The 56858-nt window shown below is 66.0% G+C and carries 51 protein-coding genes (2 of these 51 cut by a window edge); 30 read left to right on the top strand and 21 right to left on the bottom strand.

Going from position 1 to position 56858, the window contains the following annotated elements; all coding sequences use genetic code 11:
* The 16 genes from tssJ to QYS36_RS23550 all read left to right on the top strand — a co-directional run.
* A protein-coding gene (gene tssJ, locus QYS36_RS23625) for a type VI secretion system lipoprotein TssJ (protein ID WP_308841782.1) crosses the window boundary here: on the top strand, window positions 1-199 show its final stretch. It extends 269 nt beyond the left edge of the window; 199 of the gene's 468 nt are visible here — the last part of the coding sequence; its start codon lies beyond the left edge, outside the window; its stop codon occupies window positions 197-199.
* A 14-nt stretch (window positions 200-213) separates the two neighbouring features.
* Entirely contained in the window at window positions 214-1548 is a 1335-nt protein-coding gene (gene tssK, locus QYS36_RS23620) for a type VI secretion system baseplate subunit TssK (protein WP_308841781.1), read from the top strand.
* A 6-nt stretch (window positions 1549-1554) separates the two neighbouring features.
* Window positions 1555-2904 (top strand): DotU family type VI secretion system protein, encoded by a 1350-nt coding sequence (locus tag QYS36_RS23615; protein WP_308841780.1) that lies wholly within the window; start codon window positions 1555-1557, stop codon window positions 2902-2904.
* Window positions 2901-6419, top strand: a complete 3519-nt coding sequence (gene tssM / locus QYS36_RS23610) for a type VI secretion system membrane subunit TssM (protein ID WP_308841779.1) — start codon at window positions 2901-2903, stop codon at window positions 6417-6419. The genes QYS36_RS23615 and tssM overlap by 4 nt, the downstream gene beginning before the upstream one ends.
* Complete coding sequence (gene tagF / locus QYS36_RS23605) at window positions 6416-7075, top strand: type VI secretion system-associated protein TagF (protein ID WP_308841778.1); 660 nt, start codon at window positions 6416-6418, stop codon at window positions 7073-7075. Before tssM ends, tagF begins: the two co-directional genes overlap by 4 nt.
* Window positions 7072-7800, top strand: coding sequence for a protein phosphatase 2C domain-containing protein (locus QYS36_RS23600; RefSeq protein WP_308841777.1), 729 nt, complete (start codon window positions 7072-7074; stop codon window positions 7798-7800). The genes tagF and QYS36_RS23600 overlap by 4 nt, the downstream gene beginning before the upstream one ends.
* Window positions 7801-7883: 83 nt before the next feature.
* The gene (locus QYS36_RS23595) at window positions 7884-10913 is read left to right on the top strand and encodes a serine/threonine-protein kinase (protein ID WP_308841776.1); all 3030 of its coding nucleotides are present in this window, start codon (window positions 7884-7886) and stop codon (window positions 10911-10913) included.
* Window positions 10913-11629, top strand: coding sequence for an ABC transporter ATP-binding protein (locus QYS36_RS23590; RefSeq protein ID WP_308841775.1), 717 nt, complete (start codon window positions 10913-10915; stop codon window positions 11627-11629). The genes QYS36_RS23595 and QYS36_RS23590 overlap by 1 nt, the downstream gene beginning before the upstream one ends.
* Window positions 11629-12825 (top strand): FtsX-like permease family protein, encoded by a 1197-nt coding sequence (locus tag QYS36_RS23585; protein ID WP_308841774.1) that lies wholly within the window; start codon window positions 11629-11631, stop codon window positions 12823-12825. Before QYS36_RS23590 ends, QYS36_RS23585 begins: the two co-directional genes overlap by 1 nt.
* Window positions 12818-14518 (top strand): SUMF1/EgtB/PvdO family nonheme iron enzyme, encoded by a 1701-nt coding sequence (locus tag QYS36_RS23580; RefSeq protein WP_308841773.1) that lies wholly within the window; start codon window positions 12818-12820, stop codon window positions 14516-14518. Before QYS36_RS23585 ends, QYS36_RS23580 begins: the two co-directional genes overlap by 8 nt.
* 151 nt (window positions 14519-14669) lie before the next feature.
* Entirely contained in the window at window positions 14670-15548 is an 879-nt protein-coding gene (gene tagQ / locus QYS36_RS23575) for a type VI secretion system-associated lipoprotein TagQ (RefSeq protein WP_308841772.1), read from the top strand.
* 347 nt (window positions 15549-15895) lie between these two features.
* Complete coding sequence (locus QYS36_RS23570) at window positions 15896-16501, top strand: c-type cytochrome (RefSeq protein WP_308841771.1); 606 nt, start codon at window positions 15896-15898, stop codon at window positions 16499-16501.
* A gap of 152 nt (window positions 16502-16653) precedes the next feature.
* Window positions 16654-17283, top strand: a complete 630-nt coding sequence (locus QYS36_RS23565; RefSeq protein WP_111461396.1) for a thiol:disulfide interchange protein DsbA/DsbL — start codon at window positions 16654-16656, stop codon at window positions 17281-17283.
* Between the two features lie 22 nt (window positions 17284-17305).
* A complete protein-coding gene (locus QYS36_RS23560) occupies window positions 17306-18169 on the top strand; it encodes an endonuclease/exonuclease/phosphatase family protein (RefSeq protein ID WP_308841770.1) in 864 nt (287 codons plus the stop codon).
* Between the two features lie 2 nt (window positions 18170-18171).
* A complete protein-coding gene (locus QYS36_RS23555) occupies window positions 18172-20214 on the top strand; it encodes a diguanylate cyclase (protein WP_308841769.1) in 2043 nt (680 codons plus the stop codon).
* A 161-nt stretch (window positions 20215-20375) separates the two neighbouring features.
* On the top strand, window positions 20376-21272 hold the full coding sequence (locus QYS36_RS23550) for a M23 family metallopeptidase (protein ID WP_308841768.1): 897 nt from the start codon (window positions 20376-20378) through the stop codon (window positions 21270-21272).
* A 35-nt stretch (window positions 21273-21307) separates the two neighbouring features.
* Here the strand turns inward: QYS36_RS23550 and QYS36_RS23545 are convergent, their stop codons facing one another.
* The 8 genes from QYS36_RS23545 to glcC all read right to left on the bottom strand — a co-directional run bounded on the left by QYS36_RS23545 (window position 21308) and on the right by glcC (window position 29105).
* Window positions 21308-22051, bottom strand: a complete 744-nt coding sequence (locus QYS36_RS23545; RefSeq protein WP_308841767.1) for an endonuclease/exonuclease/phosphatase family protein — start codon at window positions 22049-22051, stop codon at window positions 21308-21310.
* A 163-nt stretch (window positions 22052-22214) separates the two neighbouring features.
* A complete protein-coding gene (locus QYS36_RS23540) occupies window positions 22215-22973 on the bottom strand; it encodes a hypothetical protein (RefSeq protein ID WP_308841766.1) in 759 nt (252 codons plus the stop codon).
* A gap of 236 nt (window positions 22974-23209) precedes the next feature.
* Entirely contained in the window at window positions 23210-24550 is a 1341-nt protein-coding gene (locus tag QYS36_RS23535) for a hemolysin family protein (RefSeq protein WP_308841765.1), read from the bottom strand.
* Between the two features lie 69 nt (window positions 24551-24619).
* On the bottom strand, window positions 24620-25888 hold the full coding sequence (gene phoR / locus QYS36_RS23530) for a phosphate regulon sensor histidine kinase PhoR (protein ID WP_308841833.1): 1269 nt from the start codon (window positions 25886-25888) through the stop codon (window positions 24620-24622).
* A gap of 91 nt (window positions 25889-25979) precedes the next feature.
* Window positions 25980-26669: a phosphate regulon transcriptional regulator PhoB gene (phoB, locus tag QYS36_RS23525; RefSeq protein WP_070885833.1), complete on the bottom strand. Its 690-nt coding sequence runs from the start codon at window positions 26667-26669 to the stop codon at window positions 25980-25982.
* A gap of 102 nt (window positions 26670-26771) precedes the next feature.
* Complete coding sequence (ubiA, locus tag QYS36_RS23520) at window positions 26772-27662, bottom strand: 4-hydroxybenzoate octaprenyltransferase (RefSeq protein WP_308841764.1); 891 nt, start codon at window positions 27660-27662, stop codon at window positions 26772-26774.
* A gap of 56 nt (window positions 27663-27718) precedes the next feature.
* Window positions 27719-28267 carry a chorismate--pyruvate lyase family protein gene (locus QYS36_RS23515; protein WP_374990500.1) on the bottom strand — a complete coding sequence of 183 codons (549 nt, stop codon included), beginning with the start codon at window positions 28265-28267 and terminating at the stop codon, window positions 27719-27721.
* 64 nt (window positions 28268-28331) lie between these two features.
* A complete protein-coding gene (gene glcC, locus QYS36_RS23510) occupies window positions 28332-29105 on the bottom strand; it encodes a transcriptional regulator GlcC (RefSeq protein ID WP_308841831.1) in 774 nt (257 codons plus the stop codon).
* Window positions 29106-29341: 236 nt separating this feature from the next.
* Between glcC and glcD the strand changes: the two genes are divergently transcribed.
* The 10 genes from glcD to QYS36_RS23460 all read left to right on the top strand — a co-directional run bounded on the left by glcD (window position 29342) and on the right by QYS36_RS23460 (window position 40745).
* On the top strand, window positions 29342-30841 hold the full coding sequence (gene glcD, locus QYS36_RS23505) for a glycolate oxidase subunit GlcD (RefSeq protein ID WP_308841763.1): 1500 nt from the start codon (window positions 29342-29344) through the stop codon (window positions 30839-30841).
* Window positions 30841-31896, top strand: a complete 1056-nt coding sequence (gene glcE / locus QYS36_RS23500) for a glycolate oxidase subunit GlcE (RefSeq protein WP_308841762.1) — start codon at window positions 30841-30843, stop codon at window positions 31894-31896. Before glcD ends, glcE begins: the two co-directional genes overlap by 1 nt.
* A gap of 3 nt (window positions 31897-31899) precedes the next feature.
* Window positions 31900-33117 carry a glycolate oxidase subunit GlcF gene (glcF, locus tag QYS36_RS23495; RefSeq protein ID WP_308841761.1) on the top strand — a complete coding sequence of 406 codons (1218 nt, stop codon included), beginning with the start codon at window positions 31900-31902 and terminating at the stop codon, window positions 33115-33117.
* A gap of 339 nt (window positions 33118-33456) precedes the next feature.
* Window positions 33457-33855: a heme-binding protein gene (locus tag QYS36_RS23490; RefSeq protein ID WP_308841760.1), complete on the top strand. Its 399-nt coding sequence runs from the start codon at window positions 33457-33459 to the stop codon at window positions 33853-33855.
* 58 nt (window positions 33856-33913) lie between these two features.
* On the top strand, window positions 33914-36091 hold the full coding sequence (locus QYS36_RS23485) for a malate synthase G (protein WP_308841759.1): 2178 nt from the start codon (window positions 33914-33916) through the stop codon (window positions 36089-36091).
* 263 nt (window positions 36092-36354) lie between these two features.
* Window positions 36355-38055 (top strand): L-lactate permease, encoded by a 1701-nt coding sequence (locus QYS36_RS23480; protein WP_308841758.1) that lies wholly within the window; start codon window positions 36355-36357, stop codon window positions 38053-38055.
* 118 nt (window positions 38056-38173) lie between these two features.
* A complete protein-coding gene (locus QYS36_RS23475) occupies window positions 38174-38341 on the top strand; it encodes a rubredoxin (RefSeq protein ID WP_070885836.1) in 168 nt (55 codons plus the stop codon).
* 203 nt (window positions 38342-38544) lie between these two features.
* Window positions 38545-39696, top strand: a complete 1152-nt coding sequence (locus QYS36_RS23470; protein WP_308841757.1) for an FAD-dependent oxidoreductase — start codon at window positions 38545-38547, stop codon at window positions 39694-39696.
* Window positions 39697-39923: 227 nt separating this feature from the next.
* On the top strand, window positions 39924-40196 hold the full coding sequence (locus QYS36_RS23465) for an HU family DNA-binding protein (RefSeq protein ID WP_013789407.1): 273 nt from the start codon (window positions 39924-39926) through the stop codon (window positions 40194-40196).
* Window positions 40197-40352: 156 nt separating this feature from the next.
* Window positions 40353-40745, top strand: coding sequence for a helicase (locus tag QYS36_RS23460; protein ID WP_308841756.1), 393 nt, complete (start codon window positions 40353-40355; stop codon window positions 40743-40745).
* Window positions 40746-40790: 45 nt separating this feature from the next.
* Here QYS36_RS23460 and QYS36_RS23455 read toward each other — a convergent pair whose 3' ends face one another.
* The 6 genes from QYS36_RS23455 to exbB form a co-directional block, all read right to left on the bottom strand.
* Window positions 40791-42194, bottom strand: coding sequence for an HDOD domain-containing protein (locus QYS36_RS23455; RefSeq protein ID WP_308841755.1), 1404 nt, complete (start codon window positions 42192-42194; stop codon window positions 40791-40793).
* 95 nt (window positions 42195-42289) lie between these two features.
* Entirely contained in the window at window positions 42290-44365 is a 2076-nt protein-coding gene (gene recG, locus QYS36_RS23450) for an ATP-dependent DNA helicase RecG (RefSeq protein WP_308841754.1), read from the bottom strand.
* An 8-nt stretch (window positions 44366-44373) separates the two neighbouring features.
* A complete protein-coding gene (locus tag QYS36_RS23445; RefSeq protein WP_075928452.1) occupies window positions 44374-45297 on the bottom strand; it encodes a hydrogen peroxide-inducible genes activator in 924 nt (307 codons plus the stop codon).
* Window positions 45298-45450: 153 nt separating this feature from the next.
* Window positions 45451-46194, bottom strand: a complete 744-nt coding sequence (locus QYS36_RS23440) for an energy transducer TonB (RefSeq protein ID WP_308841753.1) — start codon at window positions 46192-46194, stop codon at window positions 45451-45453.
* Window positions 46191-46619 carry a TonB system transport protein ExbD gene (exbD, locus tag QYS36_RS23435; RefSeq protein ID WP_308841752.1) on the bottom strand — a complete coding sequence of 143 codons (429 nt, stop codon included), beginning with the start codon at window positions 46617-46619 and terminating at the stop codon, window positions 46191-46193. The genes QYS36_RS23440 and exbD overlap by 4 nt, the downstream gene beginning before the upstream one ends.
* 4 nt (window positions 46620-46623) lie before the next feature.
* Entirely contained in the window at window positions 46624-47307 is a 684-nt protein-coding gene (exbB, locus tag QYS36_RS24115; RefSeq protein WP_374990499.1) for a tonB-system energizer ExbB, read from the bottom strand.
* A gap of 622 nt (window positions 47308-47929) precedes the next feature.
* Between exbB and QYS36_RS23425 the strand changes: the two genes are divergently transcribed.
* The gene (locus tag QYS36_RS23425; protein WP_308841750.1) at window positions 47930-48787 is read left to right on the top strand and encodes an SDR family oxidoreductase; all 858 of its coding nucleotides are present in this window, start codon (window positions 47930-47932) and stop codon (window positions 48785-48787) included.
* Window positions 48788-48827: 40 nt separating this feature from the next.
* Here QYS36_RS23425 and QYS36_RS23420 read toward each other — a convergent pair whose 3' ends face one another.
* From QYS36_RS23420 to QYS36_RS23400, 5 genes are all read right to left on the bottom strand, one after another.
* A complete protein-coding gene (locus QYS36_RS23420) occupies window positions 48828-49208 on the bottom strand; it encodes a RidA family protein (protein ID WP_111461377.1) in 381 nt (126 codons plus the stop codon).
* Window positions 49209-49390: 182 nt separating this feature from the next.
* Window positions 49391-51499, bottom strand: coding sequence for a bifunctional GTP diphosphokinase/guanosine-3',5'-bis pyrophosphate 3'-pyrophosphohydrolase (gene spoT, locus QYS36_RS23415; RefSeq protein WP_308841749.1), 2109 nt, complete (start codon window positions 51497-51499; stop codon window positions 49391-49393).
* Window positions 51500-51559: 60 nt separating this feature from the next.
* Window positions 51560-51823: a DNA-directed RNA polymerase subunit omega gene (rpoZ, locus tag QYS36_RS23410; RefSeq protein WP_042552479.1), complete on the bottom strand. Its 264-nt coding sequence runs from the start codon at window positions 51821-51823 to the stop codon at window positions 51560-51562.
* A 177-nt stretch (window positions 51824-52000) separates the two neighbouring features.
* On the bottom strand, window positions 52001-52621 hold the full coding sequence (gmk, locus tag QYS36_RS23405) for a guanylate kinase (protein WP_308841748.1): 621 nt from the start codon (window positions 52619-52621) through the stop codon (window positions 52001-52003).
* Between the two features lie 54 nt (window positions 52622-52675).
* The gene (locus tag QYS36_RS23400; RefSeq protein ID WP_308841747.1) at window positions 52676-53539 is read right to left on the bottom strand and encodes a YicC/YloC family endoribonuclease; all 864 of its coding nucleotides are present in this window, start codon (window positions 53537-53539) and stop codon (window positions 52676-52678) included.
* Between the two features lie 161 nt (window positions 53540-53700).
* Between QYS36_RS23400 and rph the strand changes: the two genes are divergently transcribed.
* From rph to QYS36_RS23385, 3 genes are all read left to right on the top strand, one after another.
* Window positions 53701-54423 (top strand): ribonuclease PH, encoded by a 723-nt coding sequence (gene rph / locus QYS36_RS23395; RefSeq protein ID WP_073263074.1) that lies wholly within the window; start codon window positions 53701-53703, stop codon window positions 54421-54423.
* A gap of 26 nt (window positions 54424-54449) precedes the next feature.
* Window positions 54450-54824 carry a DUF4870 domain-containing protein gene (locus tag QYS36_RS23390; protein WP_374990493.1) on the top strand — a complete coding sequence of 125 codons (375 nt, stop codon included), beginning with the start codon at window positions 54450-54452 and terminating at the stop codon, window positions 54822-54824.
* 133 nt (window positions 54825-54957) lie between these two features.
* Window positions 54958-55956: a hypothetical protein gene (locus QYS36_RS23385; RefSeq protein WP_308841746.1), complete on the top strand. Its 999-nt coding sequence runs from the start codon at window positions 54958-54960 to the stop codon at window positions 55954-55956.
* 6 nt (window positions 55957-55962) lie between these two features.
* On the opposite strand, the gene QYS36_RS23380 is transcribed toward QYS36_RS23385, so the two are convergent.
* Window positions 55963-56286, bottom strand: a complete 324-nt coding sequence (locus QYS36_RS23380; RefSeq protein WP_070885853.1) for a DUF3392 domain-containing protein — start codon at window positions 56284-56286, stop codon at window positions 55963-55965.
* 79 nt (window positions 56287-56365) lie between these two features.
* Window positions 56366-56858: the final stretch of a radical SAM family heme chaperone HemW gene (hemW, locus tag QYS36_RS23375; protein WP_374990492.1), read on the bottom strand. 704 nt of this gene lie beyond the right edge of the window; the window shows 493 of its 1197 coding nt (coding positions 705-1197); the start codon falls outside the window, past its right edge — the gene reads right to left on this strand; the stop codon is at window positions 56366-56368.

The raw sequence follows: 56858 nt of genomic DNA, 5'->3' as shown, positions 1-56858 counted from the left end.
GCGCCCCGGCGAAACCCAACGCAAATCATTGACCCTCGACGATGCTACCCGCCACCTCGGCGTGGTGGTGGCCTACCGCGCCCTCGACCGTTCGATCTGGCGCCAGGTCATCGAAATTCCTGCCCATCAGGCAAGCGCCCTGCGCCTGCAGCTGGACGCCTATGCCATCAGCGCCGCGCCGCTGACCCCTCTTGAGTGACTGGAGACCCGTTCATGTCCTGGAACAATCGTGTGGTTTGGTCGGAGGGGATGTTCCTGCGACCGCAGCACTTCCAGCAGCAGGATCGCTACATCGAAACCCTGGTCGAAAGCCGCAGCCATGCCGCGCAGCCCGGCGCCTGGGGCTTTTCTCAACTGTTGATCGACAGTGCCCTGCTGGCCCAGGGCAAGCTGGCGATCCTCTCGGCGCGCGGCCTGCTGCCGGACGGCACGCCCTTCAATATTCCCGAGAACGATGCCGCGCCGGCGCCGCTGAATATCGACGATAACCTGCGTGATGGCATCGTCTACCTGGCGCTGCCGCTGCGCCGTGCGGGTATCCGCGACACCGTGGAGGCCGGCGAGAGCCTGGGTTCGGCGCGCTACCAGAGCAGTGTGCACGAAGTGCGTGACGACAACTCCTCGCTGGAAAGCCGTGCGCCGGTGGCGATCGGTTCCCTCGCGCTGCGCCTGATCACCGAGCGTGACGGCCTCGACGAACACGCGGCGGTCGGTGTGGTACGTGTGGTTGAGAAACGCGAAGACCGCAGCCTGTTGCTTGACGACAGCTATATCCCGCCGCTGCTCGACGTCAGTGCCTCGCGACCGTTGTCCGGGTTTCGCAACGAGCTGCTCGGCCTGCTGCACCAGCGTGGTGAGGCCCTGGCCGGGCGAGTGGTGGCTTCCGGCGCAGGTGGCGCCTCGGAAATCGCCGATTTCCTGCTGCTGCAACTGGTCAACCGCGCCCAGCCGCTGGTCGCGCATCTGGCGCGGATCACCCCGTTGCACCCGGAGGTGCTGTACCGCGAACTGGTGGCGCTGGCCGGTGAGTTCGCCACCTTCACGGCGGCAGAACGGCGCCCAGGCGAGTACCCGGTGTACGAGCACGACGACCTGACCACCACCTTCGCGCCGGTGATGCTGGCGCTGCGTCAGGCGCTGTCGATGGTCATCGACAGCCGCGCGATCCCGATCCCGATCATCGAGAAGTCCTACGGCGTGCACGTGGCGATGCTCGCCGACAAGTCGCTGCTCGACTCGGCCAGCTTCATCCTCGTGGTGCGTGCCGACGTGCCAGGCGAGAGCCTGCGTGGGCACTTCCCGCAGCAGGCCAAGATCGGCTCGGTGGAGCACATCCGCGACCTGGTCAACCTGCAGTTGCCGGGCATCGGTCTGCTGCCGCTACCGGTGGCGCCGCGCCAGCTGCCGTACCACGCCGGCTCCAACTATTTCGAACTGGACCGGGGCAGCGACCACTGGAAACAGCTGATCCATTCCGGCGGTTTCGCTTTCCACATTGCAGGCCAGTTCCCGGGCCTGAACCTGGCCTTCTGGGCCATCCGAGGCTGACGCGCGATGACCATCGACGATCCATTTGGCGCCTTGCCCGGCCAGCCCGGCAAGGGCAGCGACCCGGCGAGCAACGACCGCACCATGATCATGCCGCGCCCGGGTGGCCGTGCTGCCGAGCCTGCGCGCCCGGCGCCTGCCGGCTCACCGCCGCCAGCCATGCCCAGCGCGCCACCCTTGGCGGCCCGTGGTCTCGGGCTGAACCCCATCGAAGCCGCGGCCGGGCCAATGCTGGCGCTGCTGACGCGCCTGCGCAGTACCATTTCCCACCCCGCGCCGGCCAGCCTGCGTGCCCAGCTGCTCGGCTATCTGCGCCAGTTCGAGGACAAGGCCCGCGCCGCGGGTGTCGCTCAGGACGAGGTGATGCTGGCGCGCTACGTACTCTGTACCGCCCTGGACGAAGCCGTGCTCAGCACGCCCTGGGGCAGCGCCAGTGACTGGAGCAAGCAGAGCCTGCTGATCACCCTGCACAACGAGGCCTGGGGCGGCGAGAAGGTCTTTCAGCTGCTCGACCACTGCCTGCAGAACCCGCGCCAGCGCCTGAACCTGCTGGAGCTTTTGTACCTGTGCATCAGCCTCGGCATGGAAGGTCGCTACCGGGTCATGCAGGACGGCCGCAGCCAGCTCGACGCCTTGCGCGAGCGAGTAGCGGCGACCATTCGCAGTACCCGTGGCGAGATCGAGCGCGAATTGTCGCCGCACTGGCGCGGCCTGGTGGTCGCCCGTGATCGTCTGCGCCAGTTCCTGCCGCCCTGGGTGGCGGTAGCCATCGGCCTGGCGATCCTGCTGGTGCTGCTGTTCGGCCTGCGCATGAAATTGGCAGCCGAAGCCGAGCCGGTGTTCCGCAACCTACACGCCCTGGGCGACGTGCCGGTGCAGACCATCGATCGCCCAGCGCAGCAGCCACGGATCGTCGAGCGCCCACGCCTGGCGGGCTTTCTGGCCGAGGAAATTCGCGCGCAGAAAGTCGCGGTGGAAGATGCCGTCGATCGCTCCGTGGTGACCATTCGCGGCGACCAGCTGTTCGCCTCCGGCAGTGCGTCGATCGCCGATGACTTCCAGCCGCTGCTGCTGCGCATCGCCGAGGCGATTCGCAAGGTCAACGGTCAGGTGCTGGTCACCGGGCACAGCGATAACCGGCCAATCGCCACGCTGCGCTACCCGTCCAACTGGAAGCTGTCCCAGGACCGCGCCCAGCAGGTGATGGACGTGCTGGCGGCCAAGACCGGCCAGCCCGCGCGCTTCCGTGCCGAAGGCCGCAGCGACACCGAAGCGGTGGCGTCGAACGATACGGCAGAGGGCCGCGCGCGTAACCGCCGGGTCGAAATTACAGTCTTTGCGGAGGGCGTCGAGTGAAGGCGTTTTTCGGTTTCATGGCCCGTTGGGTCATGCCGGTGTTGGGCCTGATCGCGCTGGCATTGGTGATCTGGTTCGTTGGCCCGTTGATCGCCATCGGCGGTTTCGAACCGCTGGCCGGCAGCACGGTGCGCTGGACGCTGATCATCCTGCTGTTCGCCCTGTGGGCGGCCTGGCGGCTGCTGCGCATCATCCAGGCACGGCGTAATGCCGCCAGGGTCATGCAGGGCCTGGTGGAAGTGGCACCGGACCCCACCAGTGTGGCCGCCGCCGAGGAGCTGGCCACCCTGCGCCAGCGCATGGATGAGGCCCTGGGCCTGCTCAAGCGCGCCAAATTGGGCGGCGGTGAGCGGCGCAACCTCTACGAACTGCCGTGGTACGTGATCATCGGCCCGCCCGGTTCCGGCAAGACCACCGCGCTGGCCAACTCCGGGCTGCGCTTTCCGCTCGCCGAGCAGATGGGCGCCGGTGCCGTGCGTGGCGTGGGTGGTACGCGCAACTGCGACTGGTGGTTCGCTGACGAAGCCGTGCTGCTCGACACCGCCGGCCGCTATACCACCCAGGACAGCCATGCGGCGGTCGACAAGGCCGCCTGGCTGGGCTTTCTCGACCTGCTCAAGAAGCAGCGCTCGCGCCGGCCTATCGATGGCGCCTTCGTGGCCATCAGCCTGTCCGACCTGCTGCTCGGCAGTGAAAGCGAGCGGGCGGCCCACGCCGTGGCCATCCGCTCCCGGGTGCAGGAGCTGTATACCCAGCTTGGCGTACGCTTCCCGGTGTACGTGATGCTCACCAAGCTGGACCTGGTGCCCGGGTTCATGGAGTTTTTCGACGGCCTGAGCAAGGAAGAGCGCGCCCAGGTCTGGGGCATGACCTTCACCCTGGATGACGGCAAGAGCGCCGAGGGCCCGTTGCAGGTATTTCGCAGCGAGTTCGATGCCCTGGAAGCGCGCCTCAACGAGCGCCTGGTCGAGCGCCTGCAGCAGGAGCGCGATCCAGCGCGCCGCGATCTGATCTACGGCTTCCCGCAGCAGTTCGCGGCGCTGCGTGAAGCGCTGGCGGGCTTTCTCGACGGCGTGTTCAAGCCCAACCCCTACGAGGAGCGGGTGTTGCTGCGCGGTGTGTACCTGACCAGCGGCACCCAGGAAGGCAGCCCGATCGACCGGCTGATCGGTGCCATGGCGCAGAGCATGAGCCTGGACCGCCAGCACCTGGCCCGCCAGACCGGCACCGGGCGCAGCTACTTCATCGAACGCCTGCTGCGTGACGTGGTATTCGGCGAGCGCGGCCTGGTCGGCGCCAACCCCAAGGTCGAGCGGCAGAAGCGCTGGCTGGCCCGCGGGGTGATCGCCGCGACCGTGGTGCTGGTGCTCGGTACCGCAGCGGTGTGGTTCGCCAGCTTCCGCGCCAACCAGGCCTATATCGCTGCCGTGGATGCCCGCGTGCAGCCGCTGCGTGGTGAACTGCAGGCGCTCAGCCCGGCGCAGCGCGAAGTGCTGGCGGTGCAGCCGCTGCTCAACGCCATCCGCAATGTCAGTGGTGATGCGCCAGGCTGGGCCGAAGGTTTCGGCCTGTACCAGGGCGACATGCTCGACAGCGAAGCCTCCAGTGTCTACCGCAAGCTGCTGATTGCGGTCATGGCGCCGCGTGTGCTGGCGCGCCTGGAAGAACAACTGCGTGCCGGCGGCAATTCGGACTTCCTCTATGAAGGGCTCAAGGCCTACCTGATGCTCGGTGAGGCCGAACGCTACGACGCCGACTTCATCAAGGCCTGGATCGCCCTGGACTGGGATCGCAGCCTGCCGCGCGACCTGCTGCCCGAACAGCGTGAAGCGCTCAACGCGCACCTGGCGGCGCTGTATGACCGCCAGCCACCGGTGGTGCGCCTTGACGAGCAGCTGATCGAGGACGTGCGCCGCCAGCTGCAGCGCCTGTCCGTGGCCCAGCGCGCCTATGACCGGGTCAAGCGCCAGAAGCTGCCCGAGGGCATCCCGGACTTCCGTATCAGCGACGCTGCGGGGCGTGATGCCGCCCTGGTGTTCACCCGCAAGAGCGGCAAGCCGCTGAACGAGCCGCTCAGTGGCTTCTACACCCAGCGTGGTTACCGCGAGGCGTTCCTGGTCGGCAGTGTCAGCCAGGCCGGTACGCTGGCCGAGGAGCAGTGGGTGCTCGGTCGCAGCCTTGATGACGGCCAGAACGCCGCGGCCCTGGCCCTGGAGGTGCGCCGTCTCTACGTGCAGGACTACATGCGCCAGTGGGATGCGCTGCTCGCCGACCTCGACTTCGTGCCGGTGACCAGCGTGGCCCAGGCCGCCGACGTGTTGCGCGTGCTGTCGGGCCCGACGTCGCCGCTGAAAAAACTGCTGCAGGCGGTGGCCAAGGAAACCGACCTGCAGAAGGAAGAGCGCCTGGTCGCCGAGAAGCTCAAGGAGCGTGGCGGTGACACCGTTGACCGTCTCAAGCAGCAGCTCGGTTCACTGGTCGGCCAATCGGAGGAAGGTACCGCCCAGGTATTGGCCACCGAGATGGACCCGATCACCGCGCATTTCGCCGAGCTCAACAGCCTGGTCGAGGATGCCGACGGCCAGCCACCGGCCATCGATGCGCTGCTGCAGGATCTCAACGCGCTGTACGTGCAGGTCAGCGCCATGAGCGGCGCCAGCGGTGATGCGCTGCTGGGCGAGTCGCGCAACCAGACTGCGGCCGCCGCCGATCAGGTGCGTCTGAGCGCCGAGCGCCAGCCGCCGGTGGTGCAGGGCTTCCTCAAGTCGGTGGTCGGTTCGACCACCGGCACCATGATGGGCGGCATCCGCAACCAGTTGAACGCCGCCTGGATGAGCGAAGTGGTCAGCGTCTATCGCCAGTCCCTGGCCGGGCGCTACCCGCTGGACCGCAGCAGTAGCCGCGACGCCACGCTGGACGACTTCGGCCATTTCTTCGGCCAGGGCGGCGTGCTCGACAGTTACTTCCGCAAGTACCTGCAGCCCTACGTGGACACCTCGGCGAGCACCTGGCGCTGGCAGCCGGGCGCCGCGCAAAAGCTCGGTATCGGCAGTGGCGTACTGCAGACCTTCCAGCGTGCGGCGAGCATCCGCGAGGCGTTCTTCCGCTCCGGCGGGACCCAGCCGATGGTGCGCTTCGAGCTGCGGCCGGTGGCGATGGACGCCAGCATCGAACAGTTCCAGCTCGACCTCGACGGCCAGCAGTTCACTTACGACCATGGCCCGGCGCGGCCAGTGGCCATGCAATGGCCGAGCGCCAACGGCACGGGTGTGGTGCGCCTGAACATTTCGCCGGCGTCGGTCACTGGCCGGTCTGGCATCACCCTGGAAGGCCCGTGGGCCTGGTTCCGCCTGCTCGATCAGTCGGACCTGGCCCAGGGCAATTCGCCGGATCGCTTTACCCTGCGCATGCGCGTGGACAACGCCAGCATTTCCAGCGAGCTGCGCGCCAGCAGCGCCTTCAATCCATTCCGCCGCCAGGTGGTGAGCGGTTTCAGCCTGCCGGAGCGTTTGTGAGTACACCAGGTTTCTACGGCAAGCTGGCCGTACGGGGAGATTTCATTCATCGCGGTTTGCGTCCGGCGTTCATCGAGGCCTGGGATACCTGGCTGGCGGCGGGTCTGGCAGCCAGCCAGCAGACCCTTGGCGAGGCCTGGCTGGACGCCTACCTGGTCAGCCCGCTGTGGCGTTTCGCCGTGGCGCCCGGCCTGCTCGGCCCTGAGCCGGTGTGCGGGGTGATGATGCCCAGCGTCGACCGGGTGGGGCGCTATTTCCCGCTGACCATCGCGCTGCCGTTGCCGGCGGATACCGATATCGGCCAGTTGGTCAGCGGCGCTGACGATTGGTTCGAGCGCGCCGAAGGGTTGCTGCTGTCGACGCTGGAGGAGGACGCCGATGCCGAAGCGTTCGAGCGCGGCGTCGAAGCCTTGGGCAGCCCGCTATTGGGGACCTGCAACGGGCCGCGCGGAGACGCCAGCGGCGCCGCGATCTGGCCTGTGGATAATCCTCAGGGCCGCGGCCTGGCGCTGATGCAGCAGGCCTGGAGTGGCGCCAGCCTGTGGTGGGGCAATGGATCCGAGCGCGTAGCGCCAGGGCTGGTGCGCTTCGCCGGGTTGCCGCCGGCCGAGGCGTTCTGCAGGTTGCTCAGCGAGTCCGCGGGAGGGCAGGCATGACCCCGTCGACCGTCACCCGCTACCAGTCGGCCAGCCACACCCATGTCGGCATGGTGCGCAAGATCAACGAGGATGCCTGCCTGGATGCCCCGGACAATGGCCTGTGGGCCGTCGCCGATGGCATGGGTGGCCATGCCAGTGGCGATTTCGTCAGCAGCCTGATCATCGACAGCCTGCGTAGCCTGCCGCCCAGCGCGGTACTCGACACCTATCGGGGCGCGATCATCGACACCCTGGACCAGGTCAACGAGCAGGTGCGCGTTGAAGCCGAGAAGCGCGGCGGCGCCACCATGGGCAGCACCGTGGTGGTGCTGGCTGCGCGGGGTGATGAAGCGCTGTGCCTGTGGGCCGGGGACAGCCGCCTGTACCGGCTGCGCAACAGCGACCTGCAGCCGATCAGCCGTGACCACAGCTACGTGCAGGAACTGGTCGACAGCGGCCTGCTCGACGACGAGGCGGCGCGCAGCCACCCGATGGGCAACATCGTCACCCGCGCCCTTGGCGTGCAGGATGAGCTGGAGCTGGAAACCACCAGGCTGGAGGTGCGTCCCGGCGATACCTTCCTGCTCTGCAGTGACGGCCTGAACAAGACGGTCGAGGATCACGAACTGCGTGAAGTGCTGGGCCACGAAGACCCTTACCAGGTGGTGCGTAGCCTGGTGCACCTTGGCTTGACCCGGGGCGCGCCGGATAATATTACCGCCGTGGTGATCAAGGCCGGTTAGGCCGCCACGGCGTCTGCTCCACTCACCATCCAGACAGCTGCTGCGCCCGGGATTCCCGGGCTGGCCTCGGAAGACCGAATAGCATGGACATGCAAATACCGGGTTACGACATCGAACGCGAGCTGGGCGATGGCGCGATGGCCGTGGTCTACCTGGCGACCCAGCGTTCCCTCGACCGCAAGGTGGCGCTCAAGGTGATGGCCGCCTCCCTGGCTGCCGACCCGACCTTCTGCGAACGCTTCCTGCGCGAGGGCAAGACCCTGGCGCGGCTGTCGCATCCCAACACCGTGACCATCCACGACATCGGCAATGTCGGCAGCCTCTACTACATGGCCATGGAGTACCTGCCCAACGGCACGCTCAAGGAGCGCATCGCCGCGGGCCTGAGCATCGACCAGGGGCTGGTGTGGATTCGCCAGATCGCCTCGGCCCTGGGCTATGCCCACGCGCAAGGCATGGTGCACCGCGATGTGAAACCGGCCAACATCCTGTTCCGCGCCGACGGCACCGCGGTGCTCAGCGACTTCGGCATCGCCAAGGCGCTGGATGATCGCACCCAGTTCACCCAGGCCGGTTTCGCCGTTGGCACGCCCAGCTACATGAGCCCCGAGCAGGCCCGCGGGCTGGACATCGATGGTCGCGCCGACCTCTACGCCCTGGGCGTGGTGCTCTATGAAATTCTCACCGGCAAGCTGCCCTATACCGGCAGCGATTCGCTGTCCACGGCGCTGGCGCACCTGACCGAGCCGCTGCCGGCACTGCCCATGGTGCATGGCCGCTACCAGCCGATTCTCGAGCGCCTGCTGGCCAAGGATCCCAAGGAGCGCTTCGCCGACGCCGCCGAGCTGATCGCTGCCCTGGATCGCCTGCAGGCGCCGGCTGACGACGCCACCCTGTTCCAGCCGCTGGTGCTGCCTGCGGGCGGGGATGCGCCAAGCGAAGCCAGTGTGCCGCCGCTGGTTCCGGTTTCCGTGGAGATTCCGACCCATGCGCCTGCCGCCGAACCCACGGCGGCACCACGCCCGCAACCCTCGCCGCTGGCGTCTTCGGTGCGTGCGGGCAATGCAGGCTCCAGCAGGAAGCCGCTGATCCTCGGCGCCTCGCTGGCAGGCGTGCTGTTGCTGGCTGGTTGCGGCTACTGGCTGTTCGGCTCGGATGCAACGGGGCCTGCTGCGCCGCCGGTGGCCGGCCAGCCGGCCCAGAGCCAATCGCAGTCCCAGGCCCAGCCCAGCGGCGAGGCCGGGCCGATCTCGGCGGCGGCCGACAGCGACGGCGGTGATCGCCCACTGCTGATGCCCGGCAAGAAGACCCTGTTCCAGCGCGTACTGACCAAGCCGGGCGCCAAGTTGGCCGATCAAGCCGGCGGCAGCGGTGGCAAGGACATGCCGGCGTTCTCGGTGTTCTACGTCTATGCCCGCCAGGACATCGACGGCCAGCCCTGGCTGCAGATCGGCGCGTCCACCGATGGCCGTCGTGATGGCTGGCTGCCGGCCAATGCGGTGAGCGACTGGAAGCAGAGCCTGGTGCTCAAGTTCACCGAGCGCTCCGGTCGTGCGCCGGTGATGTTCGTGCGTGATGCCTCGGCCCTGGAGCAGTTGCTGGCCGAGCCGGCACGCGCCCGCGAAGCCCTGCGCGAGGCGCTCAAGGGCACCGGCCACAACGTGGTGGCGGTCGAGCCCGGCGGCAGCGCCGTACCCCAGGATCAGTTCTACCTGTTGCCGATCTTCGACTCCGAGGAGACCTTCGACGCCAACGGCCAGCCGCTGCAGCTGCTCAACGTCGCCTCCATCGACCCGGGCAGTGCCCCGCAAGCCCAGGCCGACAGCACGCCTGCGGCGATGCCGGAAGGCTTCAAAACGGCCATCGTGCTGGTGGTCGACACCTCGGTATCGATGCAGCCCTACATCGACCGCGTGCGCGATGTGGTGCATGAGCTGCAGGGGCAGATCTCCGCGCGGGGCGACCTGGACAGCGTCAGCTTCGGCATGGTCGGTTTCCGCAGCAACACCAGCAAGACCCCGGGCCTGGAATACACCGCCAAGACCCTGGTCAGCCTGGAGCAGGGCCGCGACCCCGAGCGCTTCCTGCAGCTGGCGCAGCAGATCAAGGCCACCGATGTGTCCAGCCACGACTTCAACGAAGACGCCTTTGCCGGTGTCATGCAGGCCGTCGACGGCATGGACTGGTACGGCTACGGCGGCCGCCTGATCCTGCTGGTCAGTGATGCCGGTGCGCTGCGCAAGAGCGACCCGCTGGGCCTGACCCAGATGAACGAGGCCGAAGTGCGCGAGGCAGCCCTGCGCAAGCAGATCAAGATCTACGCCCTGCACCTGAAAACCCCGGCCGGCAAGCGCAATCACGGCTTCGCCGAGCAGCAGTACCGCAGCCTGACCGCCGACCCCAACCCGCGTATCGGCGACCTTTACGTGCCGGTGGCCGGTGGTGACGTGAATGCCTTCGGGCAGAGCGTGTCGCAGATCGGCAGTGCCTTCGCCGACCTGGTGCACCAGGTGCGTACCGAAAGCAGCCTGCCCGAACCCAAGGGCGGCGCGAGCATCGCCGACAAGTCGGCGGCGGTCGGCTACGCCATGCACATGGATTTCCTCGGCCACCAGAGCCAGGCGCGTGCGCCCCAGGTGGTCACCGCCTGGACCAGCGACCGCGACATCACCGATCCGGCCCTGCCGGCCTTCCAGGTCTGCGTGCTGCTCACCAAGCTGCAGCTCAACGATCTGCAGCAGTCGCTGCGCATGGTGGTCGATGCGGCGCGGCGCACGCAGAGCTCGCCCAAGGACTTCTTCCAGGAAATCGCCAGTGCCAGTGCGCACATGAGCCGCGACCCTTCGGCGCTGGTCAAGGGCGGCAACCTGGCGCAGAGCGGCGTGCTCGGCGAGTACCTGGACGGCCTGCCGTACCGCAGCAAGGTGCTGAACATGAGCCAGGACCTGTGGCTGTCGCTCAGCGTCGCCGAGCAGGAAGACTTCATCGACGAGCTGGACTCCAAGATCAAGCTCTACGAAACCTTCCACAACGACACGGCCAACTGGGTACGCTTCGGCGACGCCGCCCCCGGCGACGCGCTGTATCGCGTGCCGTTGTCGACGTTGCCCTGATGCTCAGCCTCGAGGCGATCAGCAAGACCCGCGGCGCCGACGGTCAGCGCTATCGCCTGGAAATCCCGGCGCTGCAGCTGCGCGCCGGGCGCCGCATCGCCCTGATCGGTGCCAGTGGCAGCGGCAAGAGCACGCTGCTCGATTTGCTGGCGCTGGTGCTGTCGCCGGACTCCGGCGGCGTCCAGCGCTGGGACGACGGCGGACAGTGCCTCGATCTTGCCGCGCTGTGGCAACAGGGCAGGCATGACGAACTGGCTGCGCTGCGTGCCCGAGCCTTTGGCTACGTGCTGCAGACCGGCGGGCTGCTCGGCTTTCTCAGTGTACGCGGCAACATCCAGCTGCCCCGCGAGTTGCTGGGCCTGCCCGTCGAGGGTGTGGTCGAGCAACTGGCCGAGCAATTGGGCATCGCCGATCTGCTCGAGCGCCTGCCGGGACGCCTGTCGGTCGGCCAGCGCCAGCGCGTGAGCATCGCTCGCGCCCTGGCCCATCGCCCGGCCATCGTGCTGGCCGACGAGCCGACCGCTTCCCTCGACCCGTTGAACGCCGAGCGGGTCATGCAGCTGCTGGTGGAGCAGGCGGCCGCCCGTGATCTGTGCCTGGTGATCTCCACCCATGACCGGGCCCTGGCTGAGCGTTACGGCCTGACAGCCTTGCAGCTGCGGGTCGAGCAGCAGCGCGACGGCCTGGTCACCGCGCGCCTGACGGAGCACGGCTGATGCGCCTGGCGCTGTTCGCCCGCCTGGCCTGGCAGGATTATCGCTGCGACGCGCGGCTGTCGTGGTGCGCGATCCTTGCCCTGGCGGCGGTCATCGCGCCCTTGCTGGTGTTGTTCGGCCTCAAGTTCGGCCTGGTCACCACGCTGACCGAGCGCCTGGAACGTGACCCCGCGGTGCGCGAGATCATCCCCTTGGGTGGCGCCCGTTTCAATTTGCAGAGCATCGAGGCGCTGGCCCTGCGCGAAGATGTCGGCTTCGTGATTCCGCGTACCCGGCAGATCGCTGCGACCGCCGATCTGCAGGGCCCTGGGCAGATGCTCACCGTGGAAATGCTGCCGACCGCCGACGGCGATCCGCTGCTCGATGGCCGGCCGGCGCCAGCGGACACCCATGCCGTACTGCTCAGCCAGAGTGCGGCGGAAAAGCTCGGCGTGGCGGCTGGTGATGTGCTGCAGGCAGGCTTCGGGCGCCGGGTGGCCGGCCAGCCGCAAGTGGCCCAGGCCAGCCTGCGGGTGCAGGCGGTGTTGCCGGTGACGGCCTTTTCCCGGGATGCGCTGTTTGCGCCCCTGAGCCTGCTGGAGGCCGCCGAGGATTATCGCGACGGCCTGGCGGTGCCGGCCTTCGGCTGGCCGGGCGAACGGCCCGCTGCGCAGCGCGAGCGGGTCTACCCGAGTTTCCGCCTTTACGCCCGTGATCTGGAGGGTGTGGAAAGCCTGCGCCAGTATTTCCAGCAGTCGCACCAGGCGGTGGCCACCCAGGCCGAGGCCGTCGCTCAGGTGCGGGCGCTGAGCCGCAACCTGGCATGGGTGTTCTGGTCGGTGGCCTGTCTGTCCCTGGCTGGCGCTTTCGCCGCACTGGCCGCCGGCACCCTGGGCGCGGTGGCGCGCAAGCGCCATGAGCTGGCGGTGTTGCGCCTGCTGGGATTTCCGGCCGTGGCGCTGGTCGCCTTCGTGGTGCTGCAGGCACTCTATACCGGCATCGCCAGCCTCTTGCTCTCGGCGCTGCTGTACGGCCTGGCCGCCAGCGGGCTGAACCTGTTGTTCCAGTCGGCGTCCGGCGAATATGCTTGCCGACTATTGTTTTCCCACTATCTGTTGGCGGCACTGGCCACTTTGCTGTGCTGCGTGCTCGCTGCCGCTGCCGGTGGCTGGCGGGCGGCTCATCTGGAAGCCTCGGAAGGATTGCGTCATGTATAAGGTGCTCAGCTCCACCCTGGTTCTCTCATGCCTGGCCGCTGCTGCCTGGGCCGAGCCCGATGCCGATCCGCTCTACAACCCCAAGCCGCTGAAGGGCGACGTCAGCCTGCCGCTGCCCTGCGACGGGCAGATGGTGTTCCGGCATGTCTACGTGCTCGCCAAGGGTTCGCTGGACGACCACGAGGTCACCCTCGGCTACCCCTTCAGCGAAGGCGAGCCGGGCTATCAGCAGTCGTTCATTTCCGGTTACCGACGCGACTACATCAACGGCCAGTTCACCCTCGGCGACCTGTCCAAGGACTGGCAGGCCAAGGTGCGCGGCGAGCTGCCCAAGGCCGACGGCGTGACCCCGCTCAAGCCGATGCTGTATTTCATCGGCAAGTACGAGGTGACCCAGCGCCAGTACGATCTGGTGATGGCTCAGGCACCTTCCCTGGCTGGCGAAGGCGAGCCACCGGCCTGCGAAGCGCCGTCCGGGATGGCCGGGCGGCTGCCCAAGGTCAACCTGTCGCGCTTCGATGCCGAGCGCTTCGCCGCGGTGTACAGCGCCTGGCTGTTGAAGAACCATCGTGACCTGCTGCCGATCAGTGGCCGCAGCGGCAACGGTGAAGACGGCGGCCAGGCATTCGTGCGCCTGCCCACCGAGGTGGAGTGGGAATACGCCGCCCGCGGCGGCCACGCGGTGAGCCGCCAGCAGCTCGAGGCGCGACTGTTCCCGCGTCCCCAGGAGGGCAGCGAAAGCGATGGCCCGCTGGGCGACTGGGCGGTGTTCAATCAGGTCGCCGGCGGCACCGGGCAGAACGCGCGCTTGCTGCCTATCGGCCTGAAGAAGCCCAACCCCGTCGGCCTGTTCGACGTGATCGGCAACGCTGCGGAGATGGTCCAGGAGTCCTTCCAGCTGGTGCACGCCGGCCGCCGCCAGGGCACTTACGGCGGCTTCGTGGTCAAGGGTGGCAACTACCTGGAAGGCGAGATGACCCTGTTCACCGGGATGCGCCGCGAGTACCCGCTGTTTGGCGCCGATGGCACCGAGCAGCGCAATGAAACCACCGGTTTTCGGGTGTCCATCGGTGCGTTGTCGGCGCCCCGTTCGCGATACAAGGAACTGTTTGCGCAATGGAAGGACGAAGGACGAGTCAGCACGCTCACCGACGAGATCGACGAGGACCAGGACGCCACCAAACTGCTCGATGGGCTGATTGCCAACAGCGACGATCCGCAACTGCGCGACCGCCTGGCGATCGTCAACGAGGAGCTCAAGCGCAGCGTTTCGTTGATCGCCAAGCAGCGTGAGGATGCCGCCGGCAACCTGATTCAGTCGGCGGCCCTGGTGGCCGAAACCATCAACAACTACAACATTCGCCTGACCAATCTTCGCAAGAGCCGTGACGAGGCTCGCAGCGCCAAGGACGAAGCCTCGGCGAAACTGTTCGAAGCGGCCATGGCCAATGGGCAGAGTGCCCTGGATGGCGCCCTGGCGATCTACATCGACAACCTGGCCAACGGTACGCGCTACAGCAACGCGGTGATCCAGGCGCAGTTCCAGCGCACCAAGGAAGAGCTGGCGCGCAAACCGGTGTTGGGCAAAAGCCTGGTAACCCGAGCTACGCTGTTCGTGCGGCACGTGGGTGAATACCGCAAGAACCGCAAGGCTGATGCGGATGTGATTCTCAAGCAATTGCTGGCACCCTGATCGGGTCGACCAGCCGTTACGGATACAGGCACTGGCGAGCGGCCGGTGCTGAATGTGGCAACTCCACGGCGGTCGCCGTGAAAACGCAGGCGGTGTCACCCGGCCCCGCCTGAATGGAATAAACGCTCACTCAAGTACGAGATCGACGACGATGCAAACTTTCAACAAAGCCCCCGCTTTTTCCTCGATACGCACTGCGCTGCTTTCCGCTGTCACCTGCACCAGCGTGCTGCTGGTCGGTTGCGCCGGTTCGCCAAGCTCCCAGGTCGCATCGACCACCAAGGCCGAATATTTTCCGCAGTGCTATGAGCCGGTCAGCCAACTGCGCAGCTCCGATGACGCGATGAGCCGCAGTGTGGCCATCGGCGCCGTTACCGGTGGCCTGATGGGGGCTTTGGGCGGTGCGCTGGTCGACGACGAGAAGCGTGGCCGCAATGCCGCCATCGGCGCGGCCGGTGGTGCCCTGGCCGGTGGTGCCGTGGCGTACTACAACCAGCGCCAGCAGCAGATCAGCGATGACAACGCGCGCTTGGCTTCCTACGCCACCGACATCAACGCCAATAACCAGAACATCGACCGTAACATCCGTTACGCCTCCGCCGCGCAGAGCTGCTACCAGCAGGCGTTCACCCAGCTGCGCGCCGACCGCAAGGCCAACAAGATCAGCGACGCCGATGGCCGCAAGCGCCTGGCCGAGATCGTCAGCGGGCTGAACGAGACCAACGCGCTGTTGGCCAAGGTCGACGGACGCACTGGCGAGAACGTCAACACCTACACCCAGGCCTACGAGAAAGACCTGCAGAGCGTGGGCGTGGAGCGCAAGGAAGTGACCAAGGTGGCCACCGCCAAGCAGCCGAAGCCGACTGCCAAGGTCACCAAGGAAGTCATCACCACCGAGCAATCGTTGCAGAAGGCCCAGGCCAAGCAGAAGGAAAGCCAGCAGGTGGCCAGCCGTGGCCGTACGCTGATCAGCGACGTGTGCAACAACCCGGATATGGGCGACTGGGCACCGGCCAGCTGCAAGGCCTGATCCGCGCTCCACAAAAAACCGCGCCTGGCGCGGTTTTTTTATGCCTGCTGTTTCCGGCTTAGGCATCACGTTGGGCGAGCGGCGGTTTTGCGCCGGTAATCTGTACCGGTGATTGATGCCGGTCATTATCGGCCATGCCGCGCTGGGCAATCATGGCGGGTGCCGAGTGGGTAACCAGGCTGTTAGGGTGCAGGGCAGGGGCGTGCCGATGGCGCGTATCACCAGGCCATGCCGCCCCAAGGTTCGTGCAGAAACGCGCGGCTTGAGTCTTTCCGCACTACCGTGCCTGACATGGCGGGCGGAGCGCCCCGGTTCATAACACTTCTCTTAGCCGTTTGGATGAGCTGATGAACAAGACAATAGTGAGTCTGCTGCTGGCGCTGGGCCTGGCCGGCGCCGCCCATGCTGCGGGTGACCCGGCCGCGGGGCAGGCCAAGGCGGTGGTATGCGGGGCCTGTCACGGGGTCGATGGCAACAGCGCGCTAGCCAACTTCCCCAAGCTGGCGGGCCAGGGTGAGCGCTACCTGCTCAAGCAGATGCAGGACATCAAGTCCGGGGCCCGTCCGGTGGTGGAAATGACCGGCATGCTCGCGCCGCTGAGCGAGCAGGACATGGCCGATGTTGCCGCCTACTTCGCCAGCCAGAAGATCAGCGTGGGCGCGGCCGATGCGGCGCTGGTCGAGCGTGGCCAGGCGCTGTTTCGCGGCGGCAAGCTGGCCGAGGGCATGCCCGCCTGCACGGGCTGTCACTCACCTGACGGCAGCGGCATCGCTACCGCCGGCTATCCGCATCTGGGTGGCCAGCACGCCGGTTACGTCGCCAAGCAACTGACCGCCTTCCGCGAAGGCGAGCGCAGCAATGATGGTGACGCGATGATCATGCGCGACATTGCCGCCAAGCTCAGCAACAAGGATATCGAGGCGCTGTCGAGCTACGTTCAGGGCCTGCATTGAGGCGCTGATCGGCTTTTGCCCGGCGGTGAACAAAAAGGGTGGCGATGGCCACCCTTTTTCGCTGGCGAGCCCGCTACAATGTGAGGAACCTGCCGGGTGGCGACCAGTCGAACCAGAGCTGTCCGCAGCACCTTCATCGTTAGGAGTCATGCATGCGTAATCTGATCCTCTCCGCGGTTCTGGCCACTGCCAGCCTGTTCGGCGTTAGCGCCCACGCCGATGATATCGAGGCCGGCAAGCAGTACGTCGAGCTGAGCAACCCGGTACCGATTTCCAAGCCCGGCAAGATCGAAGTCGTCGAGCTGTTCTGGTATGGCTGCCCGCACTGCTACCAGTTCGAGCCGACCCTCAACCCCTGGGTCGAGAAACTGCCCTCCGACGTCAACTTCGTGCGCATTCCCGCCCTGTTCGGTGGCCTGTGGAACGCCCATGGGCAGATGTTCATCACCCTGGAAAGCATGAAGGTCGAGCACAAGGTGCACGACGCCGTGTTCCGCGCCATCCACAAGGAAGGCCGCAAGCTGGCCACGCCGGAAGAAATGGCGGATTTCTTGGTCACCCAGGACATCGACCGTGACGCCTTCCTCAAGGCCTACAACTCCTTTGGCGTGAAGAGCCAGATGGAAAAGGCCAAGAAACTGGCCATGGCGTACCAGATCAACGGCGTACCGGTGATGATCGTCAACGGCAAGTACCGCTTCGACATCTCCAGCTCGGGTGGCCCTGAGCAGACCCTGCAGGTCGCCGATCACCTGATCGCCAAAGAGCGCGCCGCCAAGTAATCGATCTTCCGGAGCGCCTGCCATGCTGCGTCGCCGCTCGATGCCCCGTCAGGCTGGCCTGTGTGATCCACAGGTCAACCCCGACTGTAGCCCGGACAGGGAATGGCCGCAGGACGGGCGCTTGCGCCTGCTCAGCTTCAACATCCAGGTCGGTATCAGTACCGAGCGCTACCACCATTACCTGACCCGCGGCTGGCAGCACCTGCTGCCCCATCAGGGCCGCGCCGGCAACCTGCAGCGCATCGGCGACCTGCTCGGCGACTACGACATCGTTGCCCTGCAGGAGGCCGATGGCGGCAGCGTGCGCTCCGGGTTCGTCAACCAGGTCGAGCACCTGGCGCGCATGGGGGCCTTCCCTTACTGGTACCAGCAGCTCAACCGCAACCTGGGGCGTTTCGCCCAGCACAGCAACGGGCTGCTCAGCCGCCTGCGGCCAACCCTGCTGGAAGATCATCCGCTGCCTGGGCCGGCCGGCCGCGGGGCGATCCTGCTGCGCATCGGCGAGGGCGATGACGCCATCGCGGTGGTGATGATGCACCTGGCGCTCGGTGCACGTACCCGCACCCGGCAACTGGCCTACATCCGTGAGTTGATCGGCGGCTATCGCCACCAGATTCTCATGGGTGACATGAACACCCACGCCATCGACCTGCTGGAGCACTCGCCGCTGCGCGATCTCGGCTTGCTCGCCCCGCAGGTCGAGGCGACCTTCCCGAGCTGGCGCCCGCAGCGCTGTCTCGATCATATTCTGCTCAGCCCCGGTCTGGAGCTCGAGCGCTTTCAGGTACTGGCACAGCCGATTTCCGACCACCTGCCGGTGGCCGTGGAGATTCGCCTGCCCAATGCCCTCACGCCACCGTTGACGCCCCGTGTACAGGAGCCCTGAGCATGGCCGACGACGCCAAACGCTGGCGCGAGAAGTACCTTGCCAACATCGAGCAGCAGGAAAAGCTCGAGCGCCGCTGGGACATGCGTATCGATTTGCTGCGCCGGGGCCTGGTGCGCAGCAGCCTGGCGGCCGAGGGCGCCGACAAGGCGGTTGACCAGTGCATGCACGATCTGCGCGAGATCCTGCGCCGTGACGACATGGACGCCGGCCTCAGTGCCCTGATTCCGCGCCTGGAAAAGACCGTCCTGGATTCCGAGCAACGCCGCCAGCAGCGCGTCGAGCAGGTTGCCAGCGGCCTGGCGAGCCTGGTGGCGCAGTTGCTGAAGATGGACCTGCCGGGTGATGTGCGCAAGCCGCTCAAGCGCTATGCCAAGCAGGTCGAGGAGCGGGCCCGGCAGGCCCGCGAAATGCCGGCCCTGCTGGCCGAGCTGAGCCAGTTGCAGCAGCAGGCGCTGCAGGCGCTCGGCGGCGAGCAGGTAGAGCGGCCTGGATTCATCGAGCGCCTGTTTGGCAGCCGCGACAGCGCCAGCCCCGTGGCCAGCGCAGAGGAAGCGGCACCGGTTACCTCCGCCGAGCAGGCCGAAGTCGCCCCCGGCACTGCTGTCGAGCAGCCAGTGGCGCAGTCGCTGGGTAGCGAGCCGGAGCCAGAACCAGAACCGGCACCGCAAGTCGCAGCCACGCAGGCCGCGCCTGCCGTCATCGGCGAAATTTCCTCGCCGGCGCCGGCGCCGGCGCCCCAGCCCCAGCCATCCCCTGCGGCCGCGCCGGTGGCTGCGGCAGTCACTGGCCCGGCTGTGGCGAGCGCCGTGTTGCTGGACAGCCTGCCACTGTCGTCGGCCTTGTTGATGCCGTCGCCCGTCTCCAAAGCGCCTGCCGAACCTGCCGCGCAGCGAGCTGAATTGGCCGAACCGGTTCAGGAGCTGGCGCCCGTGGTCGCCGCTGAGACCGTTACCCAGGCCGACCCCGAGTACGCCCTGCCGGCAGCGCCCGAACCGGGCTACAGCGCCATTGCCGGCCATGTCGAAAGCAGCTTGCTGAAGCTGCTCAAGGAGTTGCCACTTCCCGAGCGTCATCAGGGCCAGGCCGATACCCTGCGCCAGCGCATCACGGCCGGCCTGAACATGTACGAGCTGGTGCCGGTGCTCGACGACATGGGTGTGCTGATGCTGGCGATCGCCGATGTGGGGCAGCGCGAGTTCGAGGGCTACCTCAAGCAGCTCAACGAGCGGCTCGCCATGTTTCAGGGCAGCCTGGAGGATGTGCAGGCCGACCACAGCGATGCCACCGAGGCAGCGCGCAGCCTGGACAGCGAGTTGCGCCAGCAGGTCGACGGCCTGCACAACAGCGTGCAGGAAGCCACCGACCTCGACAGCCTCAAGGAACTGGTGGAAAGCCGCCTCAGCGGCCTGCTCGGCACCATGGCGCAGTACCAGCAGCAGCGTGACAGCCGCGAGCAGCAGGTGGGTGAACGCCTGCAGGTTCTGGTCGACCGGGTGGCCAGCATGGAGCTGGAAGCCAAGGGGTTTCGCGATCACCTCGAAGAGCAGCGCCAGAAGGCGTTGATCGACCCGCTCACCGGTCTGCCCAACCGCGCGGCCTGGACCGAGCGCCTGGATATGGAACTGGCGCGTCTGCAGCGCTATGGCGGTGAGCTGCTGCTGGCGGTGCTGGATATCGATCACTTCAAGCGTATAAACGACGACTACGGCCACCTGGCCGGCGACAAGGTGTTGAAGATCATTGCCGGCGAGCTGTTCAAGCGCCTGCGTAAGACCGACTTCATTGCCCGTTTCGGTGGTGAGGAATTCGTGCTGTTGATCCCGTCCACACCGATGGAAGGCGGGTTGAAGCTGCTCGACACGCTGCGTTCGGCGATCGAGAACTGTCCGTTCCATTTCAAGGGCGAGCGGGTGACCATCAGCCTGTCTGGCGGCATCAGCGCGTTCGGCAGCGCCGAGCGCAGCGAGCAGGTATTCGAGCGCGCCGACCAGGCGCTTTACCGCGCCAAACGTGGCGGGCGTAACCGTATCGAAGTGGGTTGAGCGCAGTTGTTGGGCCATGTGCTGCTGCACGGCGTGCGTTCTGTGCGCCAGGCACGTCAGGCCTGTGCCGGTTGTCGCAAAGCGCGACGCTGGCAGTCGCCCGGTCATCGAGACGCTGCTAGTCTTGCCCTGCCGAACACTTAATAACCAGATCGAATCTTATGCTAGGGCGCCTCTCACTTCTCCTGGGACTCGCCGCGTTCGCCTGTCAGGTGAGTGCGCTGACCGTCTACAAGTACACCGATGCCAATGGCGTGGTCACCTACAGTGACCAGGCCGCGCCCGGTGCGAAGGTGTTCGTGTTCAGCGACCGCATGGTCGAGAAGCTCGACAACCAGGTGAAGCTGGAAACCCGCAAGCATGCGGCTGGCGAGACCCTGCTGGTGCGCAACGACCTGTACGCGCCGGTGCAGGTGGAGCTCAAGCTGGAGCAACTGAGCAACGTCAGCGGCGCGCCCGGCAAGCCGATCAACTGGGTGTTGCCACCGCGCAGCGAAATCCGCCTGGCTACCCTGGCGCCACTGGATCCGTCTAAGCCCCTGCGCTACACGCCGAAGCTCAACTACGCCCTGGGTGACCCGCGGCTATTGCCGATCACGCAGCCCTACCCGCTGCCCTGGCGCGGTGGGCCGTTTCGCCTGACCCAGGGCGCCAACGGCCAGTACAGCCACTTCACGCCCAAGGGCCGTTACGCCCTGGATATCGCCATGCCCGAGGGCACGCCGATCGTCGCGGCGCGCGCCGGGGTGGTGATCAAGACCGAGAACGCCCAGAGCGGGCGCGGCAACAACCCCTCGGGCAACTTCGTGCGCATCCTGCATGACGACGGCACCATGGGCGTCTACCTGCACCTGATGCAGGGCTCGGTGAGCGTGCGGGAGGGGCAGCGCGTTGCGGTCGGTGTGCCGATCGGCCGCTCCGGCAATACCGGCAACAGCACCGGCCCGCATCTGCACTTCGTGGTGCAGCGCAACGTCGGCATGGCACTGGAGTCGATCCCCTTCGAGTTCGCTCAGCCGGTCGACAGCCTGCCCAATTTCGCTGTGGGCGGCGACTGAGGCAGCCAGCTTCAGCTTTCTAGCTGAGCCAGCGATCAGGCTCTGCTCAAGCGACAGCTGAGTGCGCAGTGGTCAGATACGCCAGTGCTCAGCCTGGCGTTCTCCAGCCGATAACCCGGCGTATGGAACAGCCCATCGACCATGAATGGAATCTCCCCGGCACGGTGCAGCGAGCCGTCGATGCTGCTGGTGTAATGGGCTGGTACACCGTCGATGAAGTGCTCGGCGATCAGGTCGAAGGTGGCGCCTCCGCGCGGCGCGTTGAAGTCGCCGGTCAACAGCAGGCCACCGGCTTCACTGGCTTGCGCCTGGGCCAGGGCGATCAGCTTGCCGGCGCTCTCGCGCTGATACGGTGTGGAGCTGCCGAACGGGGTGACGTTGAGGTGGGTGACGGCGATGCGAAAATCGCCGAGCGAGGCACTGAGCAGCACCTCGGCAATGCTCAGTGGATCGGCCATGCGCTTGCCCTCGAGCGTGACGAAGGCCATCTCCTGAATGCGCTCGCGGCTGCCTGAGTAGTACTCGGCCTTTACCTTCGCCAAGGCTGCACCGCGGGCCAGCATGCCGATGCCCACCACATTGGCGTGGCCTTCCTCGGGATGCTGGGCCATGGGCGCGAAGGCCATGGTGCCGCCCATCAAGGCTTCGAAGAAGGGGATGTCGCGCTCGCAGAGCTCCTGCAGGCAGAGCAGCTCCGGGCATTCGCGCTCGATAAAGGCGGCGACGCGTGGCAGGTGTCTGGAACGTTCGATATTGATGGAGGCGATGCTGAGCGACATGGGATCAGGAGAGGCTGTGGGAAAGGGCGGGGTGGGAATGCGTCGAGTGCTGCAACGGCGGGCGCAGTATACCTGACGCCGGCCAGCGGCGGCCGCAGTGCGGCGGTGGCGACCTGAATGCAAATCGCCCGGCAAGCCGGGCGATTCGATTACTGCGGCGTGATCAGAACGCCAGGCCGACCTTGAGGCCAACCTGCTCCTGCTTGAGCTTGCTGTTTTCCGCCAGCACGCTGTCACTGTCGACCTTGTAGTTGGTACGGGTGTAGTACAGGCTGGTGCTGATCGGCAGGTTGTTGATGCCCTTGTTCCACAGCACGGTCAGTTCGGCGTACGGGTTGGCCTTGTCCTTCAGGTCAACGGTGTCGCTGCCTTCGCCGCTGACTTTCAGCTCGGCTTCGGCGTCGAGCGAGTAGCGTGCACCGGCTTCCAGGCGCACGGTGTAGTCCGGGGTCAGGTAGTTGTAGCCGATACCGGCCTTGGCGAACGGCGCCTTGCTGGTCAGCTTGACGTTGGTATCGAACGGGCCAACGTCGTCCTGCTCGATACGGCCCCAGTCGTAGCCGCCGCCGACGATGAAGTCGATGTAGTTGTTGGTGCTCAGTGCCGCGCGCAGGCCGAGGTCGAGGTCGGCACGGGCCGCCTTGTATTCGTCGTCGTCCTTCTCGCGGTACTGGCCTTCGATACCGGCCTGGTAGATGAAGCCTTCGTGGCCGGTCAGCTTGTTGCCGAAGTTGTAGAACAGACCGCCCTGGTTCAGACGCTCCTTGTCACTCTCACCAAAGGTGCTCAACTTGTACTGGTTGTGCGAGCCGATCACCCCGATGGTCGAAATCGGATCGGTGATCGAGTCGGCATAGGCATGGGAGGCGCCGGCGAGGCACAGGGCGAGGGCGGTTTTCGTGGTGATGGCGTTAAGTTGCATGGCGAATTCCTTGGCAGTCTGTTCAGGTGATGGCATGCACCGATCAATTGGTGCACGCGGTGGACTGCGCAGCCCAGCGAGGTATTCGAGGAAGCCGACGAACGGTCGTAAGTGGTTGTTGTGGAAGGTGGAAGCGATGCCGATTTATCGCGATAAATGACCGCTTGGTCAGGTTTGCCGGGCGGCAATTGAAAGGTGCACTGCCGGCTGTGCACACACCCGGCAGTGCAGGTGCCTCAATCCAGCTTGATGACCTTGGCCAGGAGGATCTTCGGGCCTTTCATCTTCTTGACGATCAAGCGCAGGCCGGCGACTTCCAGGGATTCCTCTTCCTCGGGCACCCGCTTGAGGGTTTCATAGATCAGGCCGGCAAGGGTCTCGGCCTCGATATGGTCGAGGTCGATGCCCAGCAGGCGCTCGAGCTTGAACAGCGGCGTGTCACCACGCACCAGCAGTTTGCCGGGCTGATAGGCGAGGATGCCGCGCTCGGTCTTGCGATGTTCGTCCTGAATATCGCCGACCAGGGCTTCGAGCACGTCTTCCATGGTCAGGTAGCCGATGACCTTGCCGTCGGCCTCTTCGACCAGGGCGAAATGCGCGCCGCCCTTGCGGAACTGCTCCAGCAGGTCGGACAGCGGCAGGTTGCGGCTGACCTTCTCGATCGGGTGCATCAGCTCGGCCAGGCGCAGGGTCGAGGGCAGCATTTCCAGCAGTGACAGGTGCAGCAGCAGGTCCTTGATGTGCAGCACGCCGACGAACTCGCCAGCCGCCTCGTCGTAGATCGGGTAGCGGCTGTACTTGTGCCGGCGGAACAGGCTGAACACCTCGTCCAGCGTGGCATTGAGCTCCAGGTAGATAAGGTCTTCGCGCGAGTTGGCCCAGTCGACCACTTCCAGTTCGCCCAGCTCCACGGCAGAGGCGAGCACGCGCATGTCCTGGTCGGTCGGGTCGCTGGCGCGGCTGGAATGCAGGATCAGCTTGAGCTCGTCACGGCTGTAGTGGTGCTCGTGGTGGCCGCCGGGCTGATCCTGGCCGGCAATGCGCAGGATGGCGTTGGCGCTGGCGTTGAGCAGGAAGATCGCCGGATACATGGCCCAGTAGAACAGGTACAGCGGCGCCGCCGTCCACAGCGACAGCAGCTCCGGCTTGCGGATCGCCCAGGATTTCGGGGCCAGCTCGCCGATCACGATGTGCAGGTAGGAAATGATGAAGAACGCGGTGAAGAAGGCGATGCCGTGGATCAGCTTCTGCGACTCGATGCCGATCGAGGTCAGCAGCGGCTCGAGCAGGTGCGCGAAGGCCGGTTCACCCACCCAGCCCAGGCCCAGGGAGGCGAGGGTGATGCCCAGCTGGCAGGCGGACAGGTAGGCATCGAGCTGGCTGTGCACGGTGCGCAGGATATGCCCACGCCAGCCGTTCTTCTTGGCCAGGGCTTCGACCTTGGTGGAGCGCAGCTTGACCATGGCGAACTCGGCAGCCACGAAGAAGCCGTTGAGCAGCACCAGGAACAGGGCGAACAGCACCAGGCCCATGTCGGCGAAATAACTGGAGAAGGAGACGCTCGTAGAGGGATCCATAAGGGGTTCGTGTGACCGGATGTTGCTAAAGGGTGGGGCCTGGGCGGGCGCTTTGCAATAGGACCCTAATCAGCGGGTTGGCGCGGCGATCTGCGCCGGCTGGAAGTGGCAGGTGAACAGACTGCCCTTGCCGACCACGCTGGTGATTTCCAGCCCACCGCGGTGGCGCAAAAGCACGTGCTTGACGATGGCCAGGCCCAGGCCGGTGCCGCCGGTATGGCTGGCACGGCTGGAATCGACCCGGTAGAAGCGCTCGGTCAGGCGTGGCAGGTGCTTGGCCTCGATACCGGGGCCGCTGTCCTGCACCGACAGGTGCGCGCCCTGTCCGTCCTGCCACCAGCGAATGCGGATCTCGCCATCGGCCTGGGTGTATTTCACGGCGTTGAACACCAGGTTGGAAAACGCGCTGCGCAATTCCGACTCGCTGCCCTTGAGCCGGAGGTTGGCGTCGGCCTCCAGGCTGATCCGGTGGTTGCGCTCGGCGGACAGCGCCAGGGCATCGTTGCGGATGCTCTGCAGCAGCAGGTCGACTGCCACCGGGTGGTTGTCGGAGGGGTAATCGGTGGCTTCCAGCTTGGCCAGCAGCAGCAGGTCGTTGAGCAGGCCCTGCATGCGTGCGCCCTGCTGCTGCATCTGCTGCAGGGCGCGGCGCCAGCGTGGGTTGATGTCGTCGACGTTGTCATGCAGGGTTTCCAGGTAGCCGGCGATCACCGTCAGCGGTGTGCGCAACTCGTGGGAAACGTTGGCGACGAAATCCTTGCGCATCTGCTCCAGCTGGTGGAGCCGGGTCACGTCGCGCACCAGCATCAGGTGCTCCTGGTTGCCGTAGCGGGTGATGTTGAGCTGCAGCTGCCTGCGCGGGTTGACCGGCGAGGGCAGGTCGAGGGGTTCGACGAATTTGCCGCGCTCGAAATAGTCCTTGAAGCGCGGGTCGCGTACCAGATTGGTGATCGACTGGCCGCTGTCCTGGGGCGTTTTCAAACCCAGCAGGGTTTCCGAGGCCTTGTTCCACCACTCCAGGTTGCCGTGGCTGTCGAGCATGATCACCGCGTCGCGCAGCGCCGCGGTGGACTCCTGCACGCGATCGATCACTGCCTGCAGGCGGCCGCGCGCCCGCTGGTTGCGGCGCTGCAGGTGGTAGATGCTGTCGAACACTTCGCCCCACAGGCCGTAGCCATCGGGCGGTGGTTCGTCGGGCTGGTGATCCTTGAGCCAGGCATGCAGGCGCAACAGCTGGCTGAGGTTCCAGAGCAGGTGGGCGGCCAGGCCGATGGCGATGGCCCAGGCATATTCACCGGTGATCACCCCAGCCGCCAGGCAGGCCGCGATCAGCAGCATCAAGCGGCGGGTTATGGCGCCACGCCAGTTGCTCGTCACGTTTCGCTCATCCGCCAGCCGATCCCTGTCATCGTCAATCTCAGGCTATGGCTTAGCCCTTGGTGGAGAAACGATACCCGGTGCCGCGTACCGTCTGCACCAGATTTTCGTAGGCCTCGCCCAGCGCCTTGCGCAGGCGGCGGATGTGCACATCGACGGTACGCTCCTCGACATACACGTTGCCGCCCCACACCTGGTCGAGCAACTGGCCGCGGGTGTAGGCGCGTTCCTGGTGGGTCATGAAGAACTGCAGCAGGCGATATTCGGTGGGGCCCATCTCGGCAGGCTTGCCGTCGATGGTCACGCGGTGGCTGATCGGGTCGAGCAGCAGGCCGCCCACTTCGATCGGCCCTTCGCTGTCGCTGGGGCCGGCGCGGCGCAGCACGGCCTTGAGGCGGGCGACCAGCTCGCGCGGCGAGAACGGCTTGGTGATGTAGTCGTCGGCACCGACTTCCAGGCCCTGGATCTTGTTGTCCTCTTCGCCCTTGGCGGTGAGCATGATGATCGGAATGTCGCCGGTCAGCTCGTCGCGCTTCAGGCGCCGGGCCAGCTCGATGCCGGAGGTGCCGGGCAGCATCCAGTCGAGCAGGATCAGATCAGGCTTGCGGTCGACGATGATGGCGTGAGCCTGCCCGGTATTTTCCGCTTCCAGGCACTCGTAGCCCGCCATTTCCAGCGCCACCACGATCATTTCGCGAATCGGCGCTTCGTCATCGACGATCAGGATGTTCTTGCCAACCATGGGTTGAGCCTCGGTTCATTCAACTATCAATGCGGCGCATTAGATAACGGAATTATTGCAGCGATATGACAGCTGTGCGGCATGCCCCTTCCAGCGCGCTTCTCAACGCAACCCGTAATCCAGCACGATGCCGACGAAGATCGCCAGGCCTGCCCAGTGGTTGTGCAGGAAGGCGCGGAAGCAGACCAGCGGCTCGCGCTGGCGGGTGATGTGGAATTCCCAGGCGAAACAGCCGGCGGCCACCAGCAGGCCGAGATAGAAGTACAGGCCCAGTTCGAAGCGTGCGCCGGCCAGCAGCAGGCACAGCAGGGCCAGGCCCTGCAGGCCGAGGATGATCACCCGGTCGGCATCGCCGAACAGGATCGCCGTGGACTTCACGCCGATCTTCAGGTCGTCCTCGCGGTCGGCCATGGCGTAGTAGGTGTCATAGGCCACGGTCCAGATCACGTTGGCCAGCAGCAGCAGCCAGGCCGCCGCCGGCAGTTCGCCGGTCTCGGCGGTGAAGGCCATCGGCATGCCCCAGGAGAACGCGGTGCCGAGCACCACCTGGGGGTAATAGGTGTAGCGCTTCATGAAGGGGTACAGCGCCGCCACGCCGAGGGCGCCGAACGACAGCCATACGGTGGTGGCGTTGGTCAGCAGCACCAGGGCGAAACTGAGGGCCACCAGCACGGCGAAGAGAATCAGTGCCTCCCGTGCGTTGACCTTGCCGCTGGCCAGGGGGCGGGCCTTGGTGCGGCTGACATGGCCGTCGAAATTACGGTCGGCATAGTCGTTGATCACGCAGCCGGCGGCGCGCATCAGCACCACGCCGGTCACGAAGATCAGCAGGTTCTTGATGCTTGGCACGCCTTCGGCGGCGATCCACAGTGCCCACAGGGTTGGCCACAGCAGCAGGTAGATGCCGATCGGCTTGTCCATGCGCGTCAGCTGCAGGAAATCCCAGGTGCGTGGGTGCAGGCGATTGAGCGATTGCAGCAGACGGATGTACATCGGGCGGTTCTCCTGGCGCGGTACGCGGATTATACGGCGCCTAGTCGGCGGCGGGGTCAGCGGCTCGCCGCAGGCCAGAAGTCCGGCAAAAACACTTCGGCGACCAGCACCGCCAGCGCACCACGGCGAAAGCACGAGCGGCGTGCCCAGAGGTTCTCCTGCACGACCTCCGCCGGCAGCCAGGCACCCGGGTAGCGGCAGGCCTGCAGCCTGCCGCGGGTAAAGGCCTGGTCACTGAACAACAGCTCACCCAGGGAGCGGCTGCCCAGTTGCTGCAGATCCAGGCCCGAGCCTTGCAATGCCTGCTTGGCAGCCACGCTGCGGGCGAACACCCAGGGCTGGCCATTGCCAAGCAGGTAGACCTCGCGCACCCAGCCAGGGCTGCCCGGCGGTACGTCCAGGGCTGCGCATTCGTCGTCACGCAGCGTCAGCCAGCCCTCGCGCAACGGGGTGACGCTGAAGCCGCCCGCCGACAGCTCGGTCAGCCGCCGGGTCAGGGAGTCTTCGTTGAACAGCCAGTCGTGCACAGCGCTGGCTGCGGCGGGTAACAGCTGTTCGGCGCTCAGCCAATGAGGGGCGGGGGAAGCTAGGGACACGGCATGGATTCGTGGCAGGCGAAGCGCGCCAGTCTAGCACGGCGGTCCTGGCGGCAGCGTTGGCCGGGAGCCGTCACGACCACCCTTCGAGGCGCATGCTGGCGCGCACCAGGCGCTGCTCTTCCTGCTCGATGTCCTGCAGGTTGTCGCGAATGCTGTGGATGTGATCGCGCGCCGCGCGCTGGGCCTGTTCCGGCAGGCGCTCGATCACCGCGTGATACAGGCGCGAGTGCTGGCGGTCGATCTGCCGTTTCTGCGCCGGGCGGTGGTAGAGATTGTTCACCGAGGCGAACACGGTGCTGAGCATCAGGTCGGTCAGCGACTGCAGGGTGTGCACCAGTACCGGGTTGTGCGAGGCCTCGCAGATGGCCAGGTGAAAGGCGTGGTCGAGGCGCGCATGTTCGCGGGGATCGACCGGGTTCTCCTGGGCATGGGCGGCGAGCATTTCCTCGTAACGCCGGGTCAGCAGCACGAAATCCGCGTCGGTGCCACGCAACGCCGCCAGGCGCGCCGACTCGCCCTCGAGCAGGCTGCGTACTTCCAGCAGGTCGTACAGGGTGCGCGGCTGGGAGTTGAACAGATGCATCAGCGGGCTGGCGTCGCCTTCGCCGCTGAGCTTGGCCACCCGCGAATCACGGCCCTGGGCGGTGTCGATGATGCCGCGCCCACGCAGCACCTTGAGCCCTTCGCGCAGCGCCGAGCGGGAGATGCCCAGCTTCTCGCACAAGCGCCGCTCCGAGGGCAGCGGCTGGCCCACCTTGAGCACACCGTCGACGATCAGCCGCTCGATGCGCTCGGCCACCACGTCGCTCAGCTGGCGCCGCACCGCGTTCTGTTTCAGCTCCATGACGCCCCTCGCCAGCTGGTCGTACCAGTCGATCAGATGCTTTCCAGGTTTCTGCGCTGCTCGATTACAGGCCTTGTGTAGCGAGCGCTTGATGCTTTTTACGCTGAATACCTGGCGAAAGAAACTGGTCATACCAGCGCCTGCAAAGATGGACGACGGTAATCGGGCGGCCTAAACATGCAGGCCAAGGTAGCGGCATGACCGCAATAACAACAACGCCCACGATCGAGCCTGCCATGAGCATTCTGTACGACGAGCGCGTCGACGGCGCGCTGCCCACGGTCGACAAGACCGCGTTGCTGGCCGAGCTGCGCCAGCGCCTGCCCGACCTCGACATCCTGCACACCCAGGAAGACCTCAAGCCTTACGAGTGCGATGGTCTGTCGGCCTACCGCACCACGCCCCTGCTGGTGGTGCTGCCCGAGCGTATCGAGCAGGTGCAGGAGTTGCTCAAGCTCTGCCATGCCCGTGGCGTGCCGGTGGTGGCGCGCGGCGCCGGCACCGGCCTGTCCGGCGGGGCGCTGCCGCTGGAACAGGGCATCCTCCTGGTGATGGCGCGCTTCAACCAGATTCTCGAGATCAACCGCGAGGCCCGCTATGCCCGCGTACAGCCCGGAGTGCGCAACCTGGCGATCTCCCAGGCCGCCGCGCCCTTCGACCTGTATTACGCCCCCGACCCGTCTTCGCAGATCGCCTGCTCCATCGGCGGCAATGTCGCCGAGAACGCCGGCGGCGTGCACTGCCTGAAATACGGCCTGACCGTGCACAACCTGCTCAAGGTGGAGATCCTCACCGTCGAGGGCGAATTCCTGACCCTCGGCAGCGACGCCCTGGATGCAGCGGGTTTCGACCTGCTGGCGCTGTTCACCGGCTCCGAGGGCATGCTCGGCATCGTCACCGAGGTGACGGTCAAGCTGCTGCCCAAGCCACAGGTGGCCAAGGTGCTGCTGGCGGCCTTCGATTCGGTGGAAAAGGCCGGCCGCGCGGTGGGCGACATCATCGCCGCCGGCATCATTCCCGGCGGCCTGGAGATGATGGACAACCTGGCGATCAGAGCGGCGGAGGACTTTATCCACGCCGGCTACCCGGTGGAGGCCGAAGCCATCCTGCTCTGCGAGCTGGACGGCGTGGAGGCGGACGTGGCGGACGACTGCGAACGGGTGCGCGAGGTACTTGGCAAGGCCGGTGCCACCGAAGTGCGCCTGGCCCGTGACGAAACCGAGCGGGTGAAATTCTGGGCCGGGCGCAAGAACGCCTTCCCGGCGGTCGGGCGCATCTCGCCGGACTACTACTGCATGGACGGCACCATTCCGCGCCGCGAGCTGCCGGGCGTGCTGCGCGGCATCGCCGAGCTGTCCGAGGAATACGGCCTGCGCGTGGCCAACGTGTTCCACGCCGGCGACGGCAACATGCATCCCTTGATCCTCTTCGATGCCAACGTGCCCGGCGAGCTGGAGCGCGCCGAGGCCATCGGCGGCAGGATCCTCGAACTCTGCGTCAAGGTCGGCGGCAGCATCACCGGCGAGCACGGCGTCGGCCGCGAGAAGATCAACCAGATGTGCGCGCAGTTCAACAGCGACGAGATCACCCTGTTCCATGCCGTGAAGGCGGCGTTCGACCCGGCCGGCCTGCTCAACCCGGGCAAGAACATCCCCACCCTGCACCGCTGCGCCGAGTTCGGCGCCATGCACGTGCACCACGGCCAACTGCCCTTCCCGGAACTGGAGCGCTTCTGATGTCGCATGATTTCGACGCCAGCGCCGCGCTGCTGGAACAGGTCAACCACGCGCTCAACAGCGCTACGCCACTGCGCATCCAGGGCAGCGGCAGCAAGGCGCATCTGGGCCGTGCCACCACGGGCGAGGTGCTGGATACCCGCCTGCACCGCGGCATCGTCAGCTATGACCCCACCGAACTGGTACTTACCGCCCGTGCCGGCACGCCGCTGGCCGAGATCGAGGCGGCGCTGGAGGCCAACAACCAGATGCTGCCGTGCGAGCCGCCGCACCTGGGCACTGGCGCCACCCTCGGTGGCATGGTCGCCGCCGGGTTGTCCGGCCCGCGTCGGCCATGGGCCGGCTCGGTGCGTGACCAGGTGCTCGGCACCCGGGTGATCACTGGCCAGGGCAAGCTGCTGCGCTTCGGTGGCGAGGTGATGAAGAACGTCGCCGGCTACGACCTGTCGCGCCTGATGGCCGGCAGCTTCGGCTGCCTAGGGCTGCTCGCCGAGGTGTCGATCAAGGTACTGCCCAAGCCGCGTCAGGTGCTCAGCCTGCGCCTGGAGGTGGGCGCCCAGCAGGCACTGAACAAGCTGGCCGAATGGGGCCAGCAGCCGCTGCCGATCAGTGCCGCCAGCCACGACGGTGCGGCGCTGCATCTACGCCTGGAAGGCGGCGAGGGCTCGGTTCTCGCCGCGCGCCAGCGCCTCGGTGGCGAAGAGATCGACAACGGCTATTGGCATGAACTGCGCGAACAGCATCTGCCGTTCTTCGCTGCCGAGGGCACGCTGTGGCGCCTGTCGCTGCCGGTGGCTAGCGGCCTGCTCGAGCTGCCCGGCCGCCAACTGATCGACTGGGGCGGCGCGCAGCGCTGGCTGAAGACCGACGCCGAGGGTGAGCTGATCCAGGGCGCGGCGGCCAAGCTCGGCGGCCATGCCACCTGCTTCGCTGCAGGCCAGGCGCAACCTTTCCAGCCGCTGGCGGCAGCGCTGCTGCGCTACCAGCGCCAGTTGAAGAACCAGCTCGACCCCCAGGGCATCTTCAACCCTGGCCGCCTATACGCCGAGGTATAAGACGTGCAGACCAATTTGAGTGAACAGGCCAAGCGCCTGCCGCGCGCCGAGGAAGCCGAACGCATCCTGCGCTCCTGCGTGCACTGCGGCTTCTGCAACGCCACCTGCCCGACCTACCAGCTGCTCGGTGACGAGCTGGACGGCCCGCGCGGGCGCATCTACCTGATCAAGCAGATGCTCGAAGGCGGCGAGGTGACCGCCAAGACCCAGCAGCACCTGGATCGCTGCCTGACCTGCCGCAACTGCGAAACCACCTGCCCCTCCGGCGTGCAGTACCACAACCTGCTGGACATTGGCCGCGAGGTCGCCGAACAACAGGTGCCACGCCCGCTCGATCAGCGCCTGCTGCGCCAGGGCCTGCGCGCCGTGGTGCCGCGCCCGGCCTTGTTCAAGGCGCTGACCCAGGCCGGCCTGGCCTTGCGCCCGCTGCTGCCGGCCACGCTCAAGGCCAAGCTGCCGCGCGAGGTGCGCCCGGCCAAGCCGCGCCCGACCACGCAGCACACACGCCGCGTGCTGATGCTCGAAGGCTGCGTGCAACCGGGGCTGTCGCCCAACACCAATGCCGCCACCGCGCGCGTGCTCGATCGCCTCGGCATCAGCGTCACGCCAATCCGCGAGGCCGGCTGCTGCGGCGCCGTGGACTATCACCTCAACGCCCAGGAGGCGGGGCTGCAGCGCGCCCGGCAGAACATCGACGCCTGGTGGCCGGCCATCGAGGCCGGCATTGAGGCCATCGTACAGACCGCAAGTGGCTGTGGCGCCTTCGTCAAGGACTACGGCCACCTGCTGGCCGGCGATTCGGCCTACGCCGCCAAGGCGGCACGGGTCAGCGCCCTGGCCAGGGATCTGGTCGAGGTGCTGCAGGGCGAGGCGCTGGAAAGGCTGCAGGTGCGCGCCGAGCAACGCCTGGCCTTCCATTGTCCCTGCACCTTGCAGCACGCGCAGCAGCTCGCTGGTGCCGTGGAAGGTGTGCTGACGCGCCTTGGCTTCGGCCTCACCGCCGTGCCCGACGGCCACCTGTGCTGCGGCTCGGCGGGCACTTATTCGCTGACCCAGCCCGAGTTGTCCAGGCAGCTTCGCGACAACAAACTGAATGCCCTGGAAAGCGGCAAGCCGGATGCCATCGTCACCGCCAATATCGGCTGCCAGACCCACCTGGACGGCGCCGGGCGCACGCCGGTGCGGCACTGGATCGAGATAGTCGAGGAAGCCATGCACTGACCATCGGACACTGACCGTAGGGTGGATCACGCTTCATCGATCCACCAAAGCGGTGGATGTAAGAAGCGACATCCACCCTGCAACTACAGATGTATCGCAACGTACAGCGGAGGAGTGTGCCGCGCCTGTGGGAGGCGCTTTGGCGGCGAGCTGTTATCGCGGCTGAAGCCGCTCCCGGGGCGACTCCCCGATAACCCGGATTGCATCCGGGCTACGCGACTGATCGTAGGGTGGATCACGCTTCACCGATCCACCAAAGCGGTGGATGTAAAAAGCGATATCCACCCTACAACTGAGCCCTCGGGAGAGGGGATAAAAGCCACGAACATGAGGTATGCCATGCAAAGCAAAGCCGTACTCAGCCAGACCGAAGTCAGACAGATCCTCCAGGCAGCGCGCAGCGAAGCGCTGCAACAGGGCTGGGCCGTGGCCATCGCCGTGGTCGACGACGGCGGCCACCCGCTGGCCCTGGAGCGCCTGGATGGCTGTGCGCCCATCGGCGCCTATATCGCCACCGAAAAGGCCCGCAGCGCCGCCATCGGCCGCCGCGAGACCAAGGGCTACGAAGACATGGTCAACGGCGGCCGCAGCGCCTTCCTCAGCGCACCGCTGCTCACCTCGTTGGAAGGCGGCGTACCCGTGCTGGTCGACGGCCAGGTGATCGGCGCCGTGGGCGTGTCCGGGGTCAAGGCCGAGCAGGACGCGCAGGTGGCCAAGGCCGGTATCGCGGCGCTTTGACGCCTCGCATGCTGACGACAAGGCCATCAGGGCCGGAAACAGACAGGAGAACAGAAAAATGACCGAACGCGTGCAATGTCAGCGCCTGCAGGTGGCCGCCGAACTCAAGCAGTTCATCGAAGACGAGGTGCTGCCCGGCAGCGGTATCGAGGCCGATGCCTTCTGGAGCGGCTTCGACGCCCTGGTGCATGACCTGGCGCCGCGCAACCGCGCGCTGCTGGCCGAACGTGAGCGCCTGCAGAGCGAGCTGGATGCCTGGCACCGCGCCCACCCAGGCCCGATCCGCGACATGACGGCCTACCGCGCCTTCCTCGGCTCCATCGGCTATCTGCTGCCGCAGCCGGCGAAGGTTCAGGCGACCACCAGCAAGGTCGACAGCGAGATCACCAGCCAGGCCGGCCCGCAACTGGTGGTGCCGGTGATGAACGCACGCTATGCGCTGAACGCTGCCAACGCCCGCTGGGGCTCGCTGTACGATGCCCTGTACGGCACCGATGCGATCAGCGAGGACGGCGGCGCCAGCAAGGGGCCGGGCTACAACCCCGTGCGTGGCGCCAGGGTGATCGCCTTCGCCCGCGCCTTCCTCGACCAGGCCGCGCCGCTGGCCAAGGGCTCGCACGCCGAGGCCAGCGCCTATGCGGTGGTCGCCGGCCAGTTGCAGGTGACCCTGAGCAGCGGCGCACAGACCTCGCTGGCGCAACCGGAGAAGTTCGTCGGCTTCCAGGGCGGGGCCGCCGCACCGAGCGCCGTGCTGCTGAAGAACAACGGCCTGCACGTCGAAATCCAGATCGACGCCAGCAGCCCCATCGGCAGCACCGACGCGGCGGGCGTGAAGGATCTGCTGATGGAGGCGGCGCTGTCGACCATCATGGACTGCGAGGACTCGATTGCCGCCGTCGACGCCGCCGACAAGGTGCTGGTGTACCGCAACTGGCTGGGCCTGATGAAGGGCGACCTGACCGAGGAGCTGGACAAGGGCGGCCAGCGCATTACCCGCCGCCTCAACCCGGATCGCCTCTACACCGCCGCCGATGGCAGCGAACTGACCCTGCACGGCCGCTCGTTGCTGTTCATTCGCAACGTCGGCCACCTGATGAGCAACCCGGCGATTCTCGACGGCGCAGGCGTTGAGATTCCCGAAGGCATTCTCGATGCGGTGGTCACCAGCCTGATCGCCCTGCATGACCTCAAGCGCCGCGGCAACTCGCGCAGCGGCAGCGTGTATATCGTCAAACCGAAGATGCACGGCCCGGCCGAAGTGGCCTTCGCCAACGAGCTGTTCGCTCGCGTCGAGCTACTGCTGGGCATGCCGGACAACACCCTGAAAATGGGCATCATGGACGAGGAGCGGCGCACCAGCGTCAACCTCAAGGCCTGCATCGAGGCTGCCAGCGAGCGCGTCGCCTTCATCAACACCGGCTTTCTCGACCGCACCGGCGACGAGATGCACACGGCCATGGAAGCCGGCGCCATGCTGCGCAAGGGCGACATGAAGTCCAGCGCCTGGATCCAGGCCTACGAACGCAACAACGTGCTGGTCGGCCTGGCCTGCGGGCTACGGGGCAAGGCGCAGATCGGCAAGGGCATGTGGGCCATGCCGGACCTGATGGCGGCCATGCTCGAGCAGAAGATCGGCCACCCGAAGGCCGGTGCCAACACCGCCTGGGTGCCGTCGCCGACCGCCGCCGTGCTGCACGCCCTGCATTACCACCAGGTGGATGTACAAGCGGTGCAGCGCGAGCTGGAGCTGATCGACCTGGCCAGCCAGCGCGACAGCCTGCTGGGTGACCTGCTCAGCGTACCGGTCAGCGCCGAACGGCCGTGGAGCGCCGGGGATATCCAGCAGGAACTGGACAACAACTGCCAGGGCATCCTCGGTTACGTGGTGCGCTGGGTCGAGCAGGGCGTGGGCTGCTCCAAGGTGCCTGACATTCACAACGTCGGCCTGATGGAAGACCGCGCCACCCTGCGCATCTCCGCCCAGCATATCGCCAACTGGCTGCACCACGGCGTGGTCAGCGAGGCCCAGGTACGCGAGACGCTGCAGCGCATGGCCCAGGTGGTCGACGGGCAGAACGCCGGCGACCCGGCTTACCGGCCCATGGCGCCGAATTTCCAGCAATCCCATGCCTTCCGCGCTGCCAGCGAGCTGGTGTTCAAGGGCCGCGAGCAGCCGTCCGGCTACACCGAACCGTTGCTGCATGCCTGGCGGCTGCGCTTCAAAGAGGAGGTTTGAGCGACGGTGGGAGTGCCCTTGACCACTGATCGCGGCTAAAGCCACTCCTACACAGTGAGTGAACAACGTGGATGGCCTCCACAGAGCAGTACCAAGCCCTGACGGTAGCTGACCGTCGGGGCTTTCGAGCATGAGCGCGGCGCTGGTTGATCCCGGTGCCGCGGCTTGCGGAAGTGTCGGCGTCATCGCGCCAGCCCTTCCAGATGCGTGGCGCCGGGTAGCCCCGGAAACCGTGGTTCACAACAACAAGAAGGAACCAACCCATGAGTCAAACGCTGCTGTCCATCCTGGCCTTCGTGCCGCTGGTGCTGGCGGGTGTGCTGCTGATCGGCTTTCGCTGGCCGGCCAAGTACGCGATGCCGCTGGTGTTCGTCCTCACCGCCCTGATCGGCCTGCTGGCCTGGGACATGTCCCTCAACCGGGTCATCGCCTCCAGCCTGCAGGGGCTGATTCTCACGGCCGCGATCCTGTGGATCATCTTCGGCGCCATCCTGCTGCTCAATACCCTCAAGCACTCCGGGGGCATCGCGGCGATTCGCCGGGGCTTCTCCAACATCAGCCCGGATCGCCGCGTGCAGGCGCTGATCGTCGCCTGGCTGTTCGGCTGCTTCATCGAGGGTGCTTCCGGTTTCGGCACCCCGGCCGCGGTGGCCGCGCCGTTGCTGGTGGCCCTCGGCTTCCCGGCGCTGGCCGCGGTGGTGCTGGGAATGATGGTGCAGTCCACGCCGGTGTCCTTCGGTGCGGTGGGCACGCCGATCCTGGTGGGCGTCGGCGCCGGCCTGGACAAGACCGGCATCAGCGCGCAACTGGTGGCCAGTGGCAGCAGCTGGGACACCTTCTTCCACCTGATCTATTCGCGGGTGGCCATCACCCACGGCCTGATCGGCCTGCTGATGCCGCTGATCATGGTGATGATCATGACGCGCTTCTTCGGCAAGAATCAGAGCTGGAAGGAAGGCCTGGCCATCGCGCCGTTCGCCATCTTCACCGCCTTCGCCTTCTCCCTGCCGTACATGGCCGCCGGGGTGTTCCTCGGCCCGGAATTCCCCTCGATGATCGGCGCCCTGGTCGGCCTGGCCATCGTGGTGCCGGCGGCCAAGGCCGGCTTCCTACTGCCCAAGGACACCTGGGACTTCGCCGATGCCAAAGACTGGCCGGCCGAGTGGATGGGCAAGATCGAGATGAAGCTCGACGAGGTGGCCGGCAAGGCGCCGATCTCGGTGCCCATGGCCTGGGCGCCCTACCTGCTGCTGGCGGTGTTCCTGGTGATCTCGCGCAGCTTCCCCGAGCTGAAAGCGGCGCTGATGAGCATGAGCTTCGGCTGGAGCAACATTCTCGGCGAGGCCGGCGTGTCCGGCACCATCGAACCGCTGTACCTGCCCGGCGGCATCCTGTGCATGGTGGTATTGGTGACCTTCTTCCTGCACCGCATGCGCTTCTCCGAACTCAAGGCGGCGGTAGGCGAGTCGAGCAAGACCCTGCTGGGTGCCGGCTTCGTGCTGATCTTCACCATTCCCATGGTGCGTATCCTGATCAACTCGGGGGTCAACGGCAGCGAGCTGGTGTCCATGCCGGTGGCCATGGCGCAACTGGTGGCCGACAGCGTGGGTAGCATCTACCCCTTCTTCGCCCCGGCGGTGGGCGCGCTGGGGGCCTTCATCGCCGGCTCCAACACCGTCTCCAACCTGATGCTCTCGCAGTTCCAGCTCAACGCCGCGCAGTTGCTCGGCGTGTCCGGGGCGATGATGGTGGCGGTGCAGTCGGTGGGGGCGGCGGCGGGCAACATGATCGCCATTCACAACGTGGTGGCGGCCTCGGCCACCGTCGGCCTGCTCGGGCGCGAGGGCATCACCCTGCGCAAGACCCTGCTGCCGACACTCTACTACCTGATCATGGCCGGCGGCATCGCGCTGCTGGCGATGTATGGCATGGCGCTGAGCGATCCGCTGATGGCCAGCCGTTGACGCCGCAGCGGCCGTCTAGGTCGAGCCCACCGGCTGGCGGCGTTTGCCGCTGGCCGGCTTGGCGCATCCGTGCAATTGCGGTAGCGTGCCGGCACCGTGAGGTTCACCCGAGGGCGATATGAAGAAGTGGCAATGTGTGGTCTGCGGACTGATCTATGACGAGCGCGAGGGCTGGCCTGACGACGGCATCGTGCCCGGCACCCGCTGGGAAGATGTGCCCGAGGATTGGCTGTGCCCGGACTGCGGTGTCGGCAAGATGGATTTCGAGATGATCGAAATCAACTGAAAACCCGCGCCAGGCTTGCCGCACTGAATGCCGGTTCGGCAAGCCCTTTGCGGCTAACGCACGTCAGTACGGCCCGCGAAGGGGCGAGCGAAGCGAGTGGTGCGCATTTACCTGGCTGAAGTCGCCCGCGACGCGCAGCGCTTTTCGCCTGCCCTCTGTTGGCTCGCGAAGCTTCAACCAACGCTTGAGGAAAGGAACGAGCAATGAGCGATCCCGTCGTCATCATCGGTACCGGCCTGGCCGGCTATAACCTGGCCCGCGAGTTTCGCAAGCTGGACAGCGAGACACCCTTGCTGCTGATCACCGCCGACGATGGGCGCTCGTATTCCAAGCCGATGCTGTCCACCGGCTTCGGCAAGAACAAGGATGCCGATGGCCTGTGCATGGCCGAGCCGGGCGCCATGGCCGAACAGCTCGCTGCCCAGGTGTGGACCCATACCCGGGTCACCGGTGTCGACCCGGGCAACCGCCGCCTGTGGATCGGCGAAGAGGCCGTGGCCTATCGCGACCTGGTGCTGGCCTGGGGCGCCGAGGTCTTGAGCGTGCCGGTCGAGGGCGACGCGGCTGACCAGCTGTTCACGGTCAACGATCTGCAAGGCTATGGGCGGTTTCGCCAGGCCGTCGAGGGCAAGCGCAAGGTGCTGATTCTCGGTGCCGGGCTGATTGGTTGCGAGTTTGCCAATGACCTGTCACTGGGCGGCTACGAAGTCGACCTGGTGGCGCCCTGTGAGCAATTGATGCCCGCTCTGCTGCCGGCCGAGGCCGCAGCCGCCGTGCAGGGCGGCCTCGAAGCGCTGGGCGTGCGCATGCACCTGGGGCCGGTGCTGAGCCGTCTGCAGCCTGCTGAAGGCGGCGGGCTGGCGGCGCACCTGTCGGATGGCCAGACCATTGCCTGCGATGCGGTGATCTCGGCCGTCGGCCTGCGCCCGCGTACCGAGCTCGCGGCGGCAGCCGGTCTGGCGGTGAACCGTGGGGTGGTGGTCGACCGCCTGCTGCGCACCTCCCATGCGCATATCTACGCCCTGGGCGATTGCGCCGAGGTCGACGGCCTCAACCTGCTTTATGTGATGCCGCTGATGGCCTGTGCCCGGGCGTTGGCGAAGACCCTGGCCGGCACGCCGAGCGAGGTGGCCTATGGCGCCATGCCGGTTACCGTGAAGACCCCGGCCTGCCCGCTGGTGGTGTCGCCGCCGCCGCGCGGCCGCGAAGGGCAGTGGACGGTCGAAGGCAGTGGCGCCGATATCCGCGCGCTGTGCCACGATGCCGCTGGTGCCCTGCTGGGCTACGCACTGACCGGTTCGGCGGTGCAGGAGCGCCTGGCGCTCAACCGCCAGCTGCCGGCCCTGCTGGCGTAGGCGATCTGTCGCCTGCTCGACAAAAATGGCCGATTTAGCCCTGTGCAGGGCTGGCGAAGGCCCCCAGAGCATGCCATTCTCCGTCGGGTCTGTTGCCATTTCACGCAGCAACGCGGCTCGCGTTGAAACGGCAACAGACCCTATGCCTGGCCGCAGCGTAGAGCTGTCGGCGCGCGTTGACGCCAGGGCGCGGAACACAACAACAACAAACCGTAAATGAGGCAATCATGCGTAAACCGGAACTCGCCGCCGCTATCGCGGAAAAAGCTGATCTGACCAAAGATCAGGCCAATCGTGTACTCAACGCCGTTCTCGAGGAAATCACCGGGGCACTGAACCGCAAGGACAGCGTCACGCTGGTCGGCTTCGGTACCTTCGTGCAGCGCCATCGTGGTGCCCGTACCGGCAAGAACCCGCAGACCGGACAACCGGTGAAGATCAAGGCCAGCAACACCGTTGCCTTCAAGCCGGGCAAGGCCCTCAAGGACTCGATCAACTGAGTCTGCGGGTCTGCTGAGATTTCCGCCCGGACAACCAGTGCGCCGCGGTGCTGAAATCTCAGCAGACCTTCACCACCCGCCAGCACGCCCGGCTGTCAGGCTTCGGGCAGGTCGCTACAATGCATGCCTCTCTCACTTGCGCGAACAGGCCATGCCATGAAATTTCGTTTTCTTCTGTGGATGCTGGGCCGGCTGATGGCCAAGGCCAGCCGTGACAATCCGGCGTTCCGCCAGCAGCTCGAAGGCCGTGACCTGGTGTTCCAGTTGCACACCCTGGACGGCAAGGTCGCCCGTCATTTCATCGTCGACAACCAGCGCATCACCAGCCGTCGTGGCACCGCCAGCGAGCCGGCCTTCGCCATCGGCTTCAAGGATGGTGCCTACGGTTATGCCACGCTGACCGCGCCGAACAAGCAGCTGGCGTTCATGCAAGGTATCCAGAACAAGGACATCCAGATTCAGGGCAACCCGGCCCTGGTCATCTGGTTCCAGGGCCTGACCAAGTACCTGCGGCCCAGGAAGCCCAAGGCCGCCAACAAGGCGGCCTGAGCTAAAGACTGTGGCCCGCGTGCCGTTGCGGGCCACGGCGGTGGCTCACTGCGGTGAGCCGAACTGGGTGGCCAGGTCACGCAGGGCGACTTCGGCGGCCAGCACCTTGTTCAATGCTTCCTCGGCTTTTTCCCGGGTAATACCCAGGTTGTCCAGCAGGCTTGCCGGAATCTCGCGCTCGGGGCCGTTACCGATACCACGGTTGTGCAGCAGGCTGACCGCCAGGTAGACCAGGTTCGGGTAGGTGGCGTGGTTGCCGCTGTAGCTGGGGTCATGCTGGAAGCGCAGGGCGACCGCCAGTTCCTCGGGCATGTCCCAGTAGCGCATCAGCCAGGAACCGATCTGCTCGCGACTGATACCCAGCAGATGCTGCTCGATATAGCTGTGCGGCAGGTGCGGGTTGACCTCCAGGTGTCGGCAGATCAGCGAAAAGTGTGGCGGGAAGACGTGGGCCAGCACCAGGTTGCCGAAATTGTGCAACAGGCCGGCCAGGTAGGTCAGGCCGACTTCCGGGCGCTGCGCTCGCGGCATGGCGCGGGTCAGGCCCTCGATGACGGCGGCGGTGTAGATCGCCTGCTGCCAATAGGGCGTGGCTTGCTGAGGCTGGTCCTTGGGCAGGCTGAGGGTCTTGCCCAGGGCGAGGCCGAGCGCCAGGTTGACCACCAGGTCGAAGCCCAGCACACGCACGATGGCGTCTTCGACCGAGCGGATCTTGCCCGGCGCCGCGTAATAGGGTGAGGCGGCCCAGCTGACCACCTGGGCGGCCAGTGCCGGGTCGGTCTCCACCACGCCGGTGATGTCGTCGACCGTGGCATTCGGGTCGACCCGCAGCTTGATGATCTTCTGCGCCGTTTCGGCCAGCGGTGGAATCTCGATGGTTTCTTCCAGGCGCTGCTGGATGCGTCGGGCAGTGAAAGCCTGCACCGCCTGGCTGATCTCCTGGCGATCATCCTCGGGGCGGCTGAAGTTGGGGCGTACCTTGCTCGCCGGTTCGCCGAAACGCGCCGCGCTGGCCTTGCCCAGCAGGCCCTTGAAGGCTTCGCTACTCAGCTCCAGCAACACCCCAGGCTGGCCGGACTGGATGTACAGCGTCGGCACCTCGAGCAGGCGTTCGTCGTACAGGCAGGGGGAGCTGGTCAGGGCGGGAATGCCCGGCAGCATGGCCAGGTCATGTTTGCCCAGCATGCGGGCCAGGCGCTCGGGTTTGACGGCCGTCAGCTTGCGGCCGGTCAGCTCGGCCAACCGGTTGAGGTCGAGCAGCTGATTCTGCGGGAACAGCACCAGCAGGGCGCCCACGGCGTCCTCGAGCAGCACGGTCTGCACGCGTTGGGCAGCCGGTATGCCGGGTTGGTCGTGGCGAGCCTGATAAGTCACACCGAGTTTCTCCAGCAGCTGACGGATTACATGGGGCGGTAGGGGGGAGGTGTCGGCGATGGCTAGTTCAGTCATGACGTATTCCGTCTTCAAGGGGAGCGCAACATCCCAAGTATAACCAGCAAGCGGAGGCGGTAACCGTTCGAGTCGACCACCTACCTGTGTCTCGCTCACACTTGCCCATATTGTTGCCCGTGGCGCAGCCAGCGCTCCAGCAGCGGGCTGACATGCTGCGGCCATTGCTCCTGCAGGGCCTGTGCGGCATCACGTACCGCCGGCAGCAGGTCGGCGTCACGCATCAGATCAGCTACCTTGAACTGCAACAGGCCGGTTTGTCGAGTGCCGAGCATTTCTCCAGGCCCGCGCAATTCCAGATCCTTCTCCGCGATGATGAAGCCGTCACAGGTTTCGCGCATGATGCCCAGCCGCTCGCGGCCGATCTGCGACAGCGGCGGGTGGTAGAGCAGCACGCAGTGGCTGGCCGCGCTGCCACGCCCGACCCGGCCACGCAGCTGGTGCAACTGGGCCAGACCGAGGCGTTCGGGGTTCTCGATGATCATCAGGCTGGCATTGGGCACGTCGACGCCCACCTCGATCACCGTGGTGGCCACCAGCAATTGCAGGTGGCCCTGTTTGAACTGATCCATCACCGCGGCCTTTTCGGCCGGCTTCATGCGCCCGTGGATCAGCCCGACCTGCTGGCCGACCAGCGCGGCGGCAAGGTCTTCATAGGTGGTCTGCGCCGCCTGGCAGGTCAGCTCCTCGGATTCCTCGATCAACGTGCAGACCCAGTAGGCCTGGCGGCCTTCGTTGCAGGCCGAACGCACCCGCTCGACCACTTCGAAGCGGCGGCTGTCGGCCACCAGCACGGTGTTCACCGGCGTGCGCCCGGGCGGCAGTTCATCGAGGATCGAGGTGTCCAGGTCGGCGTAGGCGCTCATCGCCAGGGTGCGCGGGATGGGCGTGGCGGTCATGATCAGCTGGTGTGGGCTGAGTCGGCCGCCCACGCCCTTCTGGCGCAGGGCCAGGCGCTGCTGCACGCCAAAGCGATGCTGCTCGTCGATGATTGCCAGGGCCAGGTTGCGAAAGCGCACCTCATCCTGGAACAGCGCGTGGGTGCCGACCACCATCGGCGCACCGGCGGCGATCTGTTCCAGGGCGGCCACCCGCGCCTTGCCCTTGAGCTTGCCGGCCAGCCAGGCGGTTTCCAGGCCCAGGGGCTGCAGCCAGCGGGTGAAGTTGATGAAGTGCTGCTCGGCGAGAATTTCGGTGGGCGCCATCAGCGCCACCTGGTAGCCGGCCTCGATGGCCTGCAGCGCCGCGAAGGCGGCCACCACCGTCTTGCCGGCGCCGACGTCGCCCTGCACCAGGCGCAGCATCGGCTCGTGCTGGCTCAGGTCGTAGGCGATCTCCGCGCCGACCCGCCGCTGGGCGCCGGTGGGCTCGAAACCGAGGTTGTCGAGAAACTGCTGCGGCAGCTTCTGCGCCACCGGCAGCGCAGGCGCCTGCTGGGCGCGCGCGCTTTCGCGCAGGCGCTGCATGGACAGCTGGTGGGTGAGCAGTTCCTCGAAGGCCAGCCGGTGCTGGGCCCAGTGGCGACCCTCGGCGAGCTCTTCGAGGTCGGCATCCGGTGGCGGGCGATGCAGGTAGCGAATCGCCTGGTCCAGCGGCGCCAGCCCGTACTCCTTGGCCAGTTCGCGGGGCAACCAGTCCGGCAGGCTGTGGGGGCCGAGGCGCGCCAGTGCCTGTTCACTGAGTTGGCGCAGGCGCTGCTGGGTCAGCCCCTCGGTGGTCGGGTAGATCGGCGTGAGGGTCTGTTCCACCGCTGGCGGTTCGTCGCCGGTCAGCGCGCGGTATTCGGGATGATAGATTTCCAGGCCGGACGAGCCCGGGCGGATCTCCCCGTAGCAGCGCACCTGGGTACCGCGCTTGAGGCCCTCTTTCTGGGCATTGCTGAAATGGTAGAAACGCAGGCTCAGCGTGCCGCTGCCGTCGCTCAGGCGCACCAGCAGGCTGCGGCGCTTGCCCATCACCACGTCAGCGCCGGAAACGGTGCCCTCGACCACCGCATCCTGGCCGGGCCGCAGCGCGCCGATGGGCACGATACGGGTGCGATCCTGATAGCGCAGGGGCAGGTGGAACAGGATGTCCTGCAGGGTTTCCAGGCCGACCTTGGCGAGCTTTTCCGCCAGGGCCGCGCCGACCCCCTTGAGGTCGGTAACGGAAACCGTCGACAGCTCGCTCATGGCGATCCTCAGGCGTTACGCGGCAGTGGCTTGGCGACCGAGCACAGACGGATGGAGTCGGCCAGCACTTCGATGGCCTTGGGGCGCGGGAAGCTGGCGCGCCAGGCGATGGCCACGGTGCGGAACGGCGCCGGCGGGCTGAGCGGGCGAACTTCGATAACACCGGGCGCGTAGTGATGGCTGTCGACCGCCGAGAACGGCAGGATCGATACGCCCAGGCCGGAGGCGACCATGTGGCGAATGGTTTCCAGCGAACTGGATTCCACGGTGGTGTGCTTGGCGTGTTCCTCGCCCTTGCGCAGCGTCGGGCAGGCTTCCAGCACCTGGTCGCGGAAGCAGTGGCCTTCGCCGAGCAGCAGCAGGCTCTTGTCGTTGAGCAGCTTGGTGTCGATGGTCTGCATGGCCGTCCAGGGGTGGTCGGCCGGCAGCAGCGCGTAGAAGGGTTCGTCGTACAGCGGCAGGGTCAGCACGTCGGCTTCCTGGAAGGGCAGGGCGACGATGATCGCGTCCAGCTCACCGGTGCGCAGCTTGTCGCGCAGCACATGGGTGAAATTTTCTTCGATATACAGCGGCATCTGCGTGGCCACGCGGTGCAGCTGGGGAATCAGATGAGGGAACAGATAAGGGCCGACGGTATAGATGGCGCCGATCTTCAACGGTGCCGCCAGCTGGTTCTTGCCGGCCTGGGCCAGCTCGCGAATGCCCTGGGCCTGTTCCAGCACCTTTTGCGCCTGGGTGACGATGCCTTCACCGACCGGGGTCAGGCGCACGGCGCTCTTGCTGCGCTCGAAGATCAATACGCCGAGTTCGTCCTCGAGCTTCTTGACTCCGACCGACAGCGTGGGCTGGCTGACATGGCAGCGCTCCGCGGCACGGCCGAAGTGCTGTTCCTGGGCGAGCGTCACGATGTAGCGCAGTTCGGTGAGGGTCATAGTCTTAATCCATTGAGATGGCGCCAAGCATAGCCGCTGTCTTCAATGGAACCAACTATTCACGCTGCTCAAATAATGTCAGCCGGCACACTGGCTGTGGGGAGGGGAAGACAGCTGCCCCGGGCGGTTGCCGGGGCAGCTGGAGGGGCGCGATCAGCGACCGCGACCGCGATCCAGCGAGTAGATGAACGGCGCGACGATCTCGATGCTGCCGTTCTTGAGCATTTCCGTCGGCGGCTTGGGCAGCGGTTGGGCGCGACGGATCATCTGCAGCGTGGCGCGATCCAGCGACGCGCTGCTGGATTTGCCAACCAGCTCGTACGACAGCACCCTGCCGTCAGCGTCGACCACGAAGCGCAGCCGATTCACCCCTTCGAGGCCGCGGCGGCGGGCATCTTCGGGGTACTTCTTGTACTTCGCCAGGTGGGCCAGCAATTCACTCTGCCAGGTTCTTTCCGCCTTGCTGGGCGCACTCACCGGAGCCTGCTGGGGTGCAGCCGGCTTGGCTTCGGCCGGGGCCGGTGGCGCAGGCGGTGCTTCTTCCGGCGGCTGTTCCTGGGGCTCCGGGGGCTTGGGCTCGGGTGGCTTGGGCTTCGGCGGCTTGGGCTTGGGTTTCGGCTTGGGCGGCGTCACCGCCAGCGTCGGCTTTGGCGCTTCGGCGATCTTCGGCTGCGGCTCGGGCTCTTCCGGCACCACTTCCGGCGGTGGCGGCGGTGCAGGCTTGGGCGCGGCTGGCGGCAAGGGTTCCAGCTCGACGATCATCGCCGCCGGTGGTGGCAGTTCGACGGGCATCGCCTGGGGCTGCCAGTACATGGCCCAGAGGAACAGACCGACATGCAGCCCGGCCACGACGGCCAGGCTGACGACCCAGGAGAGCGTGCGGCTGGATTTCTTCATTGCGCGCCGACCGTCTCCAGGCCCACCAGGCCGATCTTCAGGTAACCGGTGCCGCGCAGGGTGTCCATGACTTCCATCAGGTCGCCATATTCGACGCCCTTGTCACCCCGTACGAAGATGGTCTTTTCCTTGTCGTTCCGGGTCAGCTTGTCCAGCGCGGCGCCGAGCATGGCCGGCTGTACCTCGTCGTTGTCCAGAAACAGCCTGTTGTCTTCTTTGATGCTCAGGTAGATCGGCTTTTCCGGCCGCGGCGCCGGTTTGGCGCTGGACGCGGGCAGGTCGATCTTGACGTCGACGGTGGCCAGCGGTGCGGCGACCATGAAGATGATCAGCAGCACCAGCATGACGTCGATGAAGGGCGTGACGTTGATCTCGTGGTTTTCCTGGAGATCGTCGCCGCCGTTTTCGTTGAGATGAAGCCCCATGGTCTTAACCCACCTTGACCACGTGAGGTTGCTGGGCGCGGTCATGAGCCGGCGGCTGCATGTCCAGGTCGCGGCTCACCAGTAGCAGTACCTGGGCCGAGGCATCGGCGACCTGGGCCTTGTAGGCGCTGATCGAGCGCGAGAAGGCGTTGTAGATGATCACCGCCGGAATCGCCGCAACCAGGCCCAGCGCGGTGGCCAGCAGGGCTTCGGCGATACCGGGGGCGACCACTGCAAGGTTGGTGGTCTGGGTTTTGGCGATGCCGATGAAGCTGTTCATGATGCCCCACACGGTGCCGAACAGGCCGACGAAGGGCGCGGTGGAACCGATGGTGGCGAGCACCCCGGTGCCCTTGCTCATGTCGCGGCCGCAGGCGCCGACCAGGCGCTCGAGGCGGAAGCTGACGCGCTCCTTGATGCCTTCCTTCTCACGGCTGCTGGCCGAGAGCTTCAGTTCTTCACGGGCATCCTCGATGAGGATTTCGCTGAAGCTGTGCTTGGCGCGGGCCTGGTCGCTGGCCTGGGCGAGGGTGCGGGCACCCTTGAGCTCGACGATCTCGCGGCGCAGGCGGCGGCGCGCGGTGACCAGTTCGATGGTCTTGGCGATCCAGATGGTCCAGGTCAGGATCGACGCCAGCACGAGGCCGATCATCACGCTTTTCACCACTACGTCGGCGCCCTGGTACATGCCCCACGGCGACAGGTCGTGGAAGACCGCTTCGGCCTCGGCGGCGGGATCGCTGTTCAGCGCCTGAGCGTCGGCACTCTGCTGTGCGGCCAGCGCCTGGCTCAGCTTGTCCGCATCCTGTGGGGCAATGTTGTTCTCGCTGAAGAACTGCTGACGTGCCGCGTTCAACTGCTCGGGCGTAGCCTGCGGGCCAAGGGCCTCGAGCTTGTCGCCGAGGGCATCGACCTGGGCCGCTGCCTCTGGCGACAACGACGGTACTTGCTGCTGAGCTGCGGCAGGCTGTTCGGCGCTCGATTGCGCAGCGGCGGGTTGAGCGGGGGCTGGGGCCGACTGATCAGCGAAGCCCACGGCTGGCGCCAGTGTCAGGCTGAGCAGCAGGGCGAGGAAGGCGCCGAGGCGTTGCGGCCGAGCGGCGACGGTGGTTGGCTTGGCGCTATGGGCGTTAGAGTTCATGCTTGCCGGACCTAAATGAGAGGGCAGGTAACCTGCGCGACCCCTGGGGGCGCGCGGAAAAAAAGGCTAAGCATTATTGCAAGTAATTCTTGTTCGTGAAAGTACTGGTGTAACTTCATTACCTTTGCAAGGCGTTTTTTGAGCGCTTGCCAGGCTGAGAGAGGATCGGATGAGTAAAGGTACGAGGGTGCTGATTGCCGGCTGCGGTGATGTGGGAGGCCGCCTGGCGGTGCGTCTGCGTGATGCCGGCTGGCAGGCCTACGGCATGCGCCGCAGCGTGTCGGAGCTGCCCGCGGGTATCTTGCCAGTGGCCGGCGATCTGCACCGGGCGGATTGTCCCGAGCAGTGGCCCCAGGGTGAGCTGGATTATCTGGTGTACAGCGCGGCCGCCACCGAGCATGACGAGGCGGGGTACCGGCAAGCGTACGTCGAGGGGCTGCGCCATGTGCTGGGCTGGCTACAGGCCCGTGGGCAGCGCCCGAGGCGACTGATCTTCGTCTCCAGCAGCGGTGTATATGGTCAGCTGGGTGGCGAATGGGTCGACGAGACATCGCCCGCCGAGGCGCAGAGTTACTCCGGGCGGATCATGCGCGAGGCCGAGCAGCTGGCCTGGAACAGTGCTATGCCCGCCACCGTGTTGCGCCTGACCGGCATCTACGGGCCCGGTCGTGAGTGGCTGCTCAAGCAGGTGCGCATGGGCTATCGGGTAGCGGTCGAGCCACCGCTATACGGCAATCGCATTCATGTCGATGATGCGGCCGGGTTGCTGGCCTTTCTGCTGCAGGCCGACCTGGCGGGCAAGGCGCTGGATGACTGCTATATCGGTGTGGATGACGAGCCGGCGCCGCTGCATGAGGTGGTCGGCTGGCTGCGTCAGCAGCTCGGTGTCGAGCATTGGTCCGAGGATTCGGCAGTGCGCCGCTCCGGTAGCAAACGCTGCAGCAATGCCCGGGCCCGGGCGTTGGGCTGGGCGCCGCAGTACCCGAGCTATCGCGAGGGCTATGCCGCGGTGCTGCAGAACCGCTGAAGGGCAGAGCCCGGAGGCGTTGCTCCGGGCGTGGGGCAGGTCAGTCGATGACCAGGATGCCGTCCATTTCCACCTGGGCGCCTTTCGGCAGGGCGGCCACGCCAATGGCAGCGCGTGCCGGGTAGGGCTGCTGGAAGTAGCGGCCCATGACTTCGTTGACGGTGGCGAAGTGGGAAAGGTCGGTGAGGAAAATGTTCAGCTTGACCACGTCCTTGAACGAGCCACCGGCGGCTTCGATCACCGACTTGAGGTTCTCGAAGACTTGCACGGTCTGCGCCTCGAAGCCTTCAACCAGTTCCATGGTCTTGGGATCCAGCGGGATCTGCCCGGACAGGTAGACGGTATTGCCGGCCTTGATGGCCTGGGAGTAGGTGCCGATGGCGGCCGGGGCCTTGTCGCTGGTGATGACGCTCTTGCTCATGGAGAACTCCTTGATAGGGCAGCCTCAGGCTGCAAGACGGACGCAGGCAGGCTACAGGCTGGCGTTCTCGGCCTCAAGCCGTGGCAGGCATGGTTGCGCCTTTGGGATAGGGGGTGACGCTTCCAGGTAGCAGCGCTGGCGGGCGGGAAAGTTTGCCTCGAGAGCCGCAATGGCGCGACAGGTCACGCCTTGGTGCGGGTGATGCGCATGACGCCGGGCAGGGTACGCAGCTTCTTGATCACCCGCGCCAGGTGTACACGGTCATGCACGCTGACCACCAACTGGACCACGCTGACGCGGCCGTCGCGCTCATCCATGCTGATCTTCTCGATATTGCCGTCGGCGGCGTTGACGCTGCCGGCCAGCAGGGCAATGAGGCCGCGCTGGTGCTCCAGCTCGACGCGCAGCTCGACGTTGAATTCGCCGGTCACATCCTTGGCCCAGGCCAGCTGGATGCATTTTTCCGGGTTGTGGCGCACTTCGCTGATGTTGCGGCAGGTGTCCATGTGCACCACCATGCCCTTGCCCGCCGAGAGGTGGCCGACGATCGGGTCGCCCGGGATCGGCGTACAGCACTTGGCGTAGCTGAGCACCAGGCCCTCGGTGCCGCGAATCGCCAGGGGGCCCTCGGCGTTGGGCAGCTCCTCGCCGTCGCTGGCCAGCAGGCGGCGCGCCACCACATAGGCCATGCGGTTGCCCAGGCCGATGTCTTCGAGCAGGTCGTCGAAGGTTTCCAGGCGGTATTCGTTGAGTACTGCCAGCTGGCGTTCGGCGGGCACCTTGTCGAGATGGGTCTCGAAACTGGCCAGCACCTTGTTGAGCAATCGCTCGCCAAGGTTCACCGACTCCGAGCGGCGCTGCAGCTTGAGGGCGTGACGGATATGGGTGCGCGCCTTGCCGGTGACCACGAAGTTCAGCCAGGCGGGATTGGGGCGCGCGCCCGGGGCGCTGACGATTTCCACCGTGGAACCGCTTTCCAGGGCCTGGGACAGCGGCGCCAGGCGGCGGTTGATTCGGCAGGCGATACAGGTATTGCCGACGTCGGTGTGCACCGCGTAGGCGAAATCCACCGCCGTGGAGCCCTTGGGCAGCTCCATGATGCGGCCCTTGGGCGTGAACACGTAGACCTCGTCCGGGAACAGGTCGATCTTAACGCTCTCGATGAATTCCAGTGAGTTGCCAGCGCGTTGCTGCAGCTCCAGCACGCCCTTGACCCACTGGCGCGCGCGGGCATGGTTGCCCTTGGGCAGCTCGTCCTCGCTGGACTTGTACAGCCAGTGCGCGGCGATGCCGTTGTTGGCCATCTCTTCCATCTCGCGGGTGCGGATCTGGATCTCGATGGGCACGCCATGCATGCCGAACAGCGTGGTGTGCAGCGACTGGTAGCCGTTGGCCTTGGGAATCGCGATGTAGTCCTTGAAGCGCCCCGGCAGCGGTTTGTACAGGTTGTGCACGGCACCGAGCACGCGGTAGCAGGTGTCGACCTTGTCGACCACGATGCGGAAGGCGTACACGTCCATGATCTCGTTGAACGACTTACGCTTGCCGCGCATCTTCTGGTAGATGCTGTACAGGTGCTTCTCGCGGCCCACCACTTCGCCGCTCAGGCCTTCGCGCTCGAGGCAGTGCAGCAGCGACTCCTCGATACGCGTGACGATTTCCTTGCGGTTGCCCCGGGCGCGGCGCACGGCGGCGCGAATGCGCTCGGAGCGCATCGGGTGCATGGCCTTGAAGCCCAGGTCCTCGAACTCCACGCGCATGCTGTGCATGCCCAGGCGGTTGGCGATGGGCGCGTAGATTTCCAGGGTTTCCTTGGCGATGCGCCGGCGTTTCTCGCCGGACAGCACTTCCAGGGTGCGCATGTTGTGCAGGCGGTCGGCCAGCTTGACCAGGATCACGCGGATATCGCGCGCCATGGCCATGGCCATCTTCTGGAAGTTCTCGGCCTGGGCCTCGGCCTTGGTCTCGAAGTTCATCTGGGTCAGCTTGCTGACCCCGTCCACCAGTTCCGCCACGGATTCGCCAAACTGCGCGTGCAGGGCTTCCTTGGCGATGCCGGTGTCTTCGATCACGTCGTGCAGCATGGCGGCCATCAGGCTCTGATGGTCCATGTGCATGTCGGCGAGGATGCTGGCCACGGCTAGCGGATGGGTCACGTAGGCTTCACCGCTGCGGCGGCGCTGCCCATCGTGCGCCTGTTCGGCGTAGAAGTAGGCGCGACGGACGAGGTTGACCTGTTCGTCGCCCAGGTATCCCGAAAGTCTGTCGGCGAGGGCGTCTATACCCGGCATGGGATGCTCCCATGCCGCGTCTTGTGCACCTGCGACGTACGCTTTCGACCCGGCATAGGCTTACAGAGGCTCGTTGGCCTCTTCCTCGAAGGCTGCGAACAGCGGTTCTTCTTCGATGATGTCTTCTTGGGCGACGATGTCGGCGTCAACCAGGCCGCTGGCGATTTCGCGCAGGGCAACCACCGTCGGCTTGTCGTTTTCCCAGGCTACTTTCGGCTCTTTGCCGCCAGTGGCGATTTGACGAGCGCGCTTGGTGGCAAGCATGACCAGCTCGAAGCGGTTATCGACGTTGTCCAGGCAGTCTTCAACGGTAACGCGAGCCATGGTGTTCCTCGTAGCGAATGCAAAATTAGCTGGGCCCGAATGGGCGAGCGGACTGAATAGTCTAGAAAAACGCCAGCATTAAGGGAAGCGAAACTCGCTGAGAGGCACGAGTTCGCAACGCCGGACGGGATTTTCGCTGCCTGGATGGACGGTTTTGCAGCGCCCATCCGCTTTGCTTCAGGCCAAAAGCTCGCTCAACAGACCGGCATGGCGCTGCTGTTGGGCGGTCTGCAGCAGCTGGTTGGCGCGAAACACCGCCTTCAGGTCGCTGAGCGCGTGGCCGAAATCGTCGTTGATCACCAGGTAATCGTATTCCACGTAGTGGCTCATCTCGCTGACGGCTTCGCGCATGCGGCGCTCGATGATCTCGCCGCTGTCCTGGCCGCGATTGGTCAGGCGGTGGCGCAGCGCTTCGCGGGTCGGCGGCAGGATGAAGATCGACTTGGCCTGGGGCATCAGGCGGCGTACCTGCTGGGCGCCCTGCCAGTCGATCTCCAGGATCAGGTCGATGCCCTCGGCGAGGGTCTTTTCCAGGGCGCGCTGCGAGGTGCCGTAGAAATTGTCGAAGACCTGGGCGTGCTCGAGGAATTCGCCCTGCTCGAGCATGGCGGTGAACTGCGCGTGATCCACGAAGTGGTAGTGCACGCCGTCGACTTCACCTGGGCGCATGGCGCGGGTGGTGTGCGACACCGACACGCGAATGTGCGGCTCGCTGTCGATCAGCGCGTTCACCAGGCTACTTTTGCCGGCGCCCGAGGGGGCGGAAATGATGTACAGCGTGCCGCTGGTGATGCTCATGATCAGTCCTGAAAGATTTAATTCGGGAGACGCGCAGCCAATGCCGCGCGTTGCTTATTCGATGTTCTGCACCTGCTCGCGCATTTGCTCGATCAACACCTTGAGGTTGACCGCTGCCTGCGTGCTGCGCGGATCGAACGCCTTGGAACCCAGGGTGTTGGCTTCGCGGTTGAGTTCCTGCATCAGGAAATCCAGGCGACGGCCCGCCGCGCCGCCGGTTTTGAGTACCCGGCGCACTTCGCTGACGTGGGTGCTGAGGCGATCCAGCTCTTCGGCCACGTCGCTCTTTTGCGCGAGCATCACCAGCTCCTGCTCGAGGCGCTGCGGGTCGAGCTCGGCCTGCATCTCGCGGCAGCGCTCGATGATCTTCTGGCGCTGGGCTTCGAGCATCTGCGGCACCAGTTCACGCAGGGCGGCGACCTCCTCGAGCATGCCGTCGAGGCGCTCGTTGAGCAGCTTGGCCAGTTCCGCGCCCTCGCGGCCGCGGCCATTTTTCAGCTCGTCGAGGGCATTGCCGAACAGCGCCAGCGCAGCCTTGTTGAGCGCTTGCGGGTCGCTGCTGTCGGCCACCAGCACGCCGGGCCAGGCAAGCACTTCCAGCGGGTTCAGCGGCGCCGGCTGCTTGATCAGGGCAGCGACGGTTTCGGCGGCGTCAATCAGTTGGGTGGCCTTGGCGCGGTCGACCTGCAGCGGCTTGCCGGCACTGTCTTCGGTATAGCGCAGGGTGCATTCCACCTTGCCGCGCGACAGGCCCTGGCGCAGCGCCTCGCGTACTGCCCCTTCGAGGTCGCGAAAGGCTTCCGGCAGGCGCAGGTGGGGCTCGAGGTAGCGGTGGTTGACCGAACGCAGCTCCCAGCTCAGGGTGCCGTTGGCACCTGCCTGCTCGGTGCGGGCGAAGGCTGTCATGCTGTGGATCATGCGGCGTACCTCGGTTTGCGGTGGGGCAAAGGCGGCGATTGTAGCGCAGTGCGGCGGTGGCTCCCAATCGCCGGGCAGGGCCATCGGGCGGGCGCGGTCGCGGCCCGCAGGCAACAGCCCCTATAATGGCCGGCAGATTCTACTCGAGAGCAGGTATTTTGATGAAACGTCCCAGTGGCCGCGCCGCCGATCAGTTGCGTTCGATCCGCATCACCCGCAACTACACCAAGCATGCCGAAGGTTCGGTACTGGTGGAGTTCGGCGATACCAAGGTGATTTGCACCGTCAGCGTCGAGCAGGGCGTACCGCGCTTTCTGAAAGGCCAGGGCCAGGGCTGGGTGACCGCCGAGTACGGCATGCTGCCGCGCGCCACCGGCGACCGCAACCAGCGTGAGGCCAGCAAGGGCAAGCAGGGCGGCCGTACCCTGGAAATCCAGCGCCTGATCGGCCGCTCCCTGCGCGCCGCGCTGGACATGAGCAAGCTGGGCGAGAACACCCTGTACGTCGATTGCGATGTGATCCAGGCCGACGGTGGCACCCGTACCGCGTCGATCACCGGCGCCATGGTCGCCCTGGTTGATGCCCTGAAAGTGATGAAGAAGCGTGGTGGCCTCAAAGGTGGCGATCCGCTCAAGCAGATGATCGCCGCCGTTTCCGTGGGCATCTACCAGGGCGAGCCGGTACTCGACCTGGATTACCTGGAAGACTCCGCCGCCGAGACCGACCTCAACGTGGTGATGACCAGCACCGGCGGCTTCATCGAAGTGCAGGGCACTGCCGAAGGCGCACCGTTCCAGCCAGCCGAACTGAATGCCATGCTGGCCCTGGCGCAGCAGGGCATGAGCGAGCTGTTCGCTCTGCAGCAGGCCGCCCTGGCCGAATGATTGGCCACTGACCGAGGAGAGCCGTGATGATGGATGAACACAACGCCGTAACGCCTGCCGAGCCTGACCGCGAAGCACGCCAGTGGGCGATGATCTGCCACTTCGCGGCCGCCCTCGGCTTCGTGTTCCCCTTTGGCAACCTGATCGGCCCGCTGGTGGTCTGGCAGGTGAAGAAGGATCAGCACGCCTTTATCGACGAGCAGGGCAAGGAGGCGCTCAACTTCCAGCTGACCGTGGCCATTGCCGGCATCGTCTGCCTGTTGCTGATGCTGGTGCTGATCGGCTTCCTGCTGATGGTCCTGCTGTGCATCGGCACCGTGGTGCTGACCATCATCGGTGGCATCAAGGCCGGAGAGGGCAAGCACTACCGCTACCCGTTCTGTCTACGGTTGATCAAATGATCGCCACCTGATCGAAGGAAAAGCCAGCAGATTGCTGGCTTTTTTATTGAAGTGTAACCAAGTGTTGATTCGCTTGAGGGTGACTTTTAAGCTCTGCCACGAAATAGCCCCATCGAGCTTACCAAGGACACCCATGATCCCCATCAACCCACTGGCCATGATGCTCGGATCATTGTTCCTGCTGGTCTCGGTAATTTGCGCTGTGGCGTTGACCGGTGTGCTCGTCGCATTGCTCCATCAGCGCGCCAGGCGCTTCATCCTGGCGCGCGGCTGGTGGTTCGGGTTGCTGGGCGTGTTTCTCGCCGCAGGCAGCCTGCCTACCTTCGAATTCGTGCGCTGGCAGCTCAATCACTGGCTGGACCAGCGTGCACTCAACCCTCGTTTGCAGGCCGAACAGGTGCTCGGTGATTTGCTGTTGCCGGCCGGCACGCAGGTGAGTCTCGAGCGTCTGGAACCGCTCAAGAATCTCAGCGGTGACACGCTGCCCGGCGGCTTGCAGAGCCTGCAGCGCGCGCAGTTCGATGACCAGCCTGCTGTGGTGCATGGCGCCGCCGTGCGCAGCCTTGAGCTGGGCGACATGAGCGGCGAAGCCAAGCTGGTCGAGGCGGCGCGGCTGGATGGTTGGCTTTGCTCGGCAGAGGCCCCGGTTACCTTTCGATATCCATCTGGCGAGCGCTTCAACCTCAAGGCATGGCAGCTGGAGAGCTGCACGCTGGCGCCGGGCAGCGAGGTGGCCGGCGTTACCTGGACACAGCCGATAGCCGTGCATGCCGTGGAGAAAGGTCGCTGGCAGCTGGAGCCCGGCGATGCACGCGTGCGTTTTCAGGGCCTGAATCTGCGCCTATGGAACCTGTGGCTCGATGCACCCTATGGGGAGCTGCAGGATTGGCAGGGCGAGCTGCTCGAGCCTGTCGAACTCGGCCCCATGCAGTATCCAGCGACCACCCGGGTGCGGGCCTTTCACGGCAACTTGCTGTTCAGCCCGCTGGTCGAGGCGCCGGCCGTCGACCAGCGGGATGGCAAGCCCCTCGGCGCCGATCTCTCGGTGGAGCAAAACGCTGACGGTGAAGTGCTGGCCACCCACCGCAATGACGATGTGGGCGTGATCGACTGGATCAAGATGGTGCCCTGAAGCGGCTCAGCTGCGGTCAGCCAGCACGCCGATCAGGAACATCACCACCAGCAGCACCGGAGCCAGGGTGTAGTTGTTGAAATGGCCCAGCAGCTGGGTCAGCAGGGGCGTCAGGTAGACCAGCGCCAGACCATAGCCGACCACGCAGACCGCGACGAATATCAGGGTGCGCAGCACGAAGTTGAGGCTGCCGATGCGGCCCTGTATCCAGGCGTTGATCGCCGGGCCGAACAGCACCAGCAGGGTGGCCATCAGGCCCAGGGAAATCTCGCTGAGATGGCCACGGCTCCAGCGTGACACGGTGGCGATCAGGTCCAGTACATAATCCATGGTTGCTCCTTGGGCATGACGATTGAATCCTGCTGCCTGGGATCGTCCGGCGCGCCGTTGGTTCGCAGGCACCGGTGATTCAGGGCAGAAAGTACTGCAGCAGATCATTGAGAAACAGCTGGCCTTCACGGGTCGCTGCCAGCCGTGTCGGATCCTTGTGCAGCATGCCGCGTTGCTCGACCTGGGCACGAGCCTCTGCCAGGTGTTCGAGGGGCAGGCCGGTGCGCTGGCTGAACAGCTCAGCGGCGCAACCGTCGCTCAGGCGCAGCACGTTGATCAGGAACTCGAATGGCAGCTCGTCGCTGCTGAGAACGCGCTCGCCGGCGCTGTATCGCTTGGCGGGGTCGAGGTAATCCTTGGGCAGGCGGGTTTTCCAGGTGCGGCTGATGCTGCCGTCCGGGGTGCTCAGCTTGCCGTGGGCGCCGGCGCCAATGCCGAGAAAATCGCCAAAGGTCCAGTAATTCAGGTTGTGGCGCGCCATGCGCTCGGGCTGCGCATAGGCCGAGACTTCGTACTGGGCATAGCCATGTTCGGCGAGCAGCGCCTGGCCGGCTTCCTGGATGTCCCACAGG

The organism is Pseudomonas sp. G34 (assembly GCF_031119625.1).
Classification (GTDB): domain Bacteria; phylum Pseudomonadota; class Gammaproteobacteria; order Pseudomonadales; family Pseudomonadaceae; genus Aquipseudomonas.
This window is presented reverse-complemented; position numbering and strand designations above follow the sequence as displayed.

Excerpts from the sequence above, each read along its gene's own strand:
- tssK (WP_308841781.1), top strand. The coding sequence starts at position 214 with ATGTCCTGGAACAATCGTGTGGTTTGGTCGGAGGGGATGTTCCTGCGA.
- QYS36_RS23615 (WP_308841780.1), top strand. The coding sequence starts at position 1,555 with ATGACCATCGACGATCCATTTGGCGCCTTGCCCGGCCAGCCCGGCAAG.
- QYS36_RS23600 (WP_308841777.1), top strand. The coding sequence starts at position 7,072 with ATGACCCCGTCGACCGTCACCCGCTACCAGTCGGCCAGCCACACCCAT.
- QYS36_RS23595 (WP_308841776.1), top strand. The coding sequence starts at position 7,884 with ATGGACATGCAAATACCGGGTTACGACATCGAACGCGAGCTGGGCGAT.
- QYS36_RS23590 (WP_308841775.1), top strand. The coding sequence starts at position 10,913 with ATGCTCAGCCTCGAGGCGATCAGCAAGACCCGCGGCGCCGACGGTCAG.
- QYS36_RS23585 (WP_308841774.1), top strand. The coding sequence starts at position 11,629 with ATGCGCCTGGCGCTGTTCGCCCGCCTGGCCTGGCAGGATTATCGCTGC.
- QYS36_RS23580 (WP_308841773.1), top strand. The coding sequence starts at position 12,818 with ATGTATAAGGTGCTCAGCTCCACCCTGGTTCTCTCATGCCTGGCCGCT.
- tagQ (WP_308841772.1), top strand. The coding sequence starts at position 14,670 with ATGCAAACTTTCAACAAAGCCCCCGCTTTTTCCTCGATACGCACTGCG.
- QYS36_RS23570 (WP_308841771.1), top strand. The coding sequence starts at position 15,896 with ATGAACAAGACAATAGTGAGTCTGCTGCTGGCGCTGGGCCTGGCCGGC.
- QYS36_RS23565 (WP_111461396.1), top strand. The coding sequence starts at position 16,654 with ATGCGTAATCTGATCCTCTCCGCGGTTCTGGCCACTGCCAGCCTGTTC.
- QYS36_RS23560 (WP_308841770.1), top strand. The coding sequence starts at position 17,306 with ATGCTGCGTCGCCGCTCGATGCCCCGTCAGGCTGGCCTGTGTGATCCA.
- QYS36_RS23555 (WP_308841769.1), top strand. The coding sequence starts at position 18,172 with ATGGCCGACGACGCCAAACGCTGGCGCGAGAAGTACCTTGCCAACATC.
- QYS36_RS23550 (WP_308841768.1), top strand. The coding sequence starts at position 20,376 with ATGCTAGGGCGCCTCTCACTTCTCCTGGGACTCGCCGCGTTCGCCTGT.
- QYS36_RS23545 (WP_308841767.1), bottom strand. The coding sequence starts at position 22,051 with ATGTCGCTCAGCATCGCCTCCATCAATATCGAACGTTCCAGACACCTG.
- QYS36_RS23540 (WP_308841766.1), bottom strand. The coding sequence starts at position 22,973 with ATGCAACTTAACGCCATCACCACGAAAACCGCCCTCGCCCTGTGCCTC.
- QYS36_RS23535 (WP_308841765.1), bottom strand. The coding sequence starts at position 24,550 with ATGGATCCCTCTACGAGCGTCTCCTTCTCCAGTTATTTCGCCGACATG.
- phoR (WP_308841833.1), bottom strand. The coding sequence starts at position 25,888 with ATGCTGCTGATCGCGGCCTGCCTGGCGGCTGGGGTGATCACCGGTGAA.
- phoB (WP_070885833.1), bottom strand. The coding sequence starts at position 26,669 with ATGGTTGGCAAGAACATCCTGATCGTCGATGACGAAGCGCCGATTCGC.
- ubiA (WP_308841764.1), bottom strand. The coding sequence starts at position 27,662 with ATGTACATCCGTCTGCTGCAATCGCTCAATCGCCTGCACCCACGCACC.
- glcC (WP_308841831.1), bottom strand. The coding sequence starts at position 29,105 with ATGGAGCTGAAACAGAACGCGGTGCGGCGCCAGCTGAGCGACGTGGTG.
- glcD (WP_308841763.1), top strand. The coding sequence starts at position 29,342 with ATGAGCATTCTGTACGACGAGCGCGTCGACGGCGCGCTGCCCACGGTC.
- glcE (WP_308841762.1), top strand. The coding sequence starts at position 30,841 with ATGTCGCATGATTTCGACGCCAGCGCCGCGCTGCTGGAACAGGTCAAC.
- QYS36_RS23490 (WP_308841760.1), top strand. The coding sequence starts at position 33,457 with ATGCAAAGCAAAGCCGTACTCAGCCAGACCGAAGTCAGACAGATCCTC.
- QYS36_RS23485 (WP_308841759.1), top strand. The coding sequence starts at position 33,914 with ATGACCGAACGCGTGCAATGTCAGCGCCTGCAGGTGGCCGCCGAACTC.
- QYS36_RS23480 (WP_308841758.1), top strand. The coding sequence starts at position 36,355 with ATGAGTCAAACGCTGCTGTCCATCCTGGCCTTCGTGCCGCTGGTGCTG.
- QYS36_RS23475 (WP_070885836.1), top strand. The coding sequence starts at position 38,174 with ATGAAGAAGTGGCAATGTGTGGTCTGCGGACTGATCTATGACGAGCGC.
- QYS36_RS23470 (WP_308841757.1), top strand. The coding sequence starts at position 38,545 with ATGAGCGATCCCGTCGTCATCATCGGTACCGGCCTGGCCGGCTATAAC.
- QYS36_RS23465 (WP_013789407.1), top strand. The coding sequence starts at position 39,924 with ATGCGTAAACCGGAACTCGCCGCCGCTATCGCGGAAAAAGCTGATCTG.
- QYS36_RS23460 (WP_308841756.1), top strand. The coding sequence starts at position 40,353 with ATGAAATTTCGTTTTCTTCTGTGGATGCTGGGCCGGCTGATGGCCAAG.
- QYS36_RS23455 (WP_308841755.1), bottom strand. The coding sequence starts at position 42,194 with ATGACTGAACTAGCCATCGCCGACACCTCCCCCCTACCGCCCCATGTA.
- recG (WP_308841754.1), bottom strand. The coding sequence starts at position 44,365 with ATGAGCGAGCTGTCGACGGTTTCCGTTACCGACCTCAAGGGGGTCGGC.
- QYS36_RS23445 (WP_075928452.1), bottom strand. The coding sequence starts at position 45,297 with ATGACCCTCACCGAACTGCGCTACATCGTGACGCTCGCCCAGGAACAG.
- QYS36_RS23440 (WP_308841753.1), bottom strand. The coding sequence starts at position 46,194 with ATGAAGAAATCCAGCCGCACGCTCTCCTGGGTCGTCAGCCTGGCCGTC.
- exbD (WP_308841752.1), bottom strand. The coding sequence starts at position 46,619 with ATGGGGCTTCATCTCAACGAAAACGGCGGCGACGATCTCCAGGAAAAC.
- exbB (WP_374990499.1), bottom strand. The coding sequence starts at position 47,307 with ATGTACCAGGGCGCCGACGTAGTGGTGAAAAGCGTGATGATCGGCCTC.
- QYS36_RS23425 (WP_308841750.1), top strand. The coding sequence starts at position 47,930 with ATGAGTAAAGGTACGAGGGTGCTGATTGCCGGCTGCGGTGATGTGGGA.
- QYS36_RS23420 (WP_111461377.1), bottom strand. The coding sequence starts at position 49,208 with ATGAGCAAGAGCGTCATCACCAGCGACAAGGCCCCGGCCGCCATCGGC.
- spoT (WP_308841749.1), bottom strand. The coding sequence starts at position 51,499 with ATGCCGGGTATAGACGCCCTCGCCGACAGACTTTCGGGATACCTGGGC.
- rpoZ (WP_042552479.1), bottom strand. The coding sequence starts at position 51,823 with ATGGCTCGCGTTACCGTTGAAGACTGCCTGGACAACGTCGATAACCGC.
- gmk (WP_308841748.1), bottom strand. The coding sequence starts at position 52,621 with ATGAGCATCACCAGCGGCACGCTGTACATCATTTCCGCCCCCTCGGGC.
- QYS36_RS23400 (WP_308841747.1), bottom strand. The coding sequence starts at position 53,539 with ATGATCCACAGCATGACAGCCTTCGCCCGCACCGAGCAGGCAGGTGCC.
- rph (WP_073263074.1), top strand. The coding sequence starts at position 53,701 with ATGAAACGTCCCAGTGGCCGCGCCGCCGATCAGTTGCGTTCGATCCGC.
- QYS36_RS23390 (WP_374990493.1), top strand. The coding sequence starts at position 54,450 with ATGATGGATGAACACAACGCCGTAACGCCTGCCGAGCCTGACCGCGAA.
- QYS36_RS23385 (WP_308841746.1), top strand. The coding sequence starts at position 54,958 with ATGATCCCCATCAACCCACTGGCCATGATGCTCGGATCATTGTTCCTG.
- QYS36_RS23380 (WP_070885853.1), bottom strand. The coding sequence starts at position 56,286 with ATGGATTATGTACTGGACCTGATCGCCACCGTGTCACGCTGGAGCCGT.